At 67.2% G+C, this 55750-nt stretch carries 53 protein-coding genes (1 of these 53 cut by a window edge); 30 read left to right on the forward strand and 23 right to left on the reverse strand.

Annotated elements, in window-relative coordinates:
• Nucleotides 1-101 precede the first annotated feature (101 nt).
• The 6 genes from tcuB to AC07XB_RS30240 form a co-directional block, all read right to left on the reverse strand.
• On the reverse strand, nt 102-1277 hold the full coding sequence (gene tcuB / locus AC07XB_RS30215) for a tricarballylate utilization 4Fe-4S protein TcuB (protein WP_492831156.1): 1176 nt from the start codon (nt 1275-1277) through the stop codon (nt 102-104).
• Complete coding sequence (gene tcuA, locus AC07XB_RS30220; RefSeq protein WP_492831155.1) at nt 1264-2691, reverse strand: FAD-dependent tricarballylate dehydrogenase TcuA; 1428 nt, start codon at nt 2689-2691, stop codon at nt 1264-1266. The genes tcuB and tcuA overlap by 14 nt, the downstream gene beginning before the upstream one ends.
• A 182-nt stretch (nt 2692-2873) precedes the next feature.
• On the reverse strand, nt 2874-3824 hold the full coding sequence (locus AC07XB_RS30225) for a LysR family transcriptional regulator (protein WP_492374627.1): 951 nt from the start codon (nt 3822-3824) through the stop codon (nt 2874-2876).
• 81 nt (nt 3825-3905) lie between these two features.
• On the reverse strand, nt 3906-4619 hold the full coding sequence (locus AC07XB_RS30230; protein ID WP_492831154.1) for a 4-carboxy-4-hydroxy-2-oxoadipate aldolase/oxaloacetate decarboxylase: 714 nt from the start codon (nt 4617-4619) through the stop codon (nt 3906-3908).
• On the reverse strand, nt 4616-5365 hold the full coding sequence (locus AC07XB_RS30235; protein ID WP_150988240.1) for a PIG-L deacetylase family protein: 750 nt from the start codon (nt 5363-5365) through the stop codon (nt 4616-4618). Before AC07XB_RS30235 ends, AC07XB_RS30230 begins: the two co-directional genes overlap by 4 nt.
• Before the next feature lie 84 nt (nt 5366-5449).
• The gene (locus tag AC07XB_RS30240) at nt 5450-6412 is read right to left on the reverse strand and encodes a tripartite tricarboxylate transporter substrate binding protein (RefSeq protein ID WP_492831153.1); all 963 of its coding nucleotides are present in this window, start codon (nt 6410-6412) and stop codon (nt 5450-5452) included.
• Nucleotides 6413-6535: 123 nt separating this feature from the next.
• Between AC07XB_RS30240 and AC07XB_RS30245 the strand changes: the two genes are divergently transcribed.
• The 3 genes from AC07XB_RS30245 to AC07XB_RS30255 all read left to right on the forward strand — a co-directional run bounded on the left by AC07XB_RS30245 (nt 6536) and on the right by AC07XB_RS30255 (nt 10989).
• Complete coding sequence (locus tag AC07XB_RS30245; protein ID WP_492374624.1) at nt 6536-7435, forward strand: LysR family transcriptional regulator; 900 nt, start codon at nt 6536-6538, stop codon at nt 7433-7435.
• 211 nt (nt 7436-7646) lie between these two features.
• Nucleotides 7647-9479: a methyl-accepting chemotaxis protein gene (locus tag AC07XB_RS30250; RefSeq protein WP_492831152.1), complete on the forward strand. Its 1833-nt coding sequence runs from the start codon at nt 7647-7649 to the stop codon at nt 9477-9479.
• 262 nt (nt 9480-9741) lie between these two features.
• Complete coding sequence (locus tag AC07XB_RS30255) at nt 9742-10989, forward strand: cation:proton antiporter (protein ID WP_183031132.1); 1248 nt, start codon at nt 9742-9744, stop codon at nt 10987-10989.
• A 54-nt stretch (nt 10990-11043) separates the two neighbouring features.
• Here AC07XB_RS30255 and AC07XB_RS30260 read toward each other — a convergent pair whose 3' ends face one another.
• Both AC07XB_RS30260 and AC07XB_RS30265 read right to left on the reverse strand, forming a co-directional pair.
• Nucleotides 11044-12048: a sulfate ABC transporter substrate-binding protein gene (locus tag AC07XB_RS30260; protein WP_492374622.1), complete on the reverse strand. Its 1005-nt coding sequence runs from the start codon at nt 12046-12048 to the stop codon at nt 11044-11046.
• A gap of 174 nt (nt 12049-12222) precedes the next feature.
• Complete coding sequence (locus AC07XB_RS30265; RefSeq protein ID WP_492831151.1) at nt 12223-12759, reverse strand: carboxymuconolactone decarboxylase family protein; 537 nt, start codon at nt 12757-12759, stop codon at nt 12223-12225.
• Between the two features lie 168 nt (nt 12760-12927).
• Here AC07XB_RS30265 and AC07XB_RS30270 point away from each other — a divergent pair, with 168 nt between their 5' ends.
• The gene (locus AC07XB_RS30270; protein WP_492831150.1) at nt 12928-13911 is read left to right on the forward strand and encodes an AraC family transcriptional regulator; all 984 of its coding nucleotides are present in this window, start codon (nt 12928-12930) and stop codon (nt 13909-13911) included.
• Here AC07XB_RS30270 and AC07XB_RS30275 read toward each other — a convergent pair.
• From AC07XB_RS30275 to AC07XB_RS30305, 7 genes are all read right to left on the reverse strand, one after another.
• On the reverse strand, nt 13908-14846 hold the full coding sequence (locus AC07XB_RS30275; RefSeq protein WP_492374620.1) for a 2-dehydropantoate 2-reductase: 939 nt from the start codon (nt 14844-14846) through the stop codon (nt 13908-13910). The two genes, AC07XB_RS30270 and AC07XB_RS30275, sit on opposite strands and share 4 nt — an antisense overlap.
• A 76-nt stretch (nt 14847-14922) precedes the next feature.
• A complete protein-coding gene (locus AC07XB_RS30280; protein ID WP_492831149.1) occupies nt 14923-15471 on the reverse strand; it encodes a winged helix-turn-helix transcriptional regulator in 549 nt (182 codons plus the stop codon).
• A gap of 85 nt (nt 15472-15556) precedes the next feature.
• Nucleotides 15557-16744 (reverse strand): thiolase family protein, encoded by a 1188-nt coding sequence (locus tag AC07XB_RS30285; protein ID WP_492374618.1) that lies wholly within the window; start codon nt 16742-16744, stop codon nt 15557-15559.
• The gene (locus AC07XB_RS30290; RefSeq protein ID WP_492374617.1) at nt 16744-16971 is read right to left on the reverse strand and encodes a hypothetical protein; all 228 of its coding nucleotides are present in this window, start codon (nt 16969-16971) and stop codon (nt 16744-16746) included. Before AC07XB_RS30290 ends, AC07XB_RS30285 begins: the two co-directional genes overlap by 1 nt.
• Nucleotides 16972-16997: 26 nt before the next feature.
• Nucleotides 16998-18542, reverse strand: coding sequence for a DHA2 family efflux MFS transporter permease subunit (locus AC07XB_RS30295; protein WP_492374652.1), 1545 nt, complete (start codon nt 18540-18542; stop codon nt 16998-17000).
• Between the two features lie 86 nt (nt 18543-18628).
• Nucleotides 18629-19741 (reverse strand): HlyD family secretion protein, encoded by a 1113-nt coding sequence (locus AC07XB_RS30300; RefSeq protein WP_416052190.1) that lies wholly within the window; start codon nt 19739-19741, stop codon nt 18629-18631.
• 59 nt (nt 19742-19800) lie between these two features.
• Nucleotides 19801-20334: a winged helix-turn-helix transcriptional regulator gene (locus AC07XB_RS30305; protein ID WP_492831148.1), complete on the reverse strand. Its 534-nt coding sequence runs from the start codon at nt 20332-20334 to the stop codon at nt 19801-19803.
• 150 nt (nt 20335-20484) lie between these two features.
• On the opposite strand from AC07XB_RS30305, the gene AC07XB_RS30310 reads away from it, so the two are divergent.
• Nucleotides 20485-21990 (forward strand): efflux transporter outer membrane subunit, encoded by a 1506-nt coding sequence (locus AC07XB_RS30310; protein WP_492831147.1) that lies wholly within the window; start codon nt 20485-20487, stop codon nt 21988-21990.
• Nucleotides 21991-21995: 5 nt separating this feature from the next.
• Here AC07XB_RS30310 and AC07XB_RS30315 read toward each other — a convergent pair whose 3' ends face one another.
• Entirely contained in the window at nt 21996-22292 is a 297-nt protein-coding gene (locus tag AC07XB_RS30315) for a hypothetical protein (RefSeq protein ID WP_492886589.1), read from the reverse strand.
• Between the two features lie 57 nt (nt 22293-22349).
• Here AC07XB_RS30315 and AC07XB_RS30320 point away from each other — a divergent pair, with 57 nt between their 5' ends.
• The 5 genes from AC07XB_RS30320 (at nt 22350) to AC07XB_RS30340 (ending at nt 26115) form a co-directional block, all read left to right on the forward strand.
• Nucleotides 22350-23084, forward strand: coding sequence for a GntR family transcriptional regulator (locus AC07XB_RS30320; RefSeq protein ID WP_492374612.1), 735 nt, complete (start codon nt 22350-22352; stop codon nt 23082-23084).
• Between the two features lie 91 nt (nt 23085-23175).
• Nucleotides 23176-23958: a transporter substrate-binding domain-containing protein gene (locus AC07XB_RS30325; RefSeq protein WP_492831146.1), complete on the forward strand. Its 783-nt coding sequence runs from the start codon at nt 23176-23178 to the stop codon at nt 23956-23958.
• A gap of 129 nt (nt 23959-24087) precedes the next feature.
• Nucleotides 24088-24753, forward strand: a complete 666-nt coding sequence (locus AC07XB_RS30330; protein ID WP_416052185.1) for an amino acid ABC transporter permease — start codon at nt 24088-24090, stop codon at nt 24751-24753.
• Nucleotides 24750-25406 (forward strand): amino acid ABC transporter permease, encoded by a 657-nt coding sequence (locus AC07XB_RS30335; RefSeq protein ID WP_174424714.1) that lies wholly within the window; start codon nt 24750-24752, stop codon nt 25404-25406. The genes AC07XB_RS30330 and AC07XB_RS30335 overlap by 4 nt, the downstream gene beginning before the upstream one ends.
• A complete protein-coding gene (locus AC07XB_RS30340) occupies nt 25387-26115 on the forward strand; it encodes an amino acid ABC transporter ATP-binding protein (protein ID WP_253931565.1) in 729 nt (242 codons plus the stop codon). Before AC07XB_RS30335 ends, AC07XB_RS30340 begins: the two co-directional genes overlap by 20 nt.
• 199 nt (nt 26116-26314) lie before the next feature.
• Here AC07XB_RS30340 and AC07XB_RS30345 read toward each other — a convergent pair whose 3' ends face one another.
• Together AC07XB_RS30345 and gnd are read right to left on the reverse strand one after the other, a co-directional pair.
• A complete protein-coding gene (locus tag AC07XB_RS30345; RefSeq protein WP_416052184.1) occupies nt 26315-27277 on the reverse strand; it encodes a chemotaxis protein in 963 nt (320 codons plus the stop codon).
• A gap of 204 nt (nt 27278-27481) precedes the next feature.
• Nucleotides 27482-28519 carry a phosphogluconate dehydrogenase (NAD(+)-dependent, decarboxylating) gene (gnd, locus tag AC07XB_RS30350; RefSeq protein ID WP_492376663.1) on the reverse strand — a complete coding sequence of 346 codons (1038 nt, stop codon included), beginning with the start codon at nt 28517-28519 and terminating at the stop codon, nt 27482-27484.
• Nucleotides 28520-29036: 517 nt separating this feature from the next.
• Here gnd and AC07XB_RS30355 point away from each other — a divergent pair.
• From AC07XB_RS30355 to AC07XB_RS30390, 8 genes are all read left to right on the forward strand, one after another.
• On the forward strand, nt 29037-30275 hold the full coding sequence (locus AC07XB_RS30355) for an MFS transporter (RefSeq protein ID WP_492831145.1): 1239 nt from the start codon (nt 29037-29039) through the stop codon (nt 30273-30275).
• A gap of 486 nt (nt 30276-30761) precedes the next feature.
• Entirely contained in the window at nt 30762-31463 is a 702-nt protein-coding gene (locus tag AC07XB_RS30360) for an MgtC/SapB family protein (RefSeq protein WP_463322600.1), read from the forward strand.
• 27 nt (nt 31464-31490) lie between these two features.
• On the forward strand, nt 31491-31847 hold the full coding sequence (locus AC07XB_RS30365; RefSeq protein ID WP_492376661.1) for a hypothetical protein: 357 nt from the start codon (nt 31491-31493) through the stop codon (nt 31845-31847).
• 438 nt (nt 31848-32285) lie between these two features.
• Complete coding sequence (locus AC07XB_RS30370; protein WP_492831144.1) at nt 32286-33452, forward strand: efflux RND transporter periplasmic adaptor subunit; 1167 nt, start codon at nt 32286-32288, stop codon at nt 33450-33452.
• Entirely contained in the window at nt 33445-36585 is a 3141-nt protein-coding gene (locus AC07XB_RS30375; protein WP_492376659.1) for an efflux RND transporter permease subunit, read from the forward strand. The genes AC07XB_RS30370 and AC07XB_RS30375 overlap by 8 nt, the downstream gene beginning before the upstream one ends.
• Nucleotides 36586-36595: 10 nt before the next feature.
• A complete protein-coding gene (locus AC07XB_RS30380) occupies nt 36596-37957 on the forward strand; it encodes a TolC family protein (protein ID WP_492831143.1) in 1362 nt (453 codons plus the stop codon).
• A 76-nt stretch (nt 37958-38033) separates the two neighbouring features.
• Complete coding sequence (locus AC07XB_RS30385; RefSeq protein ID WP_492376770.1) at nt 38034-38432, forward strand: hypothetical protein; 399 nt, start codon at nt 38034-38036, stop codon at nt 38430-38432.
• Between the two features lie 135 nt (nt 38433-38567).
• Complete coding sequence (locus AC07XB_RS30390; protein WP_492831142.1) at nt 38568-40484, forward strand: sensor histidine kinase; 1917 nt, start codon at nt 38568-38570, stop codon at nt 40482-40484.
• 61 nt (nt 40485-40545) lie between these two features.
• On the opposite strand, the gene AC07XB_RS30395 is transcribed toward AC07XB_RS30390, so the two are convergent.
• Nucleotides 40546-40836, reverse strand: a complete 291-nt coding sequence (locus AC07XB_RS30395) for a YjfB family protein (RefSeq protein ID WP_492376768.1) — start codon at nt 40834-40836, stop codon at nt 40546-40548.
• A 181-nt stretch (nt 40837-41017) separates the two neighbouring features.
• Between AC07XB_RS30395 and AC07XB_RS30400 the strand changes: the two genes are divergently transcribed.
• Both AC07XB_RS30400 and AC07XB_RS30405 read left to right on the forward strand, forming a co-directional pair.
• The gene (locus tag AC07XB_RS30400) at nt 41018-42112 is read left to right on the forward strand and encodes a S1C family serine protease (RefSeq protein ID WP_492831141.1); all 1095 of its coding nucleotides are present in this window, start codon (nt 41018-41020) and stop codon (nt 42110-42112) included.
• Nucleotides 42113-42167: 55 nt separating this feature from the next.
• Nucleotides 42168-42893 (forward strand): hypothetical protein, encoded by a 726-nt coding sequence (locus tag AC07XB_RS30405; protein ID WP_492831140.1) that lies wholly within the window; start codon nt 42168-42170, stop codon nt 42891-42893.
• Nucleotides 42894-42914: 21 nt separating this feature from the next.
• Here the strand turns inward: AC07XB_RS30405 and AC07XB_RS30410 are convergent, their stop codons facing one another.
• Complete coding sequence (locus tag AC07XB_RS30410) at nt 42915-43835, reverse strand: SMP-30/gluconolactonase/LRE family protein (protein WP_492375691.1); 921 nt, start codon at nt 43833-43835, stop codon at nt 42915-42917.
• A gap of 48 nt (nt 43836-43883) precedes the next feature.
• Nucleotides 43884-44852: a Bug family tripartite tricarboxylate transporter substrate binding protein gene (locus AC07XB_RS30415; RefSeq protein WP_492375690.1), complete on the reverse strand. Its 969-nt coding sequence runs from the start codon at nt 44850-44852 to the stop codon at nt 43884-43886.
• Nucleotides 44853-45207: 355 nt separating this feature from the next.
• On the opposite strand from AC07XB_RS30415, the gene serA reads away from it, so the two are divergent.
• A complete protein-coding gene (gene serA / locus AC07XB_RS30420) occupies nt 45208-46419 on the forward strand; it encodes a phosphoglycerate dehydrogenase (RefSeq protein WP_174424696.1) in 1212 nt (403 codons plus the stop codon).
• A gap of 66 nt (nt 46420-46485) precedes the next feature.
• Here the strand turns inward: serA and AC07XB_RS30425 are convergent, their stop codons facing one another.
• Nucleotides 46486-47241: an H-NS family nucleoid-associated regulatory protein gene (locus AC07XB_RS30425; protein WP_492831139.1), complete on the reverse strand. Its 756-nt coding sequence runs from the start codon at nt 47239-47241 to the stop codon at nt 46486-46488.
• 387 nt (nt 47242-47628) lie between these two features.
• Between AC07XB_RS30425 and AC07XB_RS30430 the strand changes: the two genes are divergently transcribed.
• The 5 genes from AC07XB_RS30430 (at nt 47629) to AC07XB_RS30450 (ending at nt 51227) form a co-directional block, all read left to right on the forward strand.
• Nucleotides 47629-48351: a cobalt ABC transporter substrate-binding protein gene (locus AC07XB_RS30430; protein ID WP_492375687.1), complete on the forward strand. Its 723-nt coding sequence runs from the start codon at nt 47629-47631 to the stop codon at nt 48349-48351.
• A 13-nt stretch (nt 48352-48364) separates the two neighbouring features.
• Nucleotides 48365-48655, forward strand: a complete 291-nt coding sequence (locus AC07XB_RS30435; RefSeq protein ID WP_492831138.1) for a DUF3649 domain-containing protein — start codon at nt 48365-48367, stop codon at nt 48653-48655.
• Nucleotides 48652-50298, forward strand: a complete 1647-nt coding sequence (locus AC07XB_RS30440; protein ID WP_492831137.1) for a PepSY-associated TM helix domain-containing protein — start codon at nt 48652-48654, stop codon at nt 50296-50298. Before AC07XB_RS30435 ends, AC07XB_RS30440 begins: the two co-directional genes overlap by 4 nt.
• Nucleotides 50295-50657 carry a DUF3325 domain-containing protein gene (locus tag AC07XB_RS30445; RefSeq protein ID WP_492375684.1) on the forward strand — a complete coding sequence of 121 codons (363 nt, stop codon included), beginning with the start codon at nt 50295-50297 and terminating at the stop codon, nt 50655-50657. The genes AC07XB_RS30440 and AC07XB_RS30445 overlap by 4 nt, the downstream gene beginning before the upstream one ends.
• A 156-nt stretch (nt 50658-50813) precedes the next feature.
• Nucleotides 50814-51227, forward strand: a complete 414-nt coding sequence (locus AC07XB_RS30450) for a PaaI family thioesterase (protein ID WP_174424783.1) — start codon at nt 50814-50816, stop codon at nt 51225-51227.
• 46 nt (nt 51228-51273) lie between these two features.
• Here the strand turns inward: AC07XB_RS30450 and AC07XB_RS30455 are convergent, their stop codons facing one another.
• Entirely contained in the window at nt 51274-52695 is a 1422-nt protein-coding gene (locus tag AC07XB_RS30455) for an MFS transporter (protein ID WP_492375683.1), read from the reverse strand.
• Between the two features lie 239 nt (nt 52696-52934).
• Here AC07XB_RS30455 and AC07XB_RS30460 point away from each other — a divergent pair, with 239 nt between their 5' ends.
• From AC07XB_RS30460 to AC07XB_RS30475, 4 genes are all read left to right on the forward strand, one after another.
• On the forward strand, nt 52935-53099 hold the full coding sequence (locus tag AC07XB_RS30460; protein WP_253931542.1) for a hypothetical protein: 165 nt from the start codon (nt 52935-52937) through the stop codon (nt 53097-53099).
• A gap of 209 nt (nt 53100-53308) precedes the next feature.
• Entirely contained in the window at nt 53309-53968 is a 660-nt protein-coding gene (locus AC07XB_RS30465; protein WP_492375682.1) for a hypothetical protein, read from the forward strand.
• Nucleotides 53969-54591: 623 nt separating this feature from the next.
• Complete coding sequence (locus AC07XB_RS30470) at nt 54592-55557, forward strand: threo-3-hydroxy-L-aspartate ammonia-lyase (RefSeq protein WP_492375681.1); 966 nt, start codon at nt 54592-54594, stop codon at nt 55555-55557.
• A 185-nt stretch (nt 55558-55742) separates the two neighbouring features.
• Nucleotides 55743-55750: the beginning of a hypothetical protein gene (locus AC07XB_RS30475; RefSeq protein WP_492375680.1), read on the forward strand. The gene runs 256 nt beyond the window's last position; 8 of the gene's 264 nt are visible here — the first part of the coding sequence; the start codon lies at nt 55743-55745; its stop codon lies beyond the right edge, outside the window.

A 55750-nucleotide genomic window follows, 5' to 3' on the forward strand; every position in this document is an offset into this window, starting at 1 on the left:
GCGCCTTCTTTGCCTACTTTCTTGGCAAGACAAGAAAGTAGGTCGCCGCCCCGCAGGGGTGGTGAAACTGCAGTTGCTTTTGACGTCCAGCCCACAACACCTCAATCGGGCCGACCAAGCGCCAGGCTGCCGGGCCGGCGTTTTTCTATATTCCATTTGAGCAGCGCCGCGCAGCGGTAGATGCCGTGCGCGAACTTGCCGTAAGGCAACGTCAGGAACAACGCCATCACCACGCCCAGGTGCACCGCCAGCAGCAGCGCCATGGCCGCGGTGTCGCGCCAGGCCAGCAGCGCCAGCCCCGTCAGGCCGGTGAAAAACAGCAGCGCGATAAAGCCGCGGTCCATCGGCTTCTGAGCGGCATCGCCGGTGCGCGGGTCGCGCTTCAGGTTGAGCCAGAGCAGGCCCGCCGGGCCGATCAGCAAGCCGATGCCGCCGGCCGTGCCCAGCAACACCGGCAGGCTGGTGGGCGCATACGGTGCATGCAGGCCCAGCAGGTAGTGGTACAGGGTGGCGACCGCCGTGGCGGCAAAGCACAGCATGAAGCCATAGAACGTGAAATGGTGGAAGCGCCGGCGCCACAGCGTGAACGTGTCGTCCGCGTTGTTGCAGCCCTGGCCGTGGCCGCCGTCCAGATAGCGCAGCCGCAATGCATCGTGCGCGGCGCCGCCGATGGCCGGGCCGCGCGCCTCGCCTTGCAGCTCGCCGGGCGAGACCCTGCGCCAGAAGCGCGTCACGCCCACGCCCAGCGCCAGCACCGCGCAGCCGAACACCAGGCCGAACATCGCCGCCAGCAGGTTGTGCGGGAAGATGGCGTAGAAGTTGCCGGCCAGCGGTGCGTGCAGCAGGCTGCCACGCATGGCAAGCACCATCGCCAGGAACAACGCCAGCCCGGCTGCCAGCGCCAGCGCGGTGGCCAGGCCAGCGCGGCGGTACAGGCTACCGAGCGCGGCGGGCCAGGCGTAGTCGGAATACGTCTGGACCCGCACCTTGGCCATGGCCTGCGGCACGTTGACCGCGAACTCGTGCGGTGGCGCGTACTGGCAGGCGTGATAGCAAGCGCCGCAGTTGTGGCACAGGTTGGACAAGTAGTGGATATCGGCCTTGCCGAACTCCAGCCGGCGCGTCATGGCGGGAAACACCGCGCAAAAACCTTCGCAATAACGGCAGGCATTGCAGATCTGCATGACGCGGCCCACCTCGGCCTCGTCCCCGCTGAGCGGCAGCGCGCCCTGGGCCAGTGCCGCCGCTTCGCGCGTCAGCGCTTCAAGATGTTGCATGCTGCTCTTCCTGGAATGCGTTGCGGTTTGGCCGCCCGAGCGCGGCGGCGGCGGCCTGGGTGCCGGCGATGCGCCCGAAGGCGGTGCCGATGGCCATGCCGACACCTGCCGTATAGCCCTTGCCGAGCACGTTGCCGGCCATCATCTCGCCGGCAACGAACAGGTTGGCGCTGGGCTTGCCGCCGAAGTGCACGGCGGCGTGCTCGTTCACCTTGAGGCCGAGGTAGGTAAAGGTGATGCCGGGGCGCAGGGCGTAGCCGAAGAACGGCGCGGTATCGATCGGCCGCGCCCAGTGGGTCTTGGCCGGGGCGATGCCCTCGGTGTGGCAGTCGTCCAGCACGGTGTGGTCGAATGTGCCGACACGGCACGCCGCGTTGTAAGCCTCGATGGTGCGCATGAAGGTGGCCTCGTCCAGCCCGAGCTGGCGCGCCAGTTCCGGCAGCGTGTTGGCGCGCACCCCCGGAAACACGGGCGGCATGAAGCGGCCCACGGCCTTGGCGTCGATGATCGAATAGCCGATCTGTCCGGGCTGCTGCGCGACCAGCCGCCCCCAGATGGCGTAGCGCTTGGGCCAGAAATCCTCGCCTTCGTCGTAGAAGCGCTCGGCATTGCGGTTGAGCATCACGCCCAGCGAGACGCAGTCCACCCGCGTGCAGATGCCGCCGTCGTACAGCGGCGCGCGCGCGTCGATGGCCACGCAGTGCGATTGGGAAGGGTCGCCGATGGCGTCGGCGCCGGCTTCGATCATGAACTTGAGCAGCACGCCCATGTTGAAGCGCGTGCCGCGAATCAGGAAGTTGTCGGCCGGCCAGTCACCATCGGCGTTCTGGCCCCAGGCCTCGCGCAGCCATGCGCGGTTGGACTCGAAGCCGCCGGCGGCCAGCACGCAGCTGCGCGCCTCGATGCGCTCGCTGCCGATGCGAGCGGCTTTGAAGCGCCCGCCGTCCAGCTCGATGGCGTCCACCGGGGCGTTGTAGCGCACCTTGACGCCAAGGGCTTCGGCGCTGCGGAAGTACGCGTTGACCAGCGCCTTGCCGCCGCCCATGAAGAAGGCATTGGTGCGCGCCACATGCAGCGCGCCTGACAGCGGCGGCTGGAAGTGCACGCCGTGGCTGCGCATCCAGTCGCGGCAGGTCGACGAGGCGCGGATGGCCAGGCGGGCCAGGCGCTCGTCGGTCAGGCCGCCGGTGACCTTAAGCAGGTCTTGCCAGTACTCCTCTTCGGGATAGGCCTCGATCAGGACGTCTTGCGGCGCGTCGTGCATGCAGCGCAGATTGCGGGTGTGCTGGGAGTTGCCGCCGCGCCACTCGCGGGGCGCGGCTTCCAGCAGCAGCACGCTGGCGCCGGCTTCGCGCGCCATCAGGGCCGCGCACAAGGCGGCATTGCCGCCGCCGATGACCAGGACGTCGATCATGGGTGCGCGCCTCCGGCAAGGCTCGGGAGAGCCGGCAGGGGCGGCTCCAGGATTTGAATGATGGACAGCACGATGAGGGTTCCGGTGGGGATGCCCGCACTGTAGCGGCCCGCTAGCGTCCTGCTAAGCCCCCGGATCGCATGGGGGCATCACGAATCGTGATACCCCCCGGGGCACGTGCATCATCCCTCCGGCCCAAGCAGCCGAGCCCCCCGCCAGGCGCCGGAGCGCACCAGTTCGCGGGCGCAGTCGGCCAGTACCACGCGCAAGGCCAGCGCGGCGGGCGATAGTTCGTCGTCGGAGAGGCTGCACAGCACGTTCTGGCGCCGCACCTTGGGGTCCGCGATCTCGGCCAGGTGGAAACGCGCTTGCGCATCGGCATAGCGCCCCACCGCAGCCCAGGGCTGCAGGGTGGCGCCAAACCCGAGGTCCACGGCGTCCATCAGCATGGCCAGCGAATCCACCTCCTGCACCACCTGCGGCACGATCTTCACGCGGGCGAAGGCGGCATCGAGCGTGCTGCGCAGCCCATGCAGGCCGGTGGGCATGATCAGCGGCACGTCCCGCAACTGCGCCATGCGCAGCCGAAGCGGCGCCTCGGCGTCGACCTCGGCCGGCAGCGCGCGGCGCGAGCGGATCAGGAACAGGGTTTCCTCAAGCAGCGGCGTCACGCTCCAGCGGCGCGCTACAACGGTGTCGAACAGCACGGCCAGGTCGAGCTGGCGGGCGTTGAGCATGGCGCCGAGGTGGCCGGACAGGCTCTCCACCATATGCAGGCGCACATCCGGATAGCGCTCACGCATGGCGCGCATCAGCGGCACTCCGATGACCGAAGCCGTGGTGGGCGCCAGCCCCACGCTGACCGTGCCGGACAGCCGCGCATGGTGGGCGGCGCGCTTGGCCTGCTCGGCATGGCGCAGCGCCAATTGAGCCTCGCGGAAGAAGGCCAGCCCGGCCTCGGTGGGCGTCACGCCGCGCGTGGTCCGGCGCAGCAGCCGGGTGGCCAGCTCGCTCTCCAGACGGCTGATCTGCTGGCTCATGGCGGATTGCACCATATCGAGGTCGAGCGCCGCGCGGCTCATGCTGCCAAGCTCCACCACGCGGACGAAATACTGAAGCTGGCGCAGTTCCATCGGGTTCCCCGGCCTGGATTCGTGTCTGGATTTGTGTCTGCGACGCTTATACCAGATCGCGAACCGGCTGCGGCCGCCCGGTCAGGCCTCGTCGAAACCGCTGTACCAGTCCACGGTCTGGTCCGCGTACACCAGGCCCTTGGCCGCCAGCGCCTCGCGCATCTGGTACATGTCCAGCCCCAGCACGCCGGAGGCCAGCGTAGTGCGCTTACCCTCCTCCATGGCACCGCGCTCGGCGGCACGGCGCGCGGTCTCGGCAGCGAGCGGGCGCGGCACCACCACCACGCCGTCGTCGTCGGCCACGATCACGTCGCCGGGCCGCACGTGGGCGCCGGCGCAGACCACCGGCACATTGACCGCGCCCGCGGTTTCCTTGACCGCGCCCTGCGCCGAAACCGCCCGCGACCAGACCGGGAAGCCCATGGCATTGAGCGTGGCCACATCGCGCACGCCGCCGTCGATCACCAGGCCGCGCGCGCCGCGCGCCTTGAGCGAGGTGGCCAGCAGGTCGCCGAACAAGCCATCGGTGCAGTCGCTGACCAGCGCCACCACCAGGACGTCGCCGGGCTGCACCAGTTCCACCGCGACGTGGATCATCCAGTTGTCACCGGGATGCATCAGCACCGTCACGGCGCTGCCGGCAATGGCGGCGCGGGCCTGGATTGGCCGCATGTATGGCTTCATCAGCCCGGTGCGGCGCTGCGCCTCGTGCACCGTGGCGACACCGGCGGTGCCCAGTGCGTCGATGTCCGCGGCGGCCGCGCGCAGGATGTTGCGATAGGCGATGGTCTTCATGACAGGCTCTGTGCTACCTGCGGGAACACGCGCGCATAGCCTTCTCCGTACTTCACCTTGCGATCGGAGTTGCGCGCGGCCTGCGCGCCGCGCTGCAGCGCCACGCGGGTGTAGTACTCCCACAGGTGCTCCTGCGCCGCCATGGTGGCGAAGGCGCGCTGCTTCTTTTCCCACACCGAGGAGATATCGAGCAGCACGTCGGGCTTCCAGTTGCATTGCTCAGGCTGATGCGGCTCGAACAGGAACACAGGCGGCGCGCCGATCACCGGCACCTCGGGCTTATAGCCATGCGCCTGGGCGATGACCCGCGCTTCCTGCGCGACGTGCGTGGCGAGCGGATGGTCAAAGTTGTAGATGTCCTCGCGCGAGTGGCTCAACACCAGTTCGGGCCGCAGCGCGCGGTAGAGATCGGCCAGGCGTAGCAGCGCTGCGTCGGTCACGCGCATGGGGTAGTCGCCCAGGTCGAAGCACTCCAGCGTCGCGCCCAGGATGTCGGCGGCCTGCTGCGCTTCTTCATGCCGAGCCGCCTTGACGCGCTCGATGGTCATGCCCGGCTGGCGCCACATCTTGGCGGACTCGCCGCGCTCGCCAAAGGACAGGCAGACGATTTTGACGTTGTAGCCGCGCTCGGCGTACAGGGCGATGGCGCCGCCGGCACGCCAGACAAAATCGGCGGCGTGCGCGCTGACCACCAGGATCGAGGGACGCTGCGCGTCCGGCTGGGCTTGGGCTTGGATGTCGGACATGGGGACTCTCTTGGATCTTGTTAGGTCGTATTGGATCGTATTGGGTCGTGTCGGATCGTAGGATCGTCGGATGCGCGTGAGGCCTCAGTCGGCCGTGATGCCCGCCTTGCGGATGACGCCGTTCCAGGTGGCGGTTTCGCCGCGCACGAACTGGCCGAAAGCTTCAGGCGTGCCCGGCAGGATGGTTACGCCCAGTTGCGCGAGCTGTTTGCGCACATCGGGGTCGGCCAGCGCAGCATTGGCGGCGGTATTGAGCTCATGGATCACGGCCGGCGGCGTCTTGGCCGGCGCCACCAGCCCCCACCAGACCGAGGCGGTGAAGCCCGGCAAGCCTTGCTCGCGCGAGGTCGGCACGTCCGGCAGCAGCGGCGTGCGCTGGTCGCTTGCCACCGCGATGGCGCGCAGCGTGCCGGCGCGGATATGGGTGATGACTTCGAGCGGGTTGATCGGCATGAACGAAATGCGCTCGCCCAGCAGGTCGGTGATCGCGGGCGCGCCGCCCTTGTAAGGCACATGCAGCACGTCGATGTGTGCCGCTTCCTTGAACAGCTCGCCGGCGAGATGGCCCGAGCTGCCGTTGCCGGCCGAGGCATAGCTGAACTTGCCCGGCTGGGCCTGCGCCTGGGAAACCAGGCCCTTGAGCGACGTCACGCTGGATTTTGCCGGCACCACCAGCACCAGCGAGGCCTGTCCCACGCGCGCCACCGGCGTGAAATCCCGTGCGGGGTCGAACGGCAGCTTGGCGAACAGCGCCGCATTGGTGGCCAGGCTATTGGACGCCATCATGATGGTGTAGCCGTCCGGCGCGGCCTTGGCCACGGCCTCCATGCCGATATTGGTGCTGGCGCCCGGGCGGTTGTCGACGATGATGGGCTGCTTGAGCAGCACGCTCATCTTTTGCCCGACCGAGCGCGCCACGATGTCCACCGCGCCACCGGCGGCATAAGGCACGACCAGCCGGATGGGCTTGGCCGGGTAGGTCTGGGCGCTGGCGGCCAGCGAGAGCGCGGCGGCCAGGAAGCCGGCAAGGTAGGGGCGGCGCAGCATGGTTGTCTCCTGATGGTGCAATTTGTCGTTCGGCTCAAGGCCGCTTGCGTGCATTCTGGGCAGCTGCCGTGATACTGTCCAATACGTTTTCAAACCCCTTGTTATTTCACTTCGATATAAGCAATGGATTTCCGCCAGCTCCGCTATTTCGTCGCCGTGGCCGAAGCGCTGAGCTTCAGCGAGGCCGCGCGCAAGCTCCATATCAGCCAGCCGCCGCTGAGCACCCAGATCAAGGCGCTGGAGGACGAACTCGGCAGCCCGCTGCTGGACCGGTCCCGCCACCATGTGGCGCTCACGCCGGCGGGCACGCTGTTCCTGGACAAGGCCAGGGCGGCGCTCGCCAACCTGGAGCAGGCCCGCGAGGTGGTCAGGCAGGTTGCCGCCGGCGAGGCGGGCGAGATCCGCGTGGCCTTTACCGCCTCGGTGCCGATGCAGGACGCGTTTCCGCGCGCGGTGCAGCAGTTCCGCGTGGACCACCCGCGCGCCATGCTGGAGCTGGTGCATATGTCCACCGGCCAGCAGTTGCAAGGACTGGAGAAAGGTGAGATCGACATTGGCTTCCTGCGACCGTCGCCCCAGTTCTACCCGCCCGCCAGCGTCACCGTGCACGAAGTGCTGGCCGACCGCCTGGTCGCCGTGCTGCCTGCCTCGCACGCACTGGCAAACCCGGTGGACGACGCCGGGATCGATATCGGCGCGCTGTCCGCACAGCCTTTCCTGCTGTTCCCCCGCGGGCTGGGCTGCGGGCTGTTCGACCACGTCACCACGCTTTGCAACCGGGCGGGTTTTGCCCCGCGCATCGGCCAGGAGGCGCGCGAGGCGACCACCATCATTGGTCTGGTAGCGAGCGGCGCCGGCGTATCGGTGCTGCCGGAGATCTACGCGCGCACCGGCATCCCCGGCGTGACGTATCGGCCACTGGCTGGCCAGGATGCCGCCAGCCGTGTGCTGGTGGCGCATCGCACCGGGGCGCTGTCACCCATCATGCGTCGGTTCCTGGCATTTTTTGAGGTTGGCGGCTGAGGTAAGGACGGTGCGGAAACTGAGTCCCGTTGCGCAATAGCGGCGTATTCACCACGCCGCGGGGCGCCGCCATGCACTAGTACGGCGAAATGTCTGCACATTGCCGTTTCAGCCCTACAGTTCCCCTCCAGCCTTCCGTTAGCCGGGGCATGCTGGCCGACAACAAAATTGTCGGAGGCCTTTTTTAACCACCGCCCCCTACCCAACGCGCATGCTTCTCTCGCTCCGTACACGCATTACGGCGACCTGTGTCGCCATCGTTGTCACCGCCTTGTCGGCATCCACCGGCATCACCTACGTAGTCACGAAGCACAGCGACGAACGCACGCTGCGGCAAAACCTCGCCACCATCACCCAAGGCAACGCGCAAGCCATCACCGAGTGGCTGACCGCGCGGGCCGACATGGTGCAAGCCGTATCCCCGGAGAGCCTTTCCACCGATCCCATGTCCGCGGTCACGCAGCTGGAAAGATCCGGCGGCTTTGTCGTGGCCTATGCGGGCTACCCGGACAAGCATGCGGTGTTTTCCCGCGACCTCGGCATCCCGGCCGACTACGATCCCACGGGCCGCCCGTGGTACCAGGCCGCCGTCAGCGCCGGCAAGCTGGTCATCACGCAGCCGTATGAAGATGTCGCGACCAAGAAGCTCGTGGTGACGCTGGCCCTGCCTGTGCTGGCCAATGGCCAGTTGAAGGCCGTGGTGGCTGCCGATGTGAACCTGGACGCCGTGACCTCCACCGTGAACGGCATCCACCCCACCCCGGCCAGCTTTGCCTTCCTGGCCGACAAGAGCGGGCGCATCGTGGCGCATCCGGACGCCAAGCTCAACCTCAAGCCGGCCACCGATCTGTCCGCCGACCTGACGGCGAACGCCCTGGCCAGCCTGTCGGATCCCGAGCAGCCCCTCGCAGTCAAGATCGCGGGCGCCACCAAGCTGCTGCATGCAGAGCCGGTCAAGAACTCCGACTGGGAAGTGGTGGTTGCCATGGATGAGGACGAAGCCCTGGCCGGCCTGCGCAATGTGCTGCAAGCCATGTTCATGACCCTGGTGGCGGTGGCCTTCCTCGCCGCGGGAGTCGGCTCGGTCATGACTGCCTCTGCGTTCCGGCGGCTGTCCCAGGTGCGCGAGGCGATGGACGAAATCGGCTCCGGACACGGCGACCTGACCAAGCGCCTGCCGGCCGACGGCAACGATGAGGTCACGCAGATCGCCCGCGCGTTCAACCAGTTTGCCGACAAGCTCGCCACGGTGCTGATCGATATCCGGGACAGCAGCGAATCGGTTCGCACGGCAACCGCCGAAATCTCACAGGGCAACATCGACCTGTCCTCGCGTACCGAGCAAGCCGCAGCCAGCCTGGAGCAGACAGCGGCTGCCATGGACGAGCTCACCGGCACCGTGCAAAACTCGGCCGAGGCCGCGGTGCGCGCCGGCGAGCTGGCGGCCGCGGCCTCCCAGGTCGCCAACCGGGGGGGCGATGCCGTCTCTCGCGTGGTGACCACCATGCAGGAAATCTCGACCGCCTCCGCCAAGATCCACGACATCATCGGGGTCATCGACGGCATCGCCTTCCAGACCAACATCCTGGCGCTCAACGCTGCCGTGGAAGCCGCCCGCGCCGGCGAACAGGGACGCGGATTCGCCGTGGTGGCTGGCGAAGTCCGCACGCTGGCCCAGCGCAGCGCGCAGGCCGCCAAGGAAATCAAAGGACTGATCAGCCAATCGGTGGCCAAGGTGGACTCGGGCGCGGAACTGGTGCGGGACGCCGGCGAGACCATGAACAGCATCGTGGCCAGCGTGAAGCAGGTCGAGCAGGTGCTGCGCGAAATCTCGAATGCCGGCAGCGAGCAAAGCGTGGGCATCACGCAGGTCAACCAGGCCGTGAGCCAGCTCGACGGGGCAACGCAGCAGAATGCGGCGCTGGTCGAGCAAGCCTCGGCGGCCGCCGGTTTCCTGCATGAGCAAGCCAACAAGCTGGCCGATGCGGTAGGCCAGTTCCGCCTGGCCAGGGCGCATGGCGGCGTGATGGGGTCCGGGGCTTGAACCGCTGACGCAGCGGCGAGCCAGGCAAGCAAGGGGGTTCAGCGGCGGCTGAACCTCTTTTTTTCGTCAGGCGGGCGCCATTTGAAGAAATTTCCCGATTGCTGATATGGTTGATGTGGCACAAAATCCACATAGCGTCGCATCCGACGCGGACTGCCGGTAGTGCTGCTAGTGCTGCTAGTGCTGCTAGTGCTGCTAGTGCTTGTAACGCTTGTAATGCTTGAAACACCCGCATCACCCATCTGCAAGGAGAACTCCCCGCATGACTGTATTCCAAGGGACTGGCGCCCTTTTCACCCTCATCGCCATTTTCGGCGTCATCAACCACCGCTTCATCAAGCTGCCCGACACCCTGGGCATCACCGCCGTCGGGCTGGTGACCTGCCTGAGCGTGTCCATCCTCGGCTTCAACCACCCTGAAATGGTCGCGCAGGCCCGCAAGCTCGTGGCCCAGATCGATTTCTCCGACGTGGTCTTCCACGGCCTGCTCAGCCTGCTGCTGTTCGCCGGCGCCCTGCACGTCGACCTCTCACGCATGCGCCGCCAGCGCCGGGCCGTGGTCATGCTGGCCACGGTCGGCGTGGTGATCTCGACCGCCGCGGTCGGGTTCGGCTTCTTCTATGTCGCACAGTGGCTGGGCCACCCGGTCAGCCTGCTGTGGTGCCTGGTGTTCGGCGCGCTGATTTCCCCTACCGACCCGATCGCCGTGCTCAGCGTGCTCAAGAACGCGGGCGCATCGGAAAGCCTGGAAACCAAGATTGCGGGCGAATCGCTGTTCAACGACGGCACCGCGGTGGTGGCATTCCTGACCCTGGTGGGGCTAGCTACCGGCGCCACCGAATTCTCTGCTTCGCACGTGGCGCTCGCGCTGGTGCGCGAAGTGCTGGGCGCCGTGGTGCTGGGCATTGTGGTGGGCTATGTGGCGTCGGTGCTGCTGCGCGGGATCGACAGCTATCCGGTCGAGATCCTGATCACGCTGGCGCTCGCCACCGGCGGCTACAGCCTGGCTGAAGCGGTGCACGTGTCCGCGCCGCTGTCGGTGGTCATCATGGGCCTGGTGATCGGCAACCATAGCACCAGCAAGTCGATGTCGGAGAAGACCCGCGAACACTTGTTCAATTTCTGGGGCCTGCTGGACGAGTTGCTCAACCTGGTGCTGTTTGGCCTGATCGGGCTGGAGATCATCGCGCTGTCGCTGCAGCTGCATATCGTCTGGCTGGGGCTGGCGGCGATTCCCGTGGTGCTGATTGCGCGCGGCATCAGCGTGGCCATCCCGCTGCTGGCGCTGCAGAATTTCCGCCGGCTCAATCCGCACTCGGCCACCATCATGACCTGGGGCGGCCTGCGCGGCGGCATCTCGATTGCGCTGGCGCTATCGCTGCCGGAGTTCCCCGGCCGCGAGATGCTGATCGGCGTGACTTACCTGGTAGTGGTGTTCAGCCTGCTGATCCAGGCCACCACGCTGGGCAAGCTGGTCAAGCACCTGAATGGGCTGAGCCCGAAGCCGTAGCGGATACGCCATCCGCAAGCGGGCGGCGGGACTCACCCGCCGCCTGCGCCTGGCTTACAGGCGGCTCTGGTAGATCTTGTCGAACTCGCCGCCATCGGCAAAATGCCGGCTCTGGGCCTGCGCCCAGCTGCCAAACACGTCGCTGACGGAAAACAGCTGGATCGGCCGGAACAGCGCCGCGTGAGTCTTGAGCACCGCGGCCGAGCGCGGCCGGTAGAACTGGCGGGCGATCACGTCCTGGCCGGCATCGGACCACAGGTATTGCAGATAGGCCGTGGCCACCTTGCGCGTGCCGCGCTTGTCCACCACCTTGTCGACCACAGCCACCGGCGCTTCCGCGATGATCGACTGGCTCGGATACACCACCTCGAAGCTGTCTCCCAGCTCCTTGCGGATCTGGTGCACCTCGCTCTCGAAGGTGGCCAGCACATCGCCAAGCTGGCGCTGCGTGAAGCTGGTGGTCGCGCCCCGGCCGCCGGTATCGAGCACCGGCACATTGCGGAACAGGCGGCCCACCGCATCGCGCGCCTGGGCCTCGCTGCCGCCCTTGCGGATAGCCGCGCCCCACGCCGCCAGGTACGTGTAGCGCCCGTTGCCCGAAGTCTTGGGGTTCGGCACGATCACCTGCACGCCAGCGCGGCCCAGGTCCTCCCAGTCCAGGATGCGCTTGGGATTGCCCTTGCGCACCAGGAACACGATGGTGGAGTAGTACGGCGCCGCGTTGTCCGGCAGGCGCTTCTTCCAGTCCTGCGCCACCACGCCCCGCTGCACCAGGATATCGATATCGGTCTCCTGGTTCATGGTCACAACGTCGGCCTCCAGGCCATCGGCTACCGAACGCGCCTGCTTGCTCGAGCCGCCATGCGACTGGTTGATGACCAGCGTCTCGCCACTCGCCTGCCTCCAGTTAGCGACAAAGCCGGGGTTGATCTCACGGTACAGCTCGCGGGTGACGTCGTAGCCGGCGTTGAGAATGGCAGTGTCGGCCAGCGCGGAGAACGTGGCGCCGAGCAGCAGGCCAGTGGCAAGAATGCGGAGTAGGGATCGGGGTCGGGACATGAATGGACGCTGGTTGGATCGATCGGATTAATGTCTTGCCGAAAAGACAGGCATGACGCTCGTGATCCTCATTGTCCACAGCAGGGGCATCGCAGCGGAACGAAAGATTCCGCATGTCGATAGACGCGAGCCGAACGGAAGGCGGGTCACGATCTCCTCGCCTTCCGCCGCCTCTCACGCCACCTTCGGGAAATCGATCACCGTATCGTTGACGCGGTTGATCATATTGGTGAACAGGATCGCGCTGATGGCCTGGATGCTCTCGACGATCTGCCGATCGGTGTAGCCGGCTTCGCGCACATTGGCGACGACGCCGGCAGGCACCGTGCCGGAAGTCGTGATCACGGCCAGTGCGAAGCGGACCAGCGCGTCGATCTTGCTGTCTTGCGGGTACTCGCCGGCGCGCAGCTCACGCGTTTGTTCGACGGTATAGCCGGCCATCTTGCCGGTCATGGTGTGCGCGGCCACGCAATAGTCACAACCCGACGCTTCGCTGACGGCAAGGTTGATCGCTTCGAGCTCGCGGGCGCTGAGCGTAGCATTCTTGAGCAGCGCGCCGGTTTGCAGCGCGTGGGCCAGCACCTCGGGGGCATTGCTGCCAATCACCGCGTAAGCGTTGGGCACCTTGCCCACGGCGCCCTTGATGGCGGCGAACAGTTGGGCGGCCTGGCCGGTGGCTTCGGCGGGGTTGATGGTGTGAAGACGGGACATGACGGCACTCCTTTCCGGTTGGTTGATGGACCCGCGCTGTGTTTGTTGCGCTGCTTCCATGGACTGAAGTCTAGGCGCGCCATATGCGATTTACCGCATATAATCGCCGCATTATCTTGCCCTATCGTCTCAACACGCCGTATCCGTCTTGATGCCACCGTTCCCACCATGGATAGCTTGACCGAACTTGTGCGCATGCTTTCGCCCGCCGGCACCGTCGACCTGCACTGCCATTTCGCCGGCAACTGGCGGGTGGACAACGCGGCGGCGCCCGCCGGCCACCTGCCGTATCACATCATCCTGAAGGGGCAGGCGCGCGCGCTGGTGGCGCAGGAGGCCATCTCGCTCGATACGGGCGACGTGCTGCTGTTCCCGCACGGCAGCGCGCATACGCTGCGCAGCCTGCCCGAGGGGGCCGAGGGGGCCGAAGGTGCCGCCGGCGCGCACCGCGCCATGCCGGCCCAGACGACGCGCTTCAATGGCTTGCTGACCGAGGTGACGATGCCCGGCGACGCGCATCCGCTGGACATGCTGTGCGGCACGTTCGTGCTGGGCTTGCCGGGCACGGTGCTGTTGCGCAACCTGCCCCCGGTGCTGCGTGTGGCCACCGCGCGGCGCGCCGATTGCGCCTGGCTGCATGCGCTGATCGACATGATGCGCAACGAGGCGCAGGCGCCCGAGCCAGGTGGCGCGGCGGTCATCGGGCAGCTCTCCACCGCGTTGCTGACCCTGCTGTTGCGCGCGCTGATCGCGCAGGGCGGCGTCACGCATAGCCTGCTGGCGCTGATGGCCGATGCGCGGCTGTCCAAGGCGATCGATGCGGTGCTGCGCGCGCCGGCCGAGCCGTGGTCGGTGGCGTCGCTGGCGGCGGTGTGCAATGTGTCGCGCGCCACGTTCGCGCGGCGCTTCGCCCAGCTCAGCGGCGAGACGCCGCTGCAGTTCGTGACCACCTTGCGCATGGAAATGGCCGCCCGCCTGCTGACGCTGGACCGCGGCTCCGCGGCCAGCATCGGCGAGCATTGCGGCTATGCCTCCGAGGCCGCCTTCGGGCGCGCCTTCAAAGCGTACTTTGGCGTGGGGCCGGGCATGTTCCGGCGTGCGGCGCGGGAGCGCCGCGCGGCCGCCGCCGCGCAGGCGGCCTCGGCGCGTTAGGCCGCGGCGCGCTGCGCTTCGTAGACCTGCAGGTGGCTATAGGCGATGCGCACCAGCGGCACCGCATGCCCCAGCCGCGCGGCACGCTGCGCCATGTCGCCGACGATGTCGTACGCCTCCAGGCGGGGCGCGCCCTGCGCGATATCGCGCATCATGGAGGCGGCCCAGGCCGAGTTCTCGTCCAGCAGGCGCGCGGCCATGGCTTGGGCCACCGGCTCGGGCAAGGCGTGCCCGGACAAACGCGCCACCGCCGCGCATTCGTCCATGGCCTGCTGCATCAGCGCCCGGCCGTCCACCGTCCTGACGATCTCGCCGACGGTGCCGCGCATCAGGCAGGTCATCAGCGCACCAGCCGAGATCATCACCCACTTGTTCCATAGCGCCTGGTCGATGGCCGGTGACAACTCACGCGTGCCGGGCGTGCTGGCCGCAAGCGCATGGAAGGCGCTGGCCAGGCCCTGTGCCGACTCGGCACGCGCGCCCACGATGAGCCTGTCGACCGCGCCTTGATGCACCACCGCGCCAGCGGCGTCCAGCGTGGTGGCAATGTACGACACGCCGCCAAGCACCCTGTCGCGGCCGTAGCGCGCGTCCAGCGTCTCATACGCGCGCAACCCGTTGACCAGCGGCAGGATCGCCGCGCGCTTGCCCCCGCTGGCAGAAAGCACCGGGCCCAGCGCGGCCATCGCGCTGTCCAGGTCATAGGTCTTGCATGCCAGCAGAACCAGGTCGTAGTCTGCCTTGGCGTGCTCGGCCAGCACCGTCTTCACGGCGGCGCGGATATCGCCAAGCTCGCTGCGCACGGTCAGGCCGTCTCTCGCCAGCGCTTCGGCGCGCCGTGGCCGCACCAGGAACGTGACATCCGCCCCCGCCTGCATAAGGCGAGCGCCATAGTAGCCACCCATGGCGCCAGCGCCCAGGACCAGAATCTTCATGACGTTCCCCGCTTCAATGTCCGACTTGCTTAACAGTGGTTAACTGCGGCCAACAGTGGCTAACAGTGCAAAGCGCCTACGGCAGGTCGCCGGTGAGCACCGCGTCGCCCGCCTCCCCGGCTTGCTCGGCGCCCCCGAGGAAGCCGGCGGCGGATGCCAGGCGCCGGCGCATGCCGTCCGCGGCGGCCGGGCCGGCCACCAGGGCATGCCGCTTGAAACTCAGCCGCTCGCCCGTGCCGGCATCCACCAGCACGGGATCGACCACCTTGCCGGTTTCCTTGTCGCGCAATTCCACGCTGGGGCCTTCCGGCGCGAAGTGCTTGTTGCCCCAGGCCAGCATGGCCAGCAGCACGGGCAGGAAATCCCGCCCGCATTGCGTCAGCACATACTCGTAGCGCGGTGGCTTCTCCGAGTACTGCCGGCGCTCCAGCAGCCCCTCCTCCACCAGCGCGGTGAGGCGGCGCGTGAGCATATTGGGCGCGATGTCCAGGTTCTTCTGGAAGTCGTCGAAACGCCGCGCGCCATAGAACGCCTCGCGCATCAGCAGCATGCTCCACCACTCGCCAACCCGCTCCAGCCCGCGGGCGATGGGGCATTGCATGTTCCTGAAGGTTTTTCTTTGCATGGTTGAGGACTCCGCTTCGGCATCTTGATACTTTCAACATGATAGCTGGATTGAAACGCCGCAATGCCGTCCCCGCCGGTGCCGTCTAGTCCAGGGCTTCGAGCGCCAGCGCAATGCCCTGCCCGCCCCCGATGCACAGCGTCACGATGCCCCGGCGTAGCCCATGCGCACGCATCGCGTACAGCAGGCGTGTGGTGAGCACCGCCCCGGTTGCGCCGATGGGATGGCCATGCGCGATCGCGCCGCCCTCCACGTTGATGATGTCGAGCGGCAATCCGAGCTCCCCAGCCACTGCCAGGGGCACCGCAGCGAAGGCCTCATTGATCTCGAGCCACTCGACATCGCCCAGCGCCCATTGCGCGCGCTGCAGCGCCTGGCGCACAGCCGGAACGGGCCCAAGGCCGAACAAGCCCGGCTCGACGGCGCCTACGCCATAGGCCACCAGCCGGGCCATCGGCGCCAGCCCGAGGCTCTCGGCCAGCGATCGTTCGGCGACCAGCATGGCGGCCGCGCCGCTATTGAGCCCCGGTGCATTGCCCGCGGTGATGGTGCCGTCCTTGCGAAACGCCGGACGCAGCTTGCTGAGAATCTCGAAGGTGGTATCCGGCCGGTTCGCTTCATCCACGTTGAACGTGGACGTGCCGCCCTTTGCCTTCACGGGCACACCGATGATCTGCTCCACGAAACGGCCTTGCTCCTGCGCGCGGGCAAAGCGGCTTTGCGAGCGTTCGGCCCAGCGGTCCTGTTCGTCGCGGCTGATCTTGTTGCGCGCCACCAGGTCCTCGGTATGCCAGCCGGAGTGCTCACCCGAGAATGCATCCACCAGGCCATCGCGCAGCATGCTGTCCTGCAGTGCCGCGTCGCCCATGCGGCTGCCCCAGCGGGCGGCGGGCATCAGGTAAGGCGCCTGGTCCATATTCTCCATGCCACCGGCAATCGCCACGTCGACATGGCCGAGCCAGATTTCATCGGCGGCACTGGCGATGGCCTGCGCGCCGGAACCGCACACGCGGTTGACCGTCATCGCCGGCAGCGAAACCGGCAGGCCCGCGCCGATGGCCGCCTGCCGGGCGGGATTCATCCTGTTGCCCGCCTGGATCACATTGCCGAAGACCACGCTGCCGATCCGCTCTGGATCGACGCCAGCGCGGCGCACCGTCTCGCGGATGACCGCCGCGCCCAGTTCGGTCGCCGGCGTGGCCTTGAGCGAACCGTTATAGGCGCCGATGGCGGTGCGAACGGGATGGCATAACACAACTTCCCTGGTTTTCATCACAAGCTCCTTGGGGTGGTGGACGAAGCCGGCCGCGCGGCGGCCGGCCATTGCGCTTGTGCATCGCCAGCCGCCGCACCCTGCGGCGCCTTGCAATAGCGGTTGTCGGCGCGGGCGCATCCCACGCCGGCGTCGCGCGGGCGCTCCGTGCCGGCGTGGATGGTTTGGGCCGCCATGGCGGCAAACAGCGCGGCACAGGCCAGCGCGCTAGCTAAACGGGTGTTCATGATCCATCTCCGGGGTGTGGAAGGCCTCAATGCGCATCGGCCGATGGCGCCATGGGCGGCCCCGCCTTGCGCAGCAGCGGCACCATGGCGGTGGCGATGGCAAAGCACACCATGATGACCAGGAAGGCATCGCCAAACGTCTGCGTCTGCGCCTCGCGCCAGGTCAGTGCCCACAGTTGCCTGAGCGCGGCGGACTGCGCATCGGCGACGTCGTGGCCCAGCGCGGCCATATTGCTGCCCACCGCCTGCAGCAGCGCGCCCATGGCCTCGTTGCTGTAGTTCAGGTGCTCAGCCAGGCGCTGGAAATGCAGGTTGGTGCGGTCGTTCAGGATGGTCGCGCAACTGGCAATGCCGATCGCGCCGCCCAGGTTGCGCATCAGGTTGAACAGCCCGGACGCCAGCTTGAGCCGCTCCGGCGCTAGCGACCCCAGCGTGAGCGTGACCGCCGGCGCCACCGAGAACTGCTGCGCCATGCCGCGGAACGCCTGCGGCAGCAACAGTTCCTGCGCGCCCCAGTCATGCGTAATCGGCGCGAACTGCCACATCGAGAAGGCAAAGCAGCCCAGCCCGAACATCATCAGCCAGCGCAGGTCCACACGATTGGCGAAGAAGGCATAGACAGGGATCGACATGACCTGGAACACACCGGTCGAGAACACCGCCAGCCCGATCTGCAGCGCGCTGAAACCACGCACGTGGCCCAGGAACAGCGGCGTGAGATAAATGGTGGCGAAGATGCCCACGCCGGTGATGAACGAGAAGAAGCAGCCGAGTGCGAAGTTGCGGTCCTTGAGCGCGCGCAGGTCCACCACCGGATGGGCGTAGGTCAGGCTGCGCCAGACAAAGCCGACGCCCGCCATGCCCGAGATCCAGGCCGTGGTGAGAATCACATCGTCGCCAAACCAGTCCCAGCGCGGGCCTTCTTCCAGCGTGTACTGCAGGCAGCCGAGGAACAGCGCCATCAGCGTCATGCCGAGATAGTCGGCGCCACGCACCAGCGACCAGTTGGGCTGGTCCACGCGCACCAGCAGCGGCACCGCCACCGTGATGAAGATGCCCGGCACCAGGTTGATGAAGAACAGCCAGTGCCAGGAGTAGTTGTCGGTGATCCAGCCGCCCACGGTGGGCCCGAGCGTGGGCGCCAGCGAGGCCAGGGCACCGATGGTGGCTGCGGCAATCACGCGCTGCTTGCCGCCGAAAAAGGCGAAGGCGGTGGTGAACACCAGCGGAATCATCGAGCCGCCGAGGAAGCCCTGCATGGCGCGAAAGGCGATCATGCTCTGGATGTTCCAGGCGAGGCCGCACAGCAGGCTGGTCAGCGTAAAGCCCGCCGCCGAAACGGCAAACAGCCAGCGTGTGGACATCACGCGCGACAGCCAGCCCGACAGCGGAATCACGATGATCTCGGCGATCAGGTAGCTGGTCTGCACCCACACGGTTTCATCGGTACCCGCCGACAACCCGCCGCCGATGTCGCGCAGCGAGGCCGAGACGATCTGGATATCCAGCAAGGCGATGAACATGCCCACGCACATGGTGGCAAAGGCCAGCACCTTGGCAGCCGTGCTCATGGAGGCCGCGGAATACGCCGGCGCAGACGGCTGCGCGGGCTCGGCTGGCTGCGTGGCCTGCCCGGGCCCGGCCAGGACGCTGCTGCTCATGGTTGCACCTGCGCGTCGGCGCGGGAATCGACTTGCGCCAGCACCGACAAGCCGGGCCGCAGCATGGCCAGCGCGGCCTCGTTGTCATCCAGCATGATGCGCACCGGCACGCGCTGGACGATCTTGGTGAAGTTGCCGGTGGCGTTCTCCGGCGGCAGCACGCTGAACTGTGCCCCCGTGGCCGGCGCCAGGCTGAGTACGCGGCCGTGGAACACGCGGCCGGGCAACACGTCGGCCTCCACGGTGGCACGCATGCCCGGGCGCAGATGCGCAAGCTGCCCTTCCTTGAAATTCGCATCGACCCACAGGCCGCGTGCCGGCACCACCGACAGCAGTTGCGCGCCGCCCGCGGCGTAGGCGCCCACGCGGGCGCGGCGGTTGCCGATGGTGCCGTCGATGGGCGCGCGCAACTCCGTGTAGCCCAGGTTCAATTTGGCGATGTCGCGCTCGGCAACGGCTTGCGCGAGCGCCGCCTGCGCTTGCAGCTTCTGCGTGGCAATCACGTCGACCTGGCGCTGCGCCGCGAGCAGGCTGGCCTGCGCCTTCTGCGTGTTGGCGAGAGCTTGCTTGTAGTCCGAGTCAGCCTTCTGCGAGCTCTGGACCGATACGGCCGATTTGGCAGCCAGGCTCTGGTAACGAACCTGGTCGTCGCGCGAGCGCAGGGTGTCGGCATTCACCGCGGTGACCGCCGCCCGGGCCTGGCCGATCACGGCTTCCTGCAAGGAGCGGGTGGCGTCCAGGTTGGCCAGCAGCGCCTGCTGGGCGGCCACCGCCCCTTCCGCCTTGGCCAGCGCGGCGCGGTAGTCGCGGTCATCGATGCGGGCCAGCAAGTCGCCGGCGTGCACCTGCTGGTTGTCGGTCACCAGCACTTGCGCTAGGTAGCCCGGCACCTTCGGCGCAATCACCGTGACTTCACCGCCGACATAAGCATCGTCGGTGCTTTGCAGGAAGCGGCCGTGCGTCCACCAGTGCTGGCCATAGGCGGCGGCGCCAAGGCCGGCGGCGATGAGCGCGCCGGTCATGATCAGCCGCTTGCGGCTGATGCGGGGCTTGCGGGTAACGGGGATGGGCGCCGGGCCTGCACGCTCGGCGGTGATATCGCTTGTCATGACGCTTCCTCTGGTTTTCGCTCTAACTTTTGCTTCAACACGCTAACGCTGCAGCGCCTTCACATATGGACAGTTTCCTGCGGGACATCGGGGATGGTGGCCGCGCGTGCCCGCGCCGACTTTTCGAGCTTGCCGCGGACGCCCTCGCTGGCGGCCGGGCCGGCCACGACCACGTGATCGGCATCGGTAATCGGATGCCCGGTCTGCGCATCCACCAGGATCGGGATAACGGTGGCGCCGGTCTGGCGGTCCACCAGCAGCACGCTCTCGCCCTCGGGCGAGAAGTGGCGGTTGCCCCAGGCCAGCAGCGCCAGCATCACCGGGCGGAATTCGCGGCCCCGGTCAGTCAGCAGGTATTCGAAACGCGGCGGCCGCTCGCAGTACTGGCGCCGCGCAAGCAGGCCCTCGCGCACCAGGGTTTCGAGGCGGCGCGCCAGCATGTTGGGCGCAATGCCCAGCTGCTTCTGGAATTCGTCGAAGCGGCTGTTGCCATAGAACGCCTCGCGCAGGATCAGGATGCTCCACGGCTCACCCACCCGCGCCAGGCTGCGGGCAATGGGGCAAGGCGCGTTGTCGAGCGGCTTTTTCTGCATGTTCGCCACCTCCGGGAAATCAGGTTGCTATCAAGATGAAAGTTAGTATAGAGTTGTAAATATCATCATGCAAGTAACTTGTTGAACAAAACCGCTGGGGCGGCGATCAAGCCGCTTCCTGGTTTCCCTGAATCCCTGAAGGAGATGGACATGAGCCGTACCCCGCCCCGCCCCGGACTCGCGCCTGAACAGCCGCGGCCGTACCAGCACCTGCGCCGGCACGCGACGCGGGCCACCGCGCTCTGCGCGGCAGCGCTGACGGCGCTGGGCCTGGCGGCTTGCGCCGCGGCAGGCCCGGACTACAAGACGCCCGCGGCCGACACCGCAGCCAGCTACCCGCATGCCGATGCGCTGGCTGCACGCGCCACGCGCCAGCCTGCGCCGCCGCTGGATACCTGGTGGACGGGATTCGACGATCCCGCGCTCACGCGCATCGTCCAGCGCGCGCTGGACCAGAACCTGGACCTGGCCGCCGCGTTTGCCCGCGTGCAGCAGGCGCGGGCCGCTGCCGCCGAGGCCGGTGCGCAGTTGCTGCCCCAAGGCAGTTTGTCGGCGCAGGCGGCCAAGGTGCATCAGTCGCTGGAAAGCCCGCTAGGCAAGATCGCGAGCAAGTTCCCCGGCTACGACCGCAATGCCGCGCTCTACGATGTGGGCGCGGGCGCGAGCTGGGAGATCGACCTGTTCGGCGGCCTGCGGCGTGGCGCAGAGGCGGCCGACGCCGAGGCGCAGGCCGCGCAGGCCAACCAGCTCGGCGCGCGCATCTCGGTGGCGGCCGAGGCCGCCGATGCCTACTTCCGCGTGCGCGGCGCGCAGCAGCGCATTGCCATTGCGCAGGAGCAGGTGACGAACAACGGCAAGCTGCTGGACCTGGTGCAATTGCGCTTGCACGACGGGCTTGCGTCCAGCCGCGAGGTAGCCCAGGCGCAAGCGCTGGTGGCGCAGGCGCGCGTCACCATCCCTCCCTTGCGGATCGAGCTGCAAACCCAGTTGAACCGGCTCGATGTGCTGATGGGCGCGCAGCCGGGCACCTACGCCGCCGAGCTTGGCCCCCTGCCGAACGGCGTGGCCGTGCCGGCCATCTCCGTGGCCCAGGGTCCCGCCGACCTGCTGCGCCGCCGCCCCGACGTGATCGCGGCGGAGCGCAGGCTGGCCGCCAGCAGCGCGCGCATCGGCGCGGCCACCGCCGAGTACTACCCCAAGCTGTCCCTATCCGCGCTGCTCGGCTTTGAGAGCCTGAGCGGCGGCAAGCTGTTTTCCGCTGCCGCGTTCCAGCCGGTGGCGGCAGCGGGCTTGCGCTGGCGCCTGTTCGACTTCGGCCGTGTGGATGCCGAGGTGGCGCAAGCCAAGGGCGCCAACGCCGAGGCGCTGGTCAACTACCGCAAGGCCATGCTGCGCGCGACCGAAGACGTCGAGAACGCCATCGTCACGCTGACCGAGCTGGAATCGCAAGGCAAGGAGCTGAGCACCGAGATCGACGCCCACGAACGCGCGCGCGGCGCTTCCGAAGATGCTTACAAGGGCGGGGCCGTGAGCCTGTTCGAGGTGTTGGATGAGGAGCGCCAGTTGCTGGCCGCGCGCGACCAGCAGGCCCGCGTGCACGCCGACAACGCGCGTGCCGCGGTGGCGACGTTCCGCGCGCTGGGCGGTGGGTGGTGATCGGATCAGGCCAGGCTTGGCGCGAGAACCCGTTCCCTCAGCAAGGCGGAAACATCCTCCGATGCGAGCGGCCCGGAGAACAAGTAGCCCGCGCCGAAATCGTCGATGCTGATGCACATGCTCAGGCCGCGCAGCCCTTTCTCGGCAAGGGCCTCGGCCTCCACGCGCGCCTTGCACACGCAGCCTGAGCACTTTGCCGGCAGCGCTCGCCGCACCACTGCCGTGCACTTGCACTCGCCAGCGGCATAAGCCGCGCCCAACTGGTGCGCGCCCAGCCCGGGCCAAGGCCGTTTTGCGTACAAAAACTGCACATCACGCTTGTATATCAGTCTGGCATACCTCTTGCGTCTGAGGCTGGCATGACTTTCGCCGCTCCCTCCATGCCAGCCTTCAGCGATACCGCCGGCCACGCCCGCGGCAGCACTTCCGCCGAGATTGCCGAACGCATCACGCAATCGATCCTGGCCCAGCGCCTGGCGCCCGGCACGCGGCTGGGCGAGCAGGCGCTGGCCGGGCTGTTCAGCGTCAGCCGCACGCTGGTGCGCGAAGCCCTGACCCGGCTGGCGGCGCGCGGCATTGTCACGGTGTCCGCCCGGCGCGGCTGGTTTGTGATCGAGCCGTCGCGGCAGGAAGCCCGCCAGGCATTTGCCGCCCGGCGCGCGATCGAGCTTGGCTTGCTGCGCTATGCGGCGCCGGTCTCCGCCGCTGCCATCGGCCGGTTACAGGAGCACGTGGCGCAGGAGCAGCGCGCGCTGAGCGCCGACGACACCGCCCTGCGCAGCTACCTGCTGGGCGACTTCCATGTGTGCCTGGGCGAATGCGTGGGCAATGTGCTGCTGGCCGACACGCTGCGCGACCTGACGGCGCGCACCACGCTGATTGCCATGCGTTACCAGTCCAGCCACCAGGCCAACGAGTCCTGCGCCGAGCATGTGCTGATCGTGGCAGCGCTGGCCGCGGGCGATACCGAGCGCGCCATCGCGCTGATGGACGCCCACCTGTGCCACGTCGAGGCCGGCCTGAGCGCCGCCACGCCGGCGGACCCGCCCGATCCGCTGCGCCAGGCGCTGAGCCCGCTGGGGCATGCGGCCTGAGCACGCGGGCAACCGGTAGATAGCAACGACCCGCTTCTTCGATTTCGATTCTTTGAATTTCCACCCTAACGGCAAGCTAGCAAGGACCCTTATGAAGCTCTCCAAACTCCTCCTCGGCCTCGGTGCCGCTGCCCTCGCCTTCTCGATGCAAGCCGCCGGCGCCGAAGCGCTGGACGATGTGGTCAAGGCCGGCGTGCTCAAGGTCGCGGTGCCGCAGGACTTTCCGCCGTTCGGCTCGGTCAACGCCGAGATGAAGCCCCAGGGGCTGGACATCGACGTGGCGGCACTGATCGCCAAGAAGATGGGCGTGAAGCTGGAACTGGTGCCCGTGACCAGCACCAACCGCGTGCCCTACCTGCAGACCAGGAAGGTGGACCTGGTGATCTCCAGCATGGGCAAGAACGCCGAGCGCGAGAAGGCCATCGATTTCAGCGAGGCTTACGCACCGTTTTATAACGGCGTGTTTGGCCCGGCCGACCAGAAAGTGACCGGTGCCGCCGAACTGGCCGGCAAGACCATCGGCGTGACGCGCGGCGCGGTGGAGGACCTGGAACTGACCAAGATCGCCCCGGCGACGGCCACCATCAAGCGCTACGAAGACAACAACGGCACCATCAGCGCGTTCCTGTCCGGCCAGGTGCAACTGGTGGCGACGGGCAACGTGGTGGCAGCCGCCATCCTCGCCAAGAACCCGCCCAAGAAGCCAGAGCCGAAGTTCCTGATCAAGAACTCGCCCTGCTTCATCGGCCTGAACAAGGGCGAGCCCAAGCTGCAAGCCAAGGTCAACGCCATCCTGGCGGAAGTGAAAAAGGACGGCGAGCTCAATGCGATCACGGTGAAGTGGCTGGGCATGCCGCTGCCGGCCACGCTTTGATGCATTGATGCACTGACGGCCCAAGCCACGCGAAGCCGTGCCCGGCGGGCAGCCGCTGCGGCATGGCGTACTGCGCCAGCTCCGCGCTCATGAGCGCCCCAACCGGGCGCCTCCACCGATCGCTACCGCATGTCCTACCAATTCGATTTCCTCTCGGCCTTCGACTACGCCGGCGTATTCGCGCACGGCGTCAAGGTCACGGCTGAACTCACCGCCATGGGCGGCGTGCTGGGGGTGACCCTCGGCATCGCCTGCGCATGGGCGCGCACCCAGGGCCCGGCCTGGCTGGCGGCCGTCGCGGGCGGCTATGTGGAGCTGATCCGCAATACGCCATTCCTGATCCAGCTGTTCTTTATCTTCTTCGGCCTGCCCAGCGCGGGCGTGCAACTGGGAGAAATGCAGGCCGCCATCCTGGCCATGGTGATCAATCTTGGCGCCTACAGCGCGGAGATTGTCCGCGCGGGCATCGCGGCCGTGCCGCGCGGCCAGCTTGAAGCGGGCGCCAGCCTGGCGATGTCGCCCTTCCTGGTGTTTCGCCACGTGGTGCTGCGCCCCGCCCTGAAGAAGATCTGGCCGGCGCTGTCCAGCCAGGTGGTGATCGTCATGCTGGGCTCGGCGGTGTGCTCGCAGATCGCGGTCGAGGACCTGACCTTTGCCGCCAACTTCGTCCAGGGCCGGAATTTCCGCGCGTTCGAGGTCTACCTGCTGACCACCGCCATCTACCTGCTGCTCGCCATCGGGCTGCGCCAGGTGCTGCGCGGCATCGGCGGCATGCTGTTCCGGAGGGCGTCATGACCGATTTTTCAACCTGGGACATCCTGCGCAACCTGCTGATGGCGGTGCGCTGGACCGTGGTGCTGTCGCTGGTGGCCTTTGCCGGCGGTGCCGTCATCGGGCTGCTGGTGCTGCTGATGCGCATCAGCCGGCGCGCGCCGCTGCGCCGCGCGGCGTGGGCCTTTATCGAAGTGTTCCAGGGCACGCCGCTGCTGATGCAGCTGTTCCTGGCGTTCTTCGGCCTGGCGCTGTTCGGCGTGGAGATCCCGGCCTGGCTGGCCGCTGGCCTGGCGTTGTCGCTGTGGTCCGGCGCCTACCTGGCGGAGATCTGGCGCGGCTGCGTCGAGGCCATCCCCAAGGGCCAGTGGGAAGCCGCCGGCTGCCTCTCGCTGGGCCACCTGCAGCAGATGCGCTACGTGATCCTGCCGCAGGCGCTGCGCATTGCCATTGCGCCCACGGTGGGGTTCGTGGTGCAGATCATCAAGGGCACGGCGCTGGCGTCCATCATCGGCTTTGTCGAGCTGTCCAAGGCGGGCACGGTCATCACCAACGCCACCTTCAGCCCCTTTACCGTCTACGCGCTGGTCGCGCTGATCTACTTTGCGCTGTGCTGGCCGCTATCCCGCTACAGCCGTCACCTGGAAAGGAAGCTCAATGTCGCTCATCGCCATTGAAAACGTAAAGAAGCGCTTCGGCGCGAACGAAGTGCTCAAGGGCATCGACCTGAAGGTGGAGGCCGGCGAGGTGATTGCCATCATCGGCAAGAGCGGCTCGGGCAAGAGCACCTTGCTGCGCTGTATCAACGGCCTGGAGAGCATCGACGAAGGCAACATCACCGTGGCAGGCGCCAAGCTCGGCAGCAGCGAGCTGGAGCTGCGCGCGCTGCGGCGCAAGGTCGGCATGATCTTCCAGCAGTTCAACCTGTTCCCGCACCTGAGCGCGGGGCGCAACGTGATGCTGGCGCCCACCGTGGCGGCCGGCGTCAAAGAGCCGGAAGCATTGAGCCGCGCGCGCGAGTGCCTGGCCAAGGTGGCGCTGGGGGAGAAGTTCGACAGCTATCCCGACCAGCTTTCCGGCGGGCAGCAGCAGCGGGTGGCGATTGCGCGCGCGCTGGCCATGCAGCCACGGGCGCTGCTATGCGACGAGATTACCTCGGCGCTGGACCCGGAGCTGGTGGTGGAGGTGCTGAACGTGGTGCGCCAGCTGGCCAGCGAGGGCATGACGCTGCTGATGGTGACGCACGAAATGCGCTTTGCGCGCGAGGTGTGCAATCGGGTGGTGTTCATGCATCAGGGGCGCGTGCATGAGATCGGGCCGCCGGAGCAGCTGTTCAGCAACCCGGCTACGCCCGAGCTGCAGCAGTTCCTGGGAATGGCGGCCTGAGTTGGCCTGCTGACAAACCAGAGGCATTCGCCGAAGCCGCCGAATGGGCCAACGCCGAGCGCCATGACGAAGGCTGTTTTCTCCCTCTCCCCTCATGGGGAGAGGGCCGGGGAGAGGGGCGGTTTGGCTAGGAGCCACTTGAAGCGAAGCCAACGGTATTATCCCGCCCGCCCTCTCCCCCCTGCCCCTCCCACAAGCATCAACGTGCCAGCACGCCCCGGATCGTATCCGCCAGGTCCTTCGCCAGGAACTTCGACACGTAAGCATCGGCCCCCACCTTGCGCACGTGGTCTTCGCTGGCCGTCCCGGACAGCGAGGAGTGGATCACCACCGGGATCGACTTGAAGCGCGCGTCCGCCTTGATCTTGCGGGTCAGCGTGAAACCGTCCATCTCGGGCATTTCCAGGTCTGTCAGCACCAGCGCGATCTCGTCCTGCACGGTGCGGCCGTTGGCGGCGGCATGATCGGCGATCTCGCCCAGTTGCTGCCAGGCTTCCTGGCCGGTCTTGGTCATCAGCACCGGCACGCCCATGGCCTTGAGGCCTTGCTCGATCAGGCTGCGGGCAAAAGCGGAATCGTCGGCGGCCAGGATCTTGGTGCCGGGGCGCAGCGTCAGTTGCGGCCCGACCGTCTTGGGGTCCACTTCCGGCTGGCGGGTCGGCAGCACGTCGCGCAGGATCTGCTCCACGTCCAGCACCTGGACCAGGCGCGGGTTCGCGGGATCGGCCTCGTTATGGAGCTTGGCGATGCTGGTCACCATATCGCCCCGGACACTGGTCTCGGCCGAGACCACCTGGTTCCACTCCAGGCGCACGATTTCTTCCACGGCTTCCACGGCAAAGCCTTGCGTGGAGCGCGCGTATTCGGTCACCAGCAGGATGTTCAGGCCGCTGCGCGGCGTGCATCCCACCATCTTGGGCAGGTCGATCACAGGAATCACCTGGCCGCGGATATCGGCCATGCCGAGCATGGCCGGGCCGCCGCCGACCACGGTGGTGACCTGGGGCATTACCAGGATTTCGCGGACCTTGAAGACGTTGATGCCGAACAGTTCGCTCTGCGCGGACTGGTCCGACTCGCCCAGGCGGAACAACAGCAACTCGAACTGGTTGTTGTTGGTCAGGTTGGTCCGTTCGTCGATGTCTCTCATCGAGCTGCTCATACGCTTCCTTTGTCCCCGCAATGCGCGGGCTCGCTGCGCGGTGTTGATCGTTTCCCCGGGCCCGGCATCGCCGCGTGGCTCCAGCGGTGCTTGGCGCTGGAGCGGCGCGCTGCAATGACGGGCCACTGCTCCGGCTAACGGCCAATCTTTGGGGAAATTTAGCGGCAACGCGGCAAAGGACTGACGAATTCGCGCCCCACCCCATTAAAGTGCGGAATCAGGCAGGCCGGCGGGGCGGCTGGCGTGCGCGATACCGGACTCCCCGCCGCCATGCTCTTCCACATGCCCGCCAAACCCAAAGCGCATGGCCGAGAGCAGCCGCTCGCCATAGGTGTGATCCTGCCGCGAGCGGAACCGCGCAAACAACGCGCTGGCTAGCACCGGCACCGGCACGGCCTGCTCGACAGCCGCGTCGATCGTCCAGCGCCCCTCCCCGCTGTCAGCGACTTCGCCAGAGAAACGCGAGAGCTTGACGTCGCTGGCAAGCGCCTGCGCGGTGAGATCGAGCAGCCACGAGGACACCACGCTGCCGCGCCGCCACACTTCGGCGATATCCGCCAGGTCGAGCTGGAAGCGCTCAGCCTCGGGCAAGCTTTCGGCGGCCTTGGTCTTGAGGATGTCGAAACCCTCGGCATAGGCCTGCATCAGGCCGTACTCGATGCCGTTGTGGACCATCTTCACAAAGTGGCCCGCGCCCGCCGGCCCGGCGTGGATATAGCCGCGCTCGGCGCGGTCGTTCGCGGGGTTGCGCCCCGGCGTGCGCGGTATGTCGCCATAGCCTGGCGCCAGCGTATCGAACAGCGGATCGAGCCGGCCGACGACCTCCTGCTTGCCGCCGATCATCAGGCAATAGCCGCGCTCCAGGCCCCAGACCCCGCCCGAGGTGCCTACGTCCACATAATGCAACTGGCGCGCCGCCAGCTCGCCAGCGCGCCGGATATCGTCCTTGTAGAAGGTGTTGCCGCCGTCGATGATGACGTCGCCGGGCTCGAGCAGGTCCGCCAGCGCCGCGATCATCTGCTCGGTGGTGTCGCCTGCCGGCAACATGACCCAGATCGCGCGCGGGGCGGCCAGCTTGCCAACCAGCGCCTCGATGCTGGTGACGCCGACGGCACCGTCCGCCGCCAGGGCCTGCACCTTGTCGGCGCTACGGTTGTACACCACCACCTCATGCTGCGCGCGCAGCAGCCGCCTTGCGATGTTCGCGCCCATGCGCCCGAGCCCTATGATTCCGAGTTGCATATCCGGTCCTCTCACTGAGTCATTGGTGATGAAACTGGTGGCGAACCCTGCTGCCACGAGGCATTGTCTACCTCTCCGAGCGCACTTGCACAGGCCTCGCTGCCCTCGTGAACGTGCCACTTAGCGCACTTCAGCCAGGCCTGCCCCGCGTTCGGGCGCACTCGGGGGGCTAAATTCCGCAACCCGGATTTACACCAACTAAACAGCCGCTTAAAATTGCCCAGCCAGCAGCGGCGGACTTGCATACGACCGGGCGGCTCCGATTTCACCGGCCAGCTTCTGGGGACACAGGCCGGCTAACCGCCCCCTAGCCATGTCCCTGCTCATGCTGACAGCCCACCGCCTGCGCCCCGCCGTATCGACCCGCCGCCTCGAGTAGCGCCCGCATCACACCTTCGCTACCCGCTTCGCATTCGCCCCAAGACCGCACTCTCCCGCGCGCCCAAAGCATGGCGCGCCACGGTTCATTGTCCGGGCTCTGCGCTTTCAGCGCCAAGACACTCGCCTTCGCATCGCCATGTCCGCAAACAGCACGACCCTCGCCGCCCCGGAATCCGGGGAACATCAGCAAGGCAGCATCAACCGGCGCATCGTCGCCATCGTCTTCTTCAACTTCATTGCCTACCTGACGGTCGGCCTGCCGCTGGCGGTGGTACCCGGCTTCGTCCACGGCGATCTTGGCTATGGCACGGTCGTGGCCGGGCTGGCGGTCAGCATCCAGTACCTGGCCACGCTGCTGAGCCGCGCCTACGCCGGCAACCTGTGCGACCTGCAGGGTCCCAAGAAATCCGTCACGCTCGGGCTCACGCTGGTTGCCGCCAGCGGGTTGTTGGCCGTGGTGTCCAGCCTGTTCGTGTCGATCGGCTGGCTTAGCCTGGCGTGGCTGTTCGCCGGCCGGCTGATGCTGGGCGCGGGCGAGAGCCTGGTGACCACCGGCACCATTGCCTGGGGCATCGGCGACGTGGGCGCCCGCCATACCGGCAAGGTGATCTCGTGGAATGGCATGACCACCTACGGCGCGCTGGCGCTGGGCGCGCCGGTTGGCGTGCTGCTGGATGCGCGCTGGGGCTTTGCCTCGCTGGGCATCGTCACCACCGTCATGGCCCTGGCCGCGTTCACGCTGGCCCGGCGCAAGGCAGCGGTGCCCACGGTAAAGGGCGCGCGCATGCCGTTTCGCACCGTGTTCCGCCACATGACGCCGTTTGGCCTGTGCCTGGCGCTGGGCTCGGTGGGCTTTGGCGCCATCACGGCCTTTGTCACGCTGTACTACGCCAGCCACGGCTGGGACCATGCCGCGCTGGCGCTGACCAGCCTGGGCGTGAGCTTTGTGGTGGCGCGCCTGCTGCTGGCCGATAGCATCGGCCGCTTTGGCGGCTATCGGGTGGCGCTGTGCTCGTTTGCCGTGGAAGCCGCCGGCCTGGCCCTGATCTGGCTTGCGCCGACACCCGCGCAGGCGCTGATCGGCGCCGCCGTCACCGGCTTTGGCTTTGCCTTGGTGTTCCCGTCGCTGGGCATGGAGGCGGTCAAGCTGGTGCCCCAGAGCAACCGCGGCTCGGCGCTTGGCGCCTATGCGCTGTTCCTGGACCTGGCGCTGGGGCTGACCGGCCCGGTGGCCGGCGTGATCGCCAGCCATGCGGGCTATGGCTCGGTGTTCCTGTTCTCGGCCGCGGCGGCGCTGGGCGGGCTGGGCCTGAGCCAGGTGCTGGCGGCGCGGTCGCGGCGCGCTGCCGTGCCGGCGCCGACGCCGACGCACTGACTCTCGCAACGCGCCAATCTCGCGGCACGCCAGATGAGGCCGCGAGATATTCCGATGCGATGAATTGATTCGGGAATTTCTTGATCTATTTTCAGACTTGTCCGATTGATTTTCAGGCAATCTACATGCATTCAACCTTCAAGATCGATTAATCGCAGGCATCCGCCGTTTTGTGCTTGACCCATTCAACTTGCGCCGCTACAGTACGCGGGTTCTTAATTCCAGGGCTACCCAGTGAGCACTTGTTCCGACGACAGTAGTCGATCCAGGATCGGCACCTCCGCCTGACGGGCCACGGTATCCCTAGCGACCGTGCCCCGCTTGCGGCACGGTGCTTTCGAGGCCAGACGTCCTGTCCCGCCTCTCTTCTTGAATACGGCTTCATTCTTCTGATCGCGCCTGCGTTGCAGCACGCCGCTGCCTGTGCTTGCCCGCGATTTGCACAAGACTCACCGGTGCTTCCTGCTCAATACGGGAGTTCTCATGGTGTGGCACGAATTTGCCCTGCGCTTGCTCGAAGCGCTGGCGCTGGGCGCTTGCATCGGTACCGAACGGCAGCTGCGCCAGCGCATGGCAGGGCTGCGCACAAACGCGCTGGTCGCCGCCGGCGCGGCCTTGTTTGTTTCGGTTTCCGCCTTTACGTTTGACCCGCAGGGGCATGCGCGCATTGCCGCGCAGGTCGTCTCGGGCATTGGCTTTCTCGGCGCCGGCGTCATCATGCGCGACGGCCTGAACGTGCGCGGCCTGAATACCGCTGCCACGCTGTGGTGCTCCGCCGCCGTCGGCGTGCTTGCCGGCCTTGGCCATGCGCTGGAAGCCGCCATCGGCACCGCCTGCATCCTGTGCGCCAACTTTGGCCTGCGCATGCTGGGCCAGCGCATCAATCGCAACGGCACGGCCACCGCGCCGGAAGTGGAGATGGTTTATCGCATCACCACGGTATGCACCGCCCAGGAAGAAATCCGTGTGCGCGGCTTGCTGCTGCATGCACTGACCGAAATGCCCGCCCTGCTGCTGCAGTCGCTGCACAGCGAGGACACCGCCGCTGGCGGACACATCGAAGTCCGCGCCGATGTGCTGGCCGCGCCCGGCCATGAAGGCAAGCTGGAGCAGATCGTCAGCCGCATCAGCATGGAAAAGAGCGTTTCCCTCGTGCGCTGGGCCATTCCGGCCGGCGCGCTCGAATAACCCCAAGGAGAAGGAAAGGAGCTGGATATGCGTTTGTTCAACTGGATGCTCCCCCAGGCCCCCAACCGCCGCGCCGCCCAGGCGAGCCGCGGCACAGCCGCCCAGCTGTTCCAGGTGGTGCTGCTCTGCAAGGATGACTATGGCGCCCGGCTGGAGCGGCAGATCCGCCAGGAGCTGGCCGCGCGCGACCTCTCGCTGCAGCGCCTGCGCACCCGGCAGTGCGAGCGCCGCGAGCTGGTCGAGATGCGTGTGCTGGTGCATTGCCAGCCGGGCGGCAGGCCCGGCATGGTCAAGCTGGTGCAGCGCCTTGGCCTGGAGCCGCTGGTTCGCGCCGTGCGCTGGGAAACCGTGCCGCAGCCCGAGCGCGCGTTAGCCGCGGCCTGAGCGCAAGGCCCGCCCGCCAAGATCCACCCTGATTGCCTGAGGAAAAACATGGACCCAGACCCTTCTAGTAGGCAGCGCCGAAGGCACGGCGTGTTCCAGCTGGCCTGATTCCGCGCCCGGCATCCTGCCGGTGCCGCGGCACCGGCTACCTGGACCCGCCAGGCTCCCATTGCGTTTCGCGCCGTCCCGGCCGCGTGCGCGCCGGACCCGCCCCGCCTTCCGCGCCGCCTTCCCCCGTTAGCAAAGCGGGCGCTTTCGCCCATCACCGGTTACCTGCGTGGATTTGCCACCCCGCAGCGCCGGGGATGCGTCACGCCTGTCGAATCCTGTCGTCGGTGGATCCTGAACCTGCGATTCCACCGACGACGCACCGGCAACAAGCGGTGCCCCTGTCCTGGCTGCCGCCACGGCAAGTGCACCGACCGAGGAGAAAAATCCATGCAAACGCCCACCACCCGCCAAAGCTTGCCGCTGCGCCGGCAGCCAGGCCTTGCGCTCGCCGCCGTCTGCGCGGCATGTCTCGCACTGGCCGGCTGCGATGGCGCCAGCCTGTCTGGCGCCATCGCCAACACGCCCAAGCACAGTACCGAACCGGTCCGCGAGGGCAACTTCATCACGGTGCCCGAGGCCTCGCCATTGCGCACGCAGTTGCAGGTGCAGACCCTCGTCGAGCAAGCGCTGGAGCGTCCCATCGAGGTACCGGGCTCGATCGAGCCCGATGCCGCCAAGCTGGTCAAGATCGTGCCGCCAATGCCCGGGCGCATCGTTCGCCTGCACGCTGCCCTGGGCGACACAGTGCGCAAGGGAGACCCGCTCTTCACGCTGGATTCCGCCGAGCTGAGCGCGGCTCAGGGTGAGGCCAGCAAGGCGCGCGCGGCGCTCCTTGAAGCCAAGCTGAACCTGGAGCGCCAACGCACCCTGTTCGACGCGGAAATCGCGGCACGCAAGGACTATGAACAAGCCCAGCTGGCCTACGCGCAAGCCAACAGCGACGCCGTGACCACGGCCGCCCAGCTCGCGCAGCTTGGCGCCGGCACCGCGCCGCAATCGCACCGCCAGTACACCATGCACGCGCCGCTGGCCGGCCGGGTGATCGAGCTCGAAGGCGCGCAGGGCGGCTTCTGGAACGACAACGGCGCACCGGTCATGACGGTGGCCGACCTGTCCACGGTCTACCTCGCGGCCAGCGTGTCGGAGAAAGACATCGCCTCGATCTTCGTCGGCCAGCCCGCCGAGATCCTGCTCAACGCCTACCCCGGCAAGCCCGTGACCGGCAAGGTCCGCTACATCGGCGAGATCCTCGACCCCGACACCCGCACCGTCAAGGTCCGCGTGGCCATCGACAACGCGGACGGACGCTATCGCCCCGGCCTCTTTGCCAAGGTGACCTTCGCGGGCGAAAAGCATGCGGCACTGCTGGTGCCGCCCACCGCGCTGCTGCAAAGCGGGCTCTACACGCGCGTGCTGGTGGAGAAAGCCCCGCTGCGTTTCGAGCCGCGCGTGGTCACCACGGGCGCGCATGCCGACGGGCAAGTCGAGATCCTGGCCGGGCTCAAGGCCGGCGAACGCATCGTCGTGAAAAACGGAGTGCTGCTACATGATTGACCGCCTCGTCACCCTATGCTTCAACCGGCGCGCCATCGTCTGGCTGGTCTTTGCGCTGGTGGCGCTGTACGGCGCCTACAGCTGGAAGCAGCTGCCCGTGGAGGCCTATCCGGACATTGCCGACGTTACGTCGCAAATCGTAACCCAGGTGCCAGGGCTCGGCGCGGAGGAAATCGAGCAGCAGATCACCATTCCGCTTGAGCGCGCGCTGCTGGCCACCCCCGGCATGCATGTGCTGCGCACCCGCAGCCTGTTCGCGCTGTCGCTGATCACCGTGGTATTCGAGGATGGCACCGACGGCTACTGGGCGCGCCAGCGCCTGCAGGAACGGCTGAACGAGGTCGACCTGCCCTACGATGCCAAGCCGGGGCTGGACCCGTACACCTCGCCTACCGGGGAGTTCTACCGCTACACACTGGAGTCCACGACGCGCGACCTGCGCGAGCTATCCGAGCTGCAAACATGGACCGTGATCCCGCGCCTGAAGAAGGTGCGCGGCGTGGTCGACGTGACCAATTTCGGCGGGCTCACCACGCAGTTCATGCTGGAACTCGACCCGGCGCGGCTGACGCAGTACAACCTGACGCTGACGCAGGTCACCGAGGCGCTCAACGCCAACAACGTCAATGCGGGCGGCAGCGTCATCGACCGCGGCGAACAATCGTACGTGGTGCGTGGCGTGGGCCTGCTGCGCTCGCTCGACGACATGGGCAACGTGGTGGTCACGAGCAAGGACGGCACCCCCGTGCTGGTCAAGGACCTCGGCACGCTGCGCTACGGCAACGTGGAGCGGCGCGGCATCCTGGGCAAGGACGACAACCCCGACACGATCTCCGGCATCACGCTGCTGCTCAAGGATTTCAACGCATCGGAAGCGCTTGCGGGCGTGCACGAGGCGGTGCGGGACCTGAACGACAACCTGCTGCCCAAGGACGTGAAGGTGGTCGCCTACCTCGACCGCACCTCGCTGATTGACGCCACCATGCGCACGGTGGGCTTCACGCTGACCGAAGGCATGCTGCTGGTGGGCATCGTGCTGTTGCTGTTCCTGGGCAGCCCGCGCGCGGCGCTGATCGTGGCGCTGACGATTCCGCTCTCGCTGCTGATCGCCTTTGTCTTCATGTATCACCTGCGCATCCCGGCCAACCTGCTGAGCCTGGGCGCGATCGACTTCGGCATCCTGGTGGATGGCGCGGTGGTGCTGGTGGAGAACATCCTGCGCCGGCGCGAGCAGGACAAGGACCGCGCGCTCACCCCGCGCGACGCCATCGAGGCCACCTTGCAGGTGGCACGGCCGATGTTCTTCGGCATGCTGGTGATCGTTGCGGCCTACCTGCCCTTGTTCTCATTCGAGCGCATCGAGTACAAGCTGTTCTCGCCGATGGCGTTCGCGGTTGGCGCGGCGTTGATCGGCGCCTTGATCGTTGCGCTGGCGCTGGTGCCGGGGCTGGCCTGGATTGCCATGCGCAAGCCGCGCCACGTGTTCCACAACCCTGTGCTGGACTGGCTGGGCGTGCGTTACCGCGCGGCGCTGGAGCGCGGCATTGGCCGCATCCGCTGGGTGGCCGCCAGCTGCGCGCTGGCGCTCGCCTGCGTGCTGGCGCTTGGCGCCACCATCGGGCGCGACTTCCTGCCGTACCTGGATGAAGGCTCGCTGTGGCTGCAGGTGCAGATGCCGCCCGGCATCACCCTGGAGCGCGCCTCCGGCATGGCCAGCGAGCTGCGCCGGGTAACCCGCGAGTTCCCGGAAGTCTCCTACGTGGTGACGCAGACCGGCCGCAACGATGACGGCACCGACTACTGGACGCCCTCGCATATCGAGGCCAGCGTTGGCCTGCATCCGTACAAGACGTGGGCCTCGGGCATGACCAAGCAGCAGCTGATCGACAAGCTGGCGGCGCGCTACGCGCAGATGCCAGGCTACTCGGTGGGCTTCATGCAGCCGATGATCGACGGGGTGCAGGACAAGCTTTCCGGCGCCCATAGCGACCTGGTGGTCAAGGTGTTCGGCGAGAACCTGGGCGACGTGCGCCGCATTGCCGGCGAAGTGGCCACCGCGCTGCGCGGCGTGCCTGGCGCCGCGGATGTGGCAATCGACGTGGAGCCTCCGCTGCCCAACCTGAAGATCGACCTGGACCGCGCCGCCGCCGCACGCTACGGCATCAACGCAGCCGACGTGGCCGAGCTGATCTCCACCGGCATCGGTGGATCGCCGGTTGGCCAGCTCTATGTGGGTGAGAAGAGCTACGACATGACGGTGCGCTTCCCGCCGGCCATGCGTGCCAGCGCATCTGGCGTGGGCGACCTGATGCTGACCGCGGCCAATGGCGCCAAGGTGCCGCTGGCGCAGGTCGCACGCATCAGCACCGTGTCCGGCGAAAGCGTGATCGTGCGCGAGATGGCACGCCGCCACATCATCGTGCGCCTGAACGTGCGTGACCGCGACCTGTCCGGCTTCCTCAAGGAGGCCCAGCCCGCCATCGAGCGCGCCGTGTCCTACGACCACAAGCGCATCCAGATCGAATGGGGCGGCCAGTTCGAGAACCTGGAACGTGCGCAGGCACGGCTCGCCATCATCCTGCCGATGACGCTGGCGCTGATGTTCGTGCTGCTCTTTGCCGAATTCCGCAACCTGCGCCAGCCGGCGCTTGTGCTGCTGGCGGTGCCCCTGGCCACCATCGGCGGCCTGGCTGCGCTGCATCTGCGCGGCATGACGCTGAACGTATCCAGCGCGGTGGGCTTTATCGCCCTGTTTGGCGTAGCCGTGCTCAACGGCGTGCTGATGATCTCGCAGATCAACCGGCTGCGCGCGCAGAACGGCTTGAGCCTGCGCGAAGCCGTGATCGAAGGCGCGGCAAGCCGCATGCGTCCGGTGCTGATGACCGCCACCGTGGCCGCCATCGGGCTCACACCGGCGATGCTGGCGCGAGGTCTCGGCAGTGATGTGCAGCGGCCGTTGGCCACCGTGGTGGTTGGCGGGCTCTTTACCGCCACCTTGCTGACCCTGCTGTTGCTGCCCGCCCTTTACTACCTGGTTGAAGCCCGCGCGGAGCGTGCGGCGCAAGCGGCCAGGGGGTCGGAAACCGATGCCGAAGGCGACGCGGCGGCAACCAGCGCCGCCGGCCAGGCCTGAGGAGAATCCCATGCAAATCAAAGACAAGAACTTGCTAGCGGCACCCGCCCTGCGCCACCTCTTCCTGGCAACGTCGATGCTGGCGGCATCCGCATCCTGGGCGCAGGACGCGCCCGCCACCGCCACCGCCACGGCCCGCGCACCGGTCCGCTTCTCCTCCTATCTCGACACGGTGGAGCGGCAGAACATCGGCCTGTCCGCGCAGCAGGAAACCATCCGCGGCGCCCAAGCCGAGATATCGATCGCCGGCGTGCGCCCGGACCCGGTGCTCAAGTACGGTCGTGGCAGCATCGAGACCAGCCGCGCGGTGTCGCCCAAGCCGCCGCGCACCCATGAGTTCGAAATCGAGATCCCCATCGAGCTGGGCGGCAAGCGCAGCGCGCGCATCCGCGCCGCCGAGAGCAACCTGCGCCTGACCGAGGCGAACCTGCAGGGCTTCAAGCACACGCTGTACCAGGAATCCGCCACAGCCTTTGTCGAAGCCTGCCACAGCCGCGAGGCCCTGGTCCGGCAGGAATCAACGCTGTCCGCTCTGTCCAACGTGGTACGCGCCAACGAGATCCGCCGCAAGGCGGGCGACATCGGTGGCCTGGAGCTGTCGCAATCGCGGGTCGAGCGTGACCGCTTCACCGCCGAGGTGAAATCGGCGCGCGCCGCCGCGCAGGCCGCCATGCAAAAGCTGTCCATCCAGCTTGGCGTGCGCGTGGCCGAGGCCTTCGGCAACGCGCCGCTGGCTTGCGAGTTCCAGCCCTATGATCCTGGCACCGACAGCGGCGCGCTGATCGCCCAGGCGATGGAAGCGCGCGACGAGGTCCGGATCGCCCGCGCCACGCTGGAGAATGCCCGCGACAAGTCGGGACTGGCGCGCGCCAACCGCTGGGTGGATCCCAGCGTGAGCTTCGCGATGACCATGACCCCCGGCGTGCGCGGCACCACGGACGACGAGGGCCAGCCCAACGGCGACGCCACGGCGCGCTCGCGCATGCTGGGCGTGTCGGTATCGATTCCCCTGCCCCTATCGCGGCTGCAGCGCGGCGAGCTGATCCAGGCGGAGTCGGAGGTCACGCAGGCCATGCTGGCCCTGCGCGAGGCCGAGCTGAAAACCGAGGTCGACGTGCGCAACGCGCTCATCGCGTTCCAGGCTGCGCAGGACAACCTGCAACGCTACCGCGACTCGGTGATCGCCGACGCCGACAGGGTGCTGGACGGCATGCGCCAGTCGTACCGCCAGGGCTCTGCCTCCCTGCTGGAACTGCTCGATGCGCAACGCACCGCGGACGAGACCTACCTCGACTACCTCCAGGCCCAGGCGGACCTGGCGGGCGCCACGGTGGAGCTGCAACTTTCCACCGGCTTGCGGCCCGCGCTTTAACGGCCCGGCGCGCCCCGGCCACGGCCGGGCGCACCAGCTTCGATTGCCTCGTGTCGAAAGACAAAGGAGACCTGCCATGAAAGCCGTCAACCTTGCGCCGCCCGTCCAGCGGTGGCGCCTGTATCGCCTGAGCGTGATCGCGCGGCTTGACGATGCACCCGCCGTACGCGTGGCCATGCGCTGCGCCGCCAGCGACTGCGGCCAGTACCCGTCCAACGAGCGGCAGATGCCGCTCGGCCTGCCGCCAATCAAGTGCATGCTGAGCTTCGAGATCCGGATGCCGCAAATGCGGGCCGGGCAGTTGCTGGTCACGCTGGAACGCGCCCTGGTGTCCGTGCCCATCATCCTGCTGCGCCTGGAGGTTATGGGCAACCATGCCGAGGCGGCACACGCCCCACGCCTGAAACGGGTGTCTTCGCCCGCGGGCGGCACCAGTTCCCGGGCCGCCGCGACCGCGCCGGCCGAGGTGGGGTGAGGCCCGGCCCATCCCGCCTGAAGGCGCGGCGATGGGCCGCTCAGCCGGCGCGATTGACCGAACTCCGGCGCAAAGCTACGATGGGCGCGGCGGAACCATCATCCCGCACCCTTGCGCCAAGCCCCAGACCAGCTCATGGTGATACCCCACGCGGCGGCCAGCGCCACCGCCACGCCGCCTACCGCCCCCTTGCGGATGGCGCGCATCCTGTTGCCCCAATCCCTGCTCACCGCAAAGCCACTGCTAGCGCTTGTGCTCTGGCTGCTGCTCACCTTGCCCGGTTCATCACCGCTTGCCGCCGGGCAGCTGCAAATCCTTGGCGAGGCAGCCTTGATCGCCGGCGACGGCACGCCGGCCACCGTCAGCCTGCCTTACTACTGGGACCGGTCCCGTCCCGGCCAGACCGGCGGCGCGCGATTTCTCCTGCGCTTCCCGGATTTGCCAGGCCGCCAGGGCATGGCCGCGCTGTACATCGAGCGGGCCGCCAATAGCTATGAGGTGCGGCTCAACGGCAGCCGCCTTGCCCACGCTGGCAGCCTGTCGGCCCCGGCACCCTATGCCGGCCAGCAGCCGTTGCTGATCCCGGTGCCGGCTGACCTGCTGCGCCCGGAGAACGAGCTGCTTGTCACGATCGCTGCCAGCGCCAGCTCGCGCGGCGGCCTGTCACCCGTGGAGTTTGGTGCGCCGGCACTGGTGGAGGCGCACTACCAGCGGGCGCTCTGGTTCAAGGTCATCGGCCCGATAGTCATCGCAGCGGCCAGCGTGCTGCTGGCGTGCCTGGCGGCGCTGGTGTGGTGGCGGCAGCGGGATCCCCTGTTCGGGTTATATGCCATCGCGGAGCTAGGCTGGTCTTTCGGGCTGGCCGAGTACTTCGTTTCCGACGATGCCGGCGCGCCCGATGCATGGCTCGCGCTGGTGCTGGCCGGGCGGGCGGTCTTCATGTACGCGACCGCCAGGTTCGCCATTGTTGTGACCGGCCTGGAGGCGCGCTGGCTGCGCCGCGGGCTGCTGCTCTACCTGAGCATCAAGCTTCCGCTGATCGCGCTGATGGTGACGGCACACAGCACCCGCGCCATGGTGCTGGCCAATGTGGTCGTCAATGTTGCGATGGCGCTGTCGATCGTGGCCGTGCTGGTCCGCGCCGCCGTGACGCGTCCGGAGCGTGAGCGCACGGCGATTGCCGCCGCCCTTGGCCTCACCCTGCTCATCTCGGTGCTGGATTTGATCCATGTCTGGTGGATCGGGGATGCCTACTGGGACTCCTCCGTCACCCGCTACGTGTCGCTGATTTTCAGCCTGACCATGGGATGGCTGCTGGTCGACCGCTACACGCGCGCCACACGCATGCTGGCTGCGCTGAACCAGAAGCTGGACAGCGCGATCTCCCGCAAGGAGCAGGAACTGCATGCGATGTATCGCCACTCCCGCGAGATGGAGCGCGAGCAGGCCACCCTGCAGGAGCGCGGCAGGATCATGCGCGATATCCATGACGGGCTCGGCAGCCAGCTGGTGGGCATGCTCTCCATGCTGCGCTCCGGCAGCCCTTCCACGCACACGTTGCAGCAACAGCTGCAGCATGCGCTGGATGCCCTGAAACTATCCGTCGATGCGTTGCAGGACACCGGCGGCGACCTGGCCACCGTACTCGGCAACCTGCGCTACCGGCTTGGCCCGCGGCTGGAGGCGGCGGGATTGCGGGTGGACTGGCAGGTGGCGCGCCTGCCGGCGCTGCACGACCTGACGCCGCAGCGGGTGCGTGAGCTGCACTACCTGTTGCTGGAGGTGTTTTCCAATGCCATGCAGCATGCCGGCGGCAGCGCTATCCGGGTCTCGGCGCACCATGATGCCGCCCAGCAAGCCCTGGTCATCGAGATCCACGACAACGGCCGCGGCTTTACGCCCGAGGCTGCCGCGCACGGACGGGGATTGGGCAATATGCGCCGGCGTGCCGAGGCCATCGGGGCGGCGCTGGACCTGCGCTCTTCGGCGCAAGGGACGACCGTGCGGCTGACGTTCGCACTGGCGCCGCAGCCACCCGGCTCCGCCGTTTAGCCCCCCGCACCCGTTTGATGTCAACCCGGGCGCGGGTAGCTCCGTTATCGGATTGCCGGAATCAGACCTTGATGTCGATGCTCTGGCCAAGGTGAGGGGGATTGCTGGCCGGGACGCTGACTTGCGGCATCGAGCCCAGCAGGGTTGCCACGCTCTGCGCCTGCAGGTCCAGCGACTTGCGCAGCATCATGGTGGGCACGGGATCGCCGCCCGAGTTGCTAGCCGCACTGACGAGGGAAATATCCATTGAACGGTTTTCCAGGTTGAGATTGAGGTTGAGGTTGAGATTGAAGCTACGTTCGAAGCTGCGGTTGAAGCTACGATTGGCATTGAAGCCAGCGGGAAGGCGCACCTCCCAGCATCCATGTTGTCGGCCATCAACCGGGAATCTTTAGCGCGGCGGCCGCAATAGCGGGCCGCCCGCTTGGCATCCGGAACGTTTATCATAAGCAGCCCGGCCGCTTTGGCCGGGAAAGACCAGACAGCCAGCACCGTCAGGATGGCGGCTGAATCCGGCGAAACCAGTCACCAGAATGAACATCATGGGTCGGGCGCAGAACATTGCGGGAAGCTTCGCTATTTCGTGTTTGGCTTTTGGCATCTCGACGGATTGCCTGGCGCTGGATTCGGCCGAACTCTATGAGCGGGAATCGCCCAGCATCTGGGTGGTATCCGTCTTTGACGCGCAAGGCACGCGGTTCGGCCTGGGCAGCTCGGTGGTGATCGGGCCGGAGGAGCTGGTCACCAACTGCCACGTGCTCAAGAGCGGCAAGTCCATCAGCATCCGGCGCGAGAAAGTCACCTACGGCGCCAGCCTGGTGCATGCCGATGTCGAGCGCGACCTGTGCATCCTGCGCGCCAAGGGCCTCACCGCCCCGGCGGTAAAGATCGCGCCGCTGGCCGCGCTCAAGGTGGGGCAGAAGGTCTACGCCATCGGCGCGCCGCGCGGCTACGAGCTGACGCTGAGCGATGGCCTGCTCTCCTCGCTGAACAAGGACGAGCGCGACCGCATCGTCCGCCTGCAGACCACCGCCCCGATCTCCCCAGGCTCCAGCGGTGGCGGCCTGTTCAACACGGACGGGCAACTCGTCGGCATTACCTACCTGATGCGGACCGACGCGCAGAACATCAATTTTGCCATTCCCGCGCAATGGATCAGCGAGGTGCCGGCACGGTCCGCGCTGGCGCTGCAGAAATTCCGTAGCGAGACGGCATCCACCGCCCCGCCTGCCATGGCGCTCCCGCCTGGCCAGCCTGGGCAGCCTGGCCAGGGCGCCACGGCCTACGCCCCGGCCCGGCCTGCGGCCGGCCCGCAGGGCAGGCAACTGACCGGGGTCGAGCTGGCCAGCCATTTCACGCATCTTGGCAGGATCAATGCCATCGCGCCTTCCGGCATTACGCTCTGGATGCAGGTCAGGGAAAGCGGCAGCCTGGATGTGACCAATTCCGTCAGCCGCGGCTATTCGTCCGGGCGCTACCGCATCGAGCCGGAAGCCAACCAAGTCTGCCTGGAGATGGCCAACCCGAGTTTCAGCGCGATGCAAACGTGCTATCGGCTGACCGAGGCCGACGGACGCTATGTCATGCGATCCGCCACCAGTCCCTATTACTTTTCATACACGAAGTAACAAGCGCGCGCCGGCCGCAGCCGCTCGCCTCGCCATTTCTCTCAGGGCACAAGACATGGGAAACCGATATCGAAATAGCACCCCCGCCGCGCTGGCCGTGGCGTCTATGCTGCTGGGCGGCTGCGCGCCGACCACCGTCGGCGTGACCAGCCGCGCCAGCGACTACACCGGCAAGCCCACCCGCATGTATGTGCTGGGCACTACCGGCATGGGTTGGAACAGCGACTTCTCCGCGGCGTTCGCGGCCAAGTTCCGCGAGGTCACCCGGCAGTGCGGCGTGGAATCGGCGTACGACGAGATCTCGGGGCTGGAGCTGGACTCGACCGCGCTGACCGGCAGGATGCGTACGTTCGCCGCCGATACGGTGCTGACCATCGCCAACGGCGGGGGCGTGGTCAACGCGTCCGGCGGCCGCCTGTCAATCAACTATGGCACGACGCTGACGGATGTCAGGCAGAACCGCGCGGTGTGGAAAGGCAAGTACACGTTCAGCCGCGGCGGCACCCTCATCCCGATCGAGGAGCGCGCTGCAGTCCTGGCGATCGACATCACCAACAGCCTGAAGAAAGATGGCTTCCTCACCGGCTGCGCGCAGATCGCGCTGGGCCAGAATGGCCGGCTCGACCCGGCTGCCGTGCCGCATGCCGCCGGTGGCAGCACGAATACGATCAGCCAGGCCCGCCCGGCGCCACCCGTCTCCGCGCCTCCTGTCTCCGCACCTGCGGCCCCCGCTACCGCGGCAACCCTGCGGGACCTGCAAGACCTGCTGCCACCGAAGTGACAAGCGCGGGCCGCAACGGGATCAAGCGCCCAGCCCGGCCTCGTCCAGATCCGCGAACAGGATCGTCCCCGTTTCCGATTCGGTCACAAACACCTTGCGCGGCTGCCCCGGCTCAACGGCGGGCTGAAACGCCAGGTTGGTGGTGGTTGCGCCCGCCGGGCTGGCGAGGATCGCCTCGGGCTCGCCGCGCTTGCTCAGCACCCACACGCAGCCCAGGCTGGCATGCGCCACAAACAGCCGGTCACGGCTGTCGATGGCCATGCCGTCGGGGCCGCTGGTGCCGTAGAAGCTAAAGAACTGCCCTACCTTCGACACGCTGCCGTCGGCCTGCAACGGCACGCGCCACACGCAATTGCCGCGCGTGGCCGCAACGAACAGCACCTTCTCGTCGCAGGACAGCGCCAGGCCGTTGGGGCTGGGCACATTGCCCAGCAGCAGGTCCAGCTGCCCGCCGGCACGCAGGCGGTAGACGCGGCCCGTGGGATCGTGCAGGCCGGTCTGGCCCTGGTCGGTGAAATACAAGTCGCCATTACGGGAGATCACGAGGTCGTTCACGCCCTTGAACTGCTCCGCGTTGCGCCGTCCCAGCAAGGTGGTCACCTCGCCCGTGTCCACGTTGACGCGCAACAGGCCGTTGCGATAGTCCGCCACCACCAGTTCGCGCGCGTTCAGGAACTTCATGCCATTGGGCTCGCCCTTGTACTCGGCGACCAGCGACCATTCCCCGGCCGGCGAGATGCGCAGGATGCGCCCGAACGGAATGTCCGTCACGTACAGGTTGCCCGCGGGGTCGAATACCGGCCCCTCCAGGAAGCTGTCGATGCAGGCCCCGCCCTTGTTGGCATCAGCCCACTCGGAGCGCACGCCAGTCTTGCGCAAATGCGCGGGCATTGCTGTGAAGACCTGGAGGGATATCTCCCGGGGCACCGTTCTGAAGTACATGTTCGTTCCTTGTTGTCCTGGCGCCGCGCAATGGCGGCGCTTGCCCATTTACTCGGCCTTCACATCGGCGGATTTTGCCACCTGGCTCCACAGCGCGGTGTCGTCCTTGATGCGCCTGGCGAATTCCGTAGGCGCAATGCCGCCCGGCTGGGCGCCCATGCTGGCCAGGCGCTCCTTCACCTCCGGGCTGTTCACGCTCTTGTGCACCTCCGCCTGCAGCTTGGCGACCAGCGCAGGGGGCGTGCCTTTGGGCGCCGCCAGGCCAAACCAGTTGATGACCTTGTAGTCCTTGAGGCCAGCTTCGGCAAAGGTCGGCACGTCCGGCAGCGCGGGCACGCGCGCGGCGCCCGTGACCGCCAGCGCGCGGGCCTTGCCGCCCTTGATCTGCGGCACCGCGGTTGGCGTGGCGGTGATCAGGATATCCACGTTGTTGCCGATCAGCCCCATCAGCGCATCGCCCGCGCCCTTGTACGGGATATGCGTGATCGATATCCTGGCGTCCTTCTTGAAGACCTCGGCGGACAAGTGGGTGGAGCTGCCGGCGCCGCCCGAGCCGAAGTTCAGCTTGCCCGGGTTTTGCCTGGCGAAGTCGATCAGTTCCTGCAGCGTCTTGAACTTCGAGCTCGCGGGCACGATCAGGATCACCGGCGTCTGCGCAATCGTGGTCACCGGCACCAGGTCGTTGTTGTAGTCCCAGGGCAGCGCCTTGAACAGCGACGGCAGCATGGTGTACGTGGTGTCGTTGGCCAGCAGCGTGTAGCCATCGGGCGCGGAACGTGCCACCTGCAGCGTGCCGATGGTGCCGCTGGCGCCGGGCTTGTTCTCCACGAAGAACGACTTGCCAGTGCTTTCGGTCAGCTTCTGCGCCACCTGACGGGCCACGAAATCGGTGGTGCCACCGGCGGTGTATGGCACAACGATGCGCACCGGCTTGTCGGGCCAGGTGCCGCCGTGGGCATAGGTAGTGGCCACGCTAAGGGTTGCCAGGGCAAGGCTGGCGCAAAGGCGGTGGTACATGGCTGTCTCCATTGATGTCTGACTGGTGTCCGGTGTCCGGTGTCCGGTGTTCGCTATGCGTGGCTCACGCCAGCTCTCGGGGCGGCGGGTCGCTCTTCCGAAGTTGGTGCGCCTACTTGTTCTATTAGACGGAATAACATTCCGATTAATTGTAGGAGCCGTTGATTCGCCGGTCAATCCGGGGGCTTTCCCTAGCGAGCCTCGTCCCGGGCGCGGCGGATTTGCCATTGGCGGCAATGTGGGTGTTCGGCCGGGCAGCGCTGCCTGCGTTACCATGGCAGCGTACGTCTCACCTTGCGCATGCCCTCGCGCTGCCGCACCCACCTCGCGCCTTCGCCGCCATCACCCAATCGCCATGACCTCAGCACTGCTGCTTGAAAACATCCATGACACCGCCGTTGAGCGCTTCAAGGAAGCGCATGTCACCGTCGAGCGCCGCACCGGCGCGCTCGCTGGCGACGAACTGCATCGCGCTCCCGCGGCCCACCAGATTCTCGGCATTCGCTCCGCCACGCACCTTGGCGCCGCTGAAATCGAAGCCGCCAAGCACCTCGTGGCCATTGGCTGCTTTTGCATCGGCACCTCGCAGGTAGACCTCGACGCCGCAGCCCGCGCCGGCATGCCGGTGTTCAACGCGCCGTTCTCCAATACGCGTTCCGTGGCCGAGCTGGTTATCGCGGAGGCGATCCTGCTGCTGCGCCGCGTTCCGGAGAAAAACGCGCTGGCGCATGCCGGCAAATGGGCCAAGGGCGCAAGCGGGTCGTTCGAGGCGCGCGGCAAGACCATCGCCATCATCGGCTACGGCAATATCGGCTCGCAGGTTGGCGTGCTGGCAGAAGCCATGGGCATGCGCGTGGTGTACTACGATGTGCAGGCCAAGCTGTCGCTGGGCTCGGCGCGCGCGGCGCGCTCGCTGGCGGATGCGGTGTCGCAGGCCGACATCGTGACATTGCACGTGCCGGCCACCGCGCAGACCAAGAAGATGATCGATGCCGACGTGCTCCGGCAGTTCCGGCGTGGCGCGATCCTGATCAATGCGTCGCGCGGCACCGTGGTGGATATCGAAGCGCTGCGCGCGGCGTGCGATGACAACCATATCGCCGGCCTGGCGATCGACGTCTTCCCCGAAGAGCCCAAGACCAACGCTGACCGCTTCACCAGCCCGCTGCAGGGCGTGCCCAACGCGATCCTGACGCCGCATATCGGCGGCAGCACGGAGGAGGCGCAGGAAAATATCGGCACGGAAGTCGCCACCAAGCTGATTGCCTTCCTCAGGACGGGCGACACGATTGGCGCGGTGAATTTCCCCGAGGTGAGCCCCGGCCCGCTAACGTCGCCGGCGCGGCTGCTCAACGTGCACGGCAACGCGCCGGGCGCGCTCGCCGCGCTCAATACGCTGCTGGCGCGCGACGGGGTCAACATCGTGGCCCAGCACCTGCAGACGCATGGCCAGATGGGCTATGTGGTGACCGACCTCGACAAGGTGCCCTCGCCGACGCTGGCCGCCGCGCTGGATGCGGAAACGACGTTTATCCGCTGCCGCACCATCATTAACCCGCTGGCCTGAACGGCAGCGCGGCGCCATCGCTGCCTCGCCGGCAGCGACCAAGACAGCGGCCATCGGCCGCTGTCTTCAATTCACCCGGAAATGCTCCACCGACTGGCCCGCGTTGACTGCGCGCAGCAGCCATGCGGGCATGGGGCCCACGCCATCCCAGACCTGTCCCTCCGCATTGCGGTAGCGGCGTGCGGGCGCGCTCGCCTGCGCCAGTGCTGGCGCAGGTGCGGCCGCTGCCGGCGCGGCGGCGGCCTCGGCTACCTGTGCCGGCACCGCTGGAGGTGCCGCTGGTTTCACGGCTCCCGCTTTCTGCGCGGGCACGGACATGGTTACCCGTGCAGGCGCAGGAGCGGCGGCCAGGGCTGCCACCGGCTCGGCAACCAACGCTGCCGTCGGCTTTTCCGCGGGCACGGCGTCAGCCGCTGCCACCGCATCTACGACAGGCGCGGCGACCGGTGTTGCGATTGGCCTTGCGACCGGCACAGCAGGTGGCGCTGATTGCCTGACAGGGGCAGGAACGCGTTTGCGCGCTACGGCCTTGCGCAATGGCGCAGGTGCGACTACCGGCGGTGCGGTGATTGGCCCGGCAGGCAACAGCGCGGGCGGTGCCGTGATCGGCCCTGCGGGCAACAGCGCCTGGGCGACATCTACATCCATTTCATTTTCCTTCACGATGGGTTCCTCGATCGGCGCCCTGGCGGGCGCCGCCTCCCAGTCAAAACAACCTGCCGCCTCCAATTCATCCATGGAGATGCCGAGCCGCTCCATCTGGACGCGGATCCAGACAATGGCGGCGACTTTCTTGACGTCGGCGGGATCAGAAGAAGGCATGGCAAAAGACACAATAAATGCAGGTAGAAGGGGCGGGGAAACGGTCGCGGATGCGGCGCTGGCCGCACACTGAAGATCCTGAGGATCGCACATGATAGCCGAGCGCGGGACCAGCCCCCGCCGAGCCTCGAATCCGGACGCAAAAGCCGGGCCAAAGGCCCCTCTCCTGCACCCCTTCAATGACCGCAAATCCGCCTCCGGGGGGCATCGGCCAGCCTGCGTCCATGCCCTGCCCCCAACGCTGCGCCATCATGCAAAACCCACACAAATTAAATGAGAACGATTATCATATGCGACTTCACGGTCACGATTTCCTAGCCGTCCCAGCCAACGGCCTGTGCGCAACACGGCACCGCCAGCCTCCCATCTTGAAAGGATGCATAGCCCATGAATCGCCTCATCACCTCGGCCCTGCTTTGCGGCGCCGCACTGAGCGGCACCGCTCAGGCTCACCAGGTCTGGCTTGAGCAAACGCCGGCGGCCGCCCAACTGTATTTTGGCGAATTCAACGAGAACCTGCGCGAAGTTTCGCCGGGACTGCTGGACCGGTTCGTGCAGCCCACCGCCGTGCTGGTAACGGCCAGGGGCGAGCAACCCCTCAAGGCCGACAAGACCACCAACGGCTTCGTGCTCTCGGGGCGCGCAGGCGCGGGCGAGACCATCGTCGCGCAGGACACGGGCTATGCGCTGCTGGAGCGCAAGGACGGCGACAAGGTGATCCGCACCGCCTGGACGCCGGCGGCTCGCTTGCTGGGCGCTGGCTCCACCACCGCTGTAACGCCCAAGCTCACGCTGGACATCGTGCCCACCGGCCGCGCCGGCGAGTACCAGGTGGTCTATGCCGGCCGCCCACTGCCCAAGGCCAAGGTGGGCGTGGCCGTGCAGTCCGGCTGGGGCCGCGAGCTGCGCACCGACGAGCAAGGCATCGTGCGCCTGGCGCAGCCGTGGCAAGGCACCTACGTGCTGGAGGTGCACCACATCGACAAGACCGCCGGCGAGCGCAATGGCAAGCCGTACGACATCGCCAGCTACGTCACCACCCTGTCGCTGACGCAGGGCGATGGCCTGGCCGCGGTACCCGCAGTGCCGGCAGCCGCGCCCAACAAGTAAGGGAGCGCTTGTCATGGGGTTGAGCCAGACCGGCCGCTATCGCCTTGGCGTTGCCTCGCGCGTGGTGGCCGCCATCGGGGGCGGCTATGTGCTCGCGGCCGTGGCCACCGGGCTGCTGGCCGTGGTGGTGCCCATGCCGCCGGACGAGGCGGTGATGACCGCCACGCTGCTGTCATTCTCGCTTTACGCGTGCGCGGTGCTGTGGGTGTTCGCCGCCGTCAGCGCGTGGCGCGCCTGGGCCGGCGTGGTGGTGCCTGCCGCGGTGCTCGGCCTCTTGCTGGCTGCCTTGCGGAGCGCGCCATGAGGGCCGGGCTGCGTCAATCGATGGCCTGGCTGCATAGCTGGTCCGGGCTGCTGGTGTGCTGGGTGCTGCTGCTGGTGTTCTGCGCCGGCACCGCCAGCTACTTCAAGGACGAGATCACGCTGTGGATGAAGCCCGAGCTGCACCGCTCGGCCGCCACGCAAGTCTCCAGCGCCGAGGCCGCCAGCCGTGCGGTAGCGTACCTGCAGCGCAACGCCTCGGACTCTCCCCGCTGGTTCATCGACCTGCCGGATGCGCGCAACCCCGCGGTAAACGTGCTGTGGATGCGCCCACCCGGCGCGCCGGCTTCAGGCGTCGGGGGCGGCCGCGGCCGCTTCGAGAGCCGCACGCTGGATCCCGCCACCGGCGCCTTCCTGCAGACCGTGCGCGACACGCGCGGCGGCGAGTTCCTCTACCGCCTGCACTTCGACCTGTACTTCATGCAGGCGATCTGGGCGCGCTGGATCGTCGGCTTCTGCGCGATGTTCATGCTGGTGGCCATTCTCAGCGGCATCATCACGCACCGGCGCATCTTCCAGGACTTCTTCACCTTCCGACCGCGCAAGGGCCAGCGCTCCTGGCTCGATGCGCACAATGCCACCGCCGTGCTGGCCCTGCCCTTCCACCTGATGATCACCTACACCGGGCTGGTCACACTGATGTTCATGTACATGCCGTGGGGCATCCAGACTGCGTACCAGGGCAACCAGCAGGCTTTCAACAACGAAGCCTTCGGCCGCGCGCCGCAGGGCAAGCCAAGCGGGCAGGCGGCGCCTCTGACGCCGGTCGCCCCGCTGGTGGAACAAGCCATGCGCCATTGGCATGGCGCGCAGCCCAGCCGCGTCGCCATCATGCTGGCGGGCGATGCCAACGCCACCATCACGGTGTCGCGCGGCACCGAAGGCTCGTTGTCCGCCAATGCGCCGTCGATGCGCTTTAACGGCGTCACCGGCGCGCTGGTATTGGCCACGGGCGACGCGCCCGGCGCGGCCAACCAGACGCGTGGCGTGATGGTGGGCCTGCACGAGGCGCATTTCGCCGGGCCCTTGCTGCGCGCGCTGTTCTTCGTGAGCGGACTGGCAGGTTGCGCCATGGTGGCCACCGGCGCGCTGCTGTGGGGCGTAAAGACGCGCCAGGGCCAGGCCAAGGCACTGGCGGCCGGCGCCCGCCCGAGCTTTGGCTTGCGGCTGGTGGACGCGCTCAACCTCGGCGCTATTGCCGGCCTGCCGATCGCGTTTGCTACGTACTTCTGGGCCAACCGCTTGCTGCCCGCGGGCATGCCGCACCGCCCCGACGCGGAGATCCATGCCTTCTTCATCGCCTGGGGGGCGGCAGCCGTGCTGGCGCAGGTGCGGCCGACGCGCACCATGTGGCGCGTGCAGCTGTGGGCCGGCGCGCTGATGCTCGCTGCCATTCCCGTGCTCAACGCCTTCACCACGCAGACCCACCTGGGCGTGACGCTGCTGCAACGCCAGGGGCCTGCTGCCGTGGCCGGGTTCGACCTGACGGTGCTGGCGCTGGGCATTGCGCTGGGCGCGGCAGCGCATATCCTGGGGCGGCGCGCCAAGGCGCGCGTACCCGCGCGGCGCCCGGTGCCAGCCAAAGACATCGGTATGCCATCGAGCGATGCGAAGGGAGCCGCATGAGCGCAAGCCTGGGTTTCTTCACCGCGCTGGCCTTCACCTATAGCGGTTTCACCGCGCTCAGCCAGACGCTGGACCGCCACTATGCCGATCGCCACGGCCGCGGCGCCGCGCCTTCGCCCGCCGAGCGCTTGCGCCTGCAGGGACTAGGCTGGGCCGCGCTGGCCCTTGCCCTGGCGGCTTGCGTGCGGCAGCTAGGCTGGCCGATGGGCAGCGTCTCATGGATCGGCACGCTGACGCTCGGCGCGCTCGTGCTGGTGCTGCTGCTCAGCTACGCGCCGGCCATCGCGGTACGCGCCGCCCGCTGGGCGGGGATGCTGGGCGGATGCGGGCTGCTAATGATGGGCGCAATGCCCGCCTAGCCATCACTGGGGCCTGCGAACAGGATCAGGCGCACGGCAGACACATCTCGCCCGTCCCGTCGGAGAGCGTGACAGCGAAGCCGTCCAGATTGCCGCGGGCCGCTAGCGGCTATCATGACGGCCATTCCAACACACCGGCACAGTCCTTCGCTCGCCATGCCTGACAACACCCCCGCAAGCCAGCCATACGCGCTGGAGAATCCCTTTCTCGAATCGCTGAATCTCACCATCGTCGAGTGGCAGCCGGACCTGGTGCGCATGTCGCTGATGCCGCAGGCTGCGCACCTCAACAACACGGGCGTTGTGCAAGGCGGCATCCTGGCCACGCTGCTGGACGCGGCGGGCGGCTACGCCGGCCTGTTTCCCGAGAATGGCGTGCGCCGCGCCGCCACCACCATCTCGCTGAACGTCAACTATGTCTCGTCCGCACAAGTGGAGCCGCTGCTGGTGGTTGGCCGGCGCGTGGGCGGTGGCCGCCGGGTATTTTTCTCCAACGCCGAGGTCACCGACAGCCAAGGCCGTCTGATCGCCACCGCGCAGGCCGCATTCCGCAGGAAGGATCCGGTCTGAGCAGACTAGACCGCGCCCGTGTTGCCGGCGCGCCATGCAAGGTGGGCTAATCGCGCGACGACAGCGGCGGCGCAATCTCTTCCAGCGGGCGCTTTTCCGCATTGACCGCATAACGCAGGGCAAACAAGCCCGCGACGATCACCAGCGCCGCGCCAATGCCATAGCCAACAGCCACCGCGGCGCGGCTGCCGCTCTCGATCAGCGCGCCGAACAGCAACGGCCCGATAAAGCCTCCGGTGCCCGTCCCCACGGCGTAGAACACCGAAATGGCGAGGGCGCGCGTCTCGATGGGAAAGACCTCGCTCACCGTCAGGTAAGCGGAACTGGCCGCCGCGGAGGCCAGGAAAAACACCGCCGACCAGCACAGCGCCTGGCTGCGCGCGTCAAGCCAGCCCTGCTCGAAGGCCCACCCGGTCATGGCCAGTCCCACGCCGCAGAGCACATAGGTAAGCCCGATCATGCGGCGCCGCCCGATATGGTCGAACAGCGGCCCCAGCAGCAGTGGCCCCAGCACATTGCCCAGCGCAAAGGGGAAGATATACAGCCCCACGCGGTTATCGGGCACGCCGTGAAAGCGCGTGAGCACCAGCGCATAGGTAAAGAAGATCGCGTTATAGAAGAACGCTTGCGAGACCATTAGCGCCAGGGCGACCGCGCTGCGCAGCCGGTAGCGCTTGAACAGCACATGCGCGACCTCGCCAAGCGTAGGCGCCGCGCGCCTGGAAAGCAGGATCGTGCCCGTGGCCGGCGGCAACGCGCCGTACTGGGCCACCACCTGCGCCTCGATGGCGGCGACGATGCGCCCGGCTTGCTCGCCACGCCCGTGCGTCAGCAGCCAGCGCGGGCTCTCCGGCACGTCCCGGCGCACCAGCAAGATGGCTAGCGCCAGCACTGCGCCGAGCAGGAACGCCGCACGCCAGCCCACGGCCGGGCCCAGCACGCGCGGATCCAGCAGCACCAGGCTCAGGCCCGCGCCAAGCGCGGCGCCGAACCAGAAGCTGCCGTTGATGGCCAGGCTGACGCGCCCGCGCACGCGCGCCGGGATCAGTTCGTCGATGGCCGAGTTGATCGCCGCGTACTCGCCCCCGATGCCAAGGCCCGTCAGGAAGCGGCACACCGCGAAGAAGACAAAACCCGTGGAAAAAGCGGTGGCCAATGTCGCCGCCATGTACACCGCCAGCGTCACCAGGAACAAGGCCTTGCGGCCAAGGCGGTCCGCAAGGCGGCCGAACACCAGCGCGCCCAATACCGCGCCAGCTATGTACAGCGACCCTAGCCACCCTACCTGCGCCGCATTGAGGCCCAGGCCATCCGGGCGCTCGAGCACGCCGCCCAGCGATCCCACCAGCGTCACCTCGAGCCCGTCGAGCACCCACGCCACCCCCAGCGCGACTACCACCCTCCAGTGCCAGCGCGACCACGGCAGGCGGTCCAGGCGGGCGGGGATATCGCTCTGAATGAGTGGCATGGCGGGTTCCGTCCCGGTGCGGCGAATGGCAAGCTGGCGCTGCAACCCGCGCCTGAGAGGCGCTTCCGGCATCAGCTCAGCCGTTCACGATGTTTCCGTCATGGATCTGCACGACCTGGCCGCTGAAGTAGCTAGCCAGCTAGCCGCGCTGGAGGCCAGGAACACCTAGCCGCCAGCGCCCAGCACGCCAGGCGCACGAAGCCTACAATGAATCATGGCCACCATAAAAGGGAACCGCCATGATCGCCTATATGCTCTTCCTCGGGGCAGTCGTCCTGCTCTACGCCTTCGTCATTCGCGCAGGCTTTTTCCACAAGTCGGTGCTCTATCCGGAACACGCCCATCCGTTCCATTACTGGTGGGACCGGATCGTCCATCACCAGAAGAAAGAGAAAGCCAGCTAAGGCGCTTGGACCCCGCAAGGCCTGACCAGGCCGCCCAGCCCGCCGATCGGCGGGCTGTTTCATGCCGGTGACTGGCACCGGGCGCCGGACGTGGCCCCGGAACGGAAAATGGAAAACGAGCGCCCCGACAAAGAGGCCCTTGCTGCTCATGACTGCCTGCCCGGGTGCTAAACTGGCCGCCCTTCTTATCCGGCCGTTGCTCCCTATCCATGCGCATTTCCCGCCTCGCTACCCGAGCTGCACTCCTCTCTGTCTGCCTGGCGTCCGCCAGCGCCGGCGTCATCGCCGCCGAGGCCCCGCCCGCGCCCACGCCCGACCAGGTCACCGCCGCCATCCAGCAAGCGGAGGCCGAGCGCCTGAAGCAACTGGAGCAGACTGACCCGGCCGCGGCCGAGCGTGCGCGGTCGCCGTTTGTGGCAGGGATCATGGCTTCCATCAAGGCGCATACGGTCAAGGGCTGCCTGCCCGCCAGCGGCGGCGAGATCGTCTGCATCGTCGGGGTCAAGGCCGGCCGCCGCGACGGCTACCGCGCACTGGCCTTCGGCGGCAATCCGGAGCCGTGGGTACTGGTGCGCCGTGAAGAACCCGCCATCAGTGGCCCGGACGCCGCGCAAGCCACCGCATCGATGCGCGAATTTGCCCGTGGGCAATTGCAGACCCAGACGGATGCGCAGGCAGTCGCGGAACTGACCGCAATGGCCACATCGCTGACGGTCAAGCAGCTCGACGAGTGCAGTCTGAGCCACGAGAGCGGCAACGTGCGCTGCTCCGCCATGATCTCCACCGGCGGCAAGCCCGACCAGCGCGTCACCGGCTTTGCCTTTGCGCTCGAAGCCGGCGGCTGGCGGTTTGTGCCACGCGAGCAGTAAGCAGGCCGCTGCGGCCATCGCGGGCCACTGCCCCGCAGGGAGCGGAGATCACATCTCATAGCTTTTAATGTTGATCCAAGTCAAGTGAGTGATGGAGCACAATCCCCACGCTATTGGGGCAGATGCCCAGCGCCCACGGTGAGACACTGCGTGCGGGCGGGAAAAGCGTCTCGCCCAATGTCACTTCTTCATGCCCTCCATTTACCTGGCGGGCATTTTTTTTGGCCTTGCTGCCGCGATTCATTGAGCCGTGAACCTTGTTCGCTCAATGTTGAACCGCCTGCTTAGGCCGGCAGGCTCGATTCACCCGACTCCTATGGATACAGGACCGGGGGATGTTCCATGTCCTTTGGCCATGAATTTACAAATTATCCAGATATAGATAATATGTACAGATTGATCGCACCTCTGAGTACCCGCAAGCAGCAAGAGCTGCTCGAGCAGGAACAGGAAAGGGAAAGCGGACCACGGTTTGATTGAGACTTTCGCACCAGTTGCAATCTGACCGACATGGCGCCGCAGGCCATGACGATGGCACGCCTGCCCAGCGGCGTGCTATCGATACTCAGGGGCCCCAGAATCCATCGGCCCTGACAGCGCCATCAATCTAACAAGACTTAACGATGATCCTGAATCTTCCAACCTTCGATGACGTGTTAGCGGCCGCGCGCCGGATTGAAGGCTTTGCCCACCGGACTCCCGTGATGCGCTCCCAGACCGCCGACAAGGAACTGGGCGCCGCTTTATTCTTCAAGTGCGAGAACCTCCAGCGCACTGGCGCCTTCAAGTTTCGTGGTGCATTCAATGCGCTGGCGCGCTTCGATGCCGCGCAACGCCGCCGGGGCGCTCTCGCCTTCTCCGGTGGCAACCACGCGCAGGGCATCGCACTGTCGGCGGCATTACTGGGGATACCGTCGACGATCCTCATGCCGCACGATGCGCCGGCTGCCAAGGTGGCGGCGACCAAGGGCTACGGGGGCAAGGTGGTGCTCTATGATCGGTACACCGACGACCGCGAGGCAATCTGCCACAAGCTGGCGGAGGAACAGGGCCTGACGCTGATTGGGTCCTATGACCAGCCGGACGTGATTGCCGGCCAGGGAACCGCCGCCAAGGAATTGTTCGAGGAAACGGGCGAGCTCGATGCCCTGTTCGTCTGCCTGGGCGGCGGCGGCCTGCTCTCCGGCTCCGCACTGTCCGCGCGCGCACTGGCGCCGCGGTGCAAGATCTACGGCGTAGAGCCCGCCACCGGCAACGATGGCCAGCAATCGTTGCGCTCCGGCGCGATCGTGCATATCGATACGCCGAAGACCATCGCCGACGGCGCGCAGGCGCAGCACCTAGGCCGTCACACGTTCGAGATCATTCGCCGTGATGTCGACGATATCCTTACCGCCAGTGACGAGGAGCTGGTCGATGGCATGCGCTTCTTTGCGTCACGCATGAAGCTGGTCGTGGAGCCAACCGGCTGCCTGGGCCTCGCCGCCGCACGCGGCATGAAGGCCGAACTGATGGGCAAGCGCGTGGGCATCATCGTTAGCGGCGGGAACGTGGACATTGACCGTTTCGCGGCGCTTCTTGCAGGCTGAGTTGCGTGATTCGCGCGTGTACACCCGAAACACCGGGCCCTGCGCGAAACGTCCTCGCCGCAATGGCCTATGGCGCTCATCCGCATCATCCCGATGGTGGATCGCCGGGCGTCGGCACGGGCGCTTTTCCGCCGTCAATAGTCCTTCACGATTACCCCAACAAGGGGGGATCGTACCCACGCAAGATGGGTGC

The organism is Cupriavidus sp. GW821-FHT02F09, assembly GCF_059421605.1.

Bases quoted from the DNA above. Each gene is read 5' to 3' on its own strand.
- AC07XB_RS30410 (WP_492375691.1), bottom strand. From the start codon at position 43,835: ATGTACTTCAGAACGGTGCCCCGGGAGATATCCCTCCAGGTCTTCACA.
- tcuA (WP_492831155.1), bottom strand. From the start codon at position 2,691: ATGATCGACGTCCTGGTCATCGGCGGCGGCAATGCCGCCTTGTGCGCG.
- AC07XB_RS30405 (WP_492831140.1), top strand. From the start codon at position 42,168: ATGGGAAACCGATATCGAAATAGCACCCCCGCCGCGCTGGCCGTGGCG.
- AC07XB_RS30260 (WP_492374622.1), bottom strand. From the start codon at position 12,048: ATGTCCCGACCCCGATCCCTACTCCGCATTCTTGCCACTGGCCTGCTG.
- AC07XB_RS30415 (WP_492375690.1), bottom strand. From the start codon at position 44,852: ATGTACCACCGCCTTTGCGCCAGCCTTGCCCTGGCAACCCTTAGCGTG.
- AC07XB_RS30285 (WP_492374618.1), bottom strand. From the start codon at position 16,744: ATGAAAACCAGGGAAGTTGTGTTATGCCATCCCGTTCGCACCGCCATC.
- AC07XB_RS30365 (WP_492376661.1), top strand. From the start codon at position 31,491: ATGCGTTTGTTCAACTGGATGCTCCCCCAGGCCCCCAACCGCCGCGCC.
- AC07XB_RS30470 (WP_492375681.1), top strand. From the start codon at position 54,592: ATGATCCTGAATCTTCCAACCTTCGATGACGTGTTAGCGGCCGCGCGC.
- AC07XB_RS30255 (WP_183031132.1), top strand. From the start codon at position 9,742: ATGACTGTATTCCAAGGGACTGGCGCCCTTTTCACCCTCATCGCCATT.
- AC07XB_RS30465 (WP_492375682.1), top strand. From the start codon at position 53,309: ATGCGCATTTCCCGCCTCGCTACCCGAGCTGCACTCCTCTCTGTCTGC.
- AC07XB_RS30390 (WP_492831142.1), top strand. From the start codon at position 38,568: ATGGTGATACCCCACGCGGCGGCCAGCGCCACCGCCACGCCGCCTACC.
- AC07XB_RS30225 (WP_492374627.1), bottom strand. From the start codon at position 3,824: ATGGAACTGCGCCAGCTTCAGTATTTCGTCCGCGTGGTGGAGCTTGGC.
- AC07XB_RS30235 (WP_150988240.1), bottom strand. From the start codon at position 5,365: ATGTCCGACATCCAAGCCCAAGCCCAGCCGGACGCGCAGCGTCCCTCG.
- AC07XB_RS30270 (WP_492831150.1), top strand. From the start codon at position 12,928: ATGGATAGCTTGACCGAACTTGTGCGCATGCTTTCGCCCGCCGGCACC.
- AC07XB_RS30455 (WP_492375683.1), bottom strand. From the start codon at position 52,695: ATGCCACTCATTCAGAGCGATATCCCCGCCCGCCTGGACCGCCTGCCG.
- AC07XB_RS30300 (WP_416052190.1), bottom strand. From the start codon at position 19,741: ATGACAAGCGATATCACCGCCGAGCGTGCAGGCCCGGCGCCCATCCCC.
- AC07XB_RS30425 (WP_492831139.1), bottom strand. From the start codon at position 47,241: ATGCCTTCTTCTGATCCCGCCGACGTCAAGAAAGTCGCCGCCATTGTC.
- AC07XB_RS30380 (WP_492831143.1), top strand. From the start codon at position 36,596: ATGCAAATCAAAGACAAGAACTTGCTAGCGGCACCCGCCCTGCGCCAC.
- AC07XB_RS30355 (WP_492831145.1), top strand. From the start codon at position 29,037: ATGTCCGCAAACAGCACGACCCTCGCCGCCCCGGAATCCGGGGAACAT.
- AC07XB_RS30335 (WP_174424714.1), top strand. From the start codon at position 24,750: ATGACCGATTTTTCAACCTGGGACATCCTGCGCAACCTGCTGATGGCG.
- AC07XB_RS30450 (WP_174424783.1), top strand. From the start codon at position 50,814: ATGCCTGACAACACCCCCGCAAGCCAGCCATACGCGCTGGAGAATCCC.
- AC07XB_RS30430 (WP_492375687.1), top strand. From the start codon at position 47,629: ATGAATCGCCTCATCACCTCGGCCCTGCTTTGCGGCGCCGCACTGAGC.
- AC07XB_RS30320 (WP_492374612.1), top strand. From the start codon at position 22,350: ATGACTTTCGCCGCTCCCTCCATGCCAGCCTTCAGCGATACCGCCGGC.
- AC07XB_RS30245 (WP_492374624.1), top strand. From the start codon at position 6,536: ATGGATTTCCGCCAGCTCCGCTATTTCGTCGCCGTGGCCGAAGCGCTG.
- AC07XB_RS30460 (WP_253931542.1), top strand. From the start codon at position 52,935: ATGATCGCCTATATGCTCTTCCTCGGGGCAGTCGTCCTGCTCTACGCC.
- AC07XB_RS30290 (WP_492374617.1), bottom strand. From the start codon at position 16,971: ATGAACACCCGTTTAGCTAGCGCGCTGGCCTGTGCCGCGCTGTTTGCC.
- AC07XB_RS30370 (WP_492831144.1), top strand. From the start codon at position 32,286: ATGCAAACGCCCACCACCCGCCAAAGCTTGCCGCTGCGCCGGCAGCCA.
- AC07XB_RS30250 (WP_492831152.1), top strand. From the start codon at position 7,647: ATGCTTCTCTCGCTCCGTACACGCATTACGGCGACCTGTGTCGCCATC.
- AC07XB_RS30345 (WP_416052184.1), bottom strand. From the start codon at position 27,277: ATGAGCAGCTCGATGAGAGACATCGACGAACGGACCAACCTGACCAAC.
- AC07XB_RS30280 (WP_492831149.1), bottom strand. From the start codon at position 15,471: ATGCAAAGAAAAACCTTCAGGAACATGCAATGCCCCATCGCCCGCGGG.
- AC07XB_RS30385 (WP_492376770.1), top strand. From the start codon at position 38,034: ATGAAAGCCGTCAACCTTGCGCCGCCCGTCCAGCGGTGGCGCCTGTAT.
- AC07XB_RS30265 (WP_492831151.1), bottom strand. From the start codon at position 12,759: ATGTCCCGTCTTCACACCATCAACCCCGCCGAAGCCACCGGCCAGGCC.
- AC07XB_RS30310 (WP_492831147.1), top strand. From the start codon at position 20,485: ATGAGCCGTACCCCGCCCCGCCCCGGACTCGCGCCTGAACAGCCGCGG.
- gnd (WP_492376663.1), bottom strand. From the start codon at position 28,519: ATGCAACTCGGAATCATAGGGCTCGGGCGCATGGGCGCGAACATCGCA.
- AC07XB_RS30240 (WP_492831153.1), bottom strand. From the start codon at position 6,412: ATGCTGCGCCGCCCCTACCTTGCCGGCTTCCTGGCCGCCGCGCTCTCG.
- tcuB (WP_492831156.1), bottom strand. From the start codon at position 1,277: ATGCAACATCTTGAAGCGCTGACGCGCGAAGCGGCGGCACTGGCCCAG.
- AC07XB_RS30305 (WP_492831148.1), bottom strand. From the start codon at position 20,334: ATGCAGAAAAAGCCGCTCGACAACGCGCCTTGCCCCATTGCCCGCAGC.
- AC07XB_RS30295 (WP_492374652.1), bottom strand. From the start codon at position 18,542: ATGAGCACGGCTGCCAAGGTGCTGGCCTTTGCCACCATGTGCGTGGGC.
- AC07XB_RS30375 (WP_492376659.1), top strand. From the start codon at position 33,445: ATGATTGACCGCCTCGTCACCCTATGCTTCAACCGGCGCGCCATCGTC.
- AC07XB_RS30400 (WP_492831141.1), top strand. From the start codon at position 41,018: ATGAACATCATGGGTCGGGCGCAGAACATTGCGGGAAGCTTCGCTATT.
- AC07XB_RS30330 (WP_416052185.1), top strand. From the start codon at position 24,088: ATGTCCTACCAATTCGATTTCCTCTCGGCCTTCGACTACGCCGGCGTA.
- AC07XB_RS30275 (WP_492374620.1), bottom strand. From the start codon at position 14,846: ATGAAGATTCTGGTCCTGGGCGCTGGCGCCATGGGTGGCTACTATGGC.
- AC07XB_RS30445 (WP_492375684.1), top strand. From the start codon at position 50,295: ATGAGCGCAAGCCTGGGTTTCTTCACCGCGCTGGCCTTCACCTATAGC.
- AC07XB_RS30230 (WP_492831154.1), bottom strand. From the start codon at position 4,619: ATGAAGACCATCGCCTATCGCAACATCCTGCGCGCGGCCGCCGCGGAC.
- AC07XB_RS30440 (WP_492831137.1), top strand. From the start codon at position 48,652: ATGAGGGCCGGGCTGCGTCAATCGATGGCCTGGCTGCATAGCTGGTCC.
- AC07XB_RS30325 (WP_492831146.1), top strand. From the start codon at position 23,176: ATGAAGCTCTCCAAACTCCTCCTCGGCCTCGGTGCCGCTGCCCTCGCC.
- serA (WP_174424696.1), top strand. From the start codon at position 45,208: ATGACCTCAGCACTGCTGCTTGAAAACATCCATGACACCGCCGTTGAG.
- AC07XB_RS30435 (WP_492831138.1), top strand. From the start codon at position 48,365: ATGGGGTTGAGCCAGACCGGCCGCTATCGCCTTGGCGTTGCCTCGCGC.
- AC07XB_RS30340 (WP_253931565.1), top strand. From the start codon at position 25,387: ATGTCGCTCATCGCCATTGAAAACGTAAAGAAGCGCTTCGGCGCGAAC.